This window comes from Lishizhenia tianjinensis, assembly GCF_900116425.1.
Taxonomy (GTDB): domain Bacteria; phylum Bacteroidota; class Bacteroidia; order Flavobacteriales_D; family Crocinitomicaceae; genus Lishizhenia; species Lishizhenia tianjinensis.
Genome location: NZ_FPAS01000001.1, coordinates 634,388 through 692,058, shown reverse-complemented (window position 1 = coordinate 692,058; position 57,671 = coordinate 634,388). Strand labels below are relative to the sequence as shown.

General features: G+C 36.8%; 55 protein-coding genes (2 of these 55 running past the window's edge). 39 read left to right on the top strand and 16 right to left on the bottom strand.

Annotated features, from left to right (window positions below):
• The 4 genes in view from BM327_RS03385 to BM327_RS03370 are tightly spaced (each overlapping or abutting the next) and all read left to right on the top strand, a layout consistent with a single transcriptional unit that may run on beyond the window.
• A protein-coding gene (locus BM327_RS03385; RefSeq protein ID WP_090246331.1) for a rhomboid family intramembrane serine protease crosses the window boundary here: on the top strand, nucleotides 1–584 show its 3' portion. Its footprint begins 40 nt before the window's first position; the window shows 584 of its 624 coding nt (coding positions 41–624); its start codon lies off the left edge, out of view; its stop codon occupies nucleotides 582–584.
• A complete protein-coding gene (locus BM327_RS03380; RefSeq protein WP_090246329.1) occupies nucleotides 584–1,456 on the top strand; it encodes an aminotransferase class IV in 873 nt (290 codons plus the stop codon). Before BM327_RS03385 ends, BM327_RS03380 begins: the two co-directional genes overlap by 1 nt.
• Complete coding sequence (gene recF / locus BM327_RS03375; protein ID WP_090246327.1) at nucleotides 1,457–2,569, top strand: DNA replication/repair protein RecF; 1,113 nt, start codon at nucleotides 1,457–1,459, stop codon at nucleotides 2,567–2,569.
• Nucleotides 2,562–2,858 carry a DciA family protein gene (locus BM327_RS03370; RefSeq protein ID WP_090246324.1) on the top strand — a complete coding sequence of 99 codons (297 nt, stop codon included), beginning with the start codon at nucleotides 2,562–2,564 and terminating at the stop codon, nucleotides 2,856–2,858. Before recF ends, BM327_RS03370 begins: the two co-directional genes overlap by 8 nt.
• A 7-nt stretch (nucleotides 2,859–2,865) precedes the next feature.
• Here BM327_RS03370 and BM327_RS03365 read toward each other — a convergent pair whose 3' ends face one another.
• The gene (locus BM327_RS03365; protein ID WP_090246321.1) at nucleotides 2,866–3,717 is read right to left on the bottom strand and encodes an AraC family transcriptional regulator; all 852 of its coding nucleotides are present in this window, start codon (nucleotides 3,715–3,717) and stop codon (nucleotides 2,866–2,868) included.
• A 116-nt stretch (nucleotides 3,718–3,833) separates the two neighbouring features.
• Between BM327_RS03365 and BM327_RS03360 the strand changes: the two genes are divergently transcribed.
• Complete coding sequence (locus BM327_RS03360; RefSeq protein WP_090247601.1) at nucleotides 3,834–4,754, top strand: M28 family peptidase; 921 nt, start codon at nucleotides 3,834–3,836, stop codon at nucleotides 4,752–4,754.
• On the opposite strand, the gene BM327_RS03355 is transcribed toward BM327_RS03360, so the two are convergent.
• Both BM327_RS03355 and BM327_RS03350 read right to left on the bottom strand, forming a co-directional pair.
• Nucleotides 4,751–4,954, bottom strand: coding sequence for a helix-turn-helix transcriptional regulator (locus BM327_RS03355; protein WP_090246318.1), 204 nt, complete (start codon nucleotides 4,952–4,954; stop codon nucleotides 4,751–4,753). The two genes, BM327_RS03360 and BM327_RS03355, sit on opposite strands and share 4 nt — an antisense overlap.
• On the bottom strand, nucleotides 4,944–5,423 hold the full coding sequence (locus BM327_RS03350) for a hypothetical protein (protein ID WP_090246315.1): 480 nt from the start codon (nucleotides 5,421–5,423) through the stop codon (nucleotides 4,944–4,946). The genes BM327_RS03355 and BM327_RS03350 overlap by 11 nt, the downstream gene beginning before the upstream one ends.
• Before the next feature lie 78 nt (nucleotides 5,424–5,501).
• Here BM327_RS03350 and BM327_RS03345 point away from each other — a divergent pair, with 78 nt between their 5' ends.
• Nucleotides 5,502–5,972 carry a PH domain-containing protein gene (locus tag BM327_RS03345; RefSeq protein ID WP_090246313.1) on the top strand — a complete coding sequence of 157 codons (471 nt, stop codon included), beginning with the start codon at nucleotides 5,502–5,504 and terminating at the stop codon, nucleotides 5,970–5,972.
• Between the two features lie 46 nt (nucleotides 5,973–6,018).
• Here BM327_RS03345 and BM327_RS03340 read toward each other — a convergent pair whose 3' ends face one another.
• Nucleotides 6,019–6,903 carry a T9SS type A sorting domain-containing protein gene (locus tag BM327_RS03340; protein ID WP_090246310.1) on the bottom strand — a complete coding sequence of 295 codons (885 nt, stop codon included), beginning with the start codon at nucleotides 6,901–6,903 and terminating at the stop codon, nucleotides 6,019–6,021.
• A gap of 160 nt (nucleotides 6,904–7,063) precedes the next feature.
• On the opposite strand from BM327_RS03340, the gene BM327_RS03335 reads away from it, so the two are divergent.
• The 3 genes from BM327_RS03335 (at nucleotide 7,064) to BM327_RS03325 (ending at nucleotide 11,746) form a co-directional block, all read left to right on the top strand.
• Nucleotides 7,064–8,869 (top strand): DEAD/DEAH box helicase, encoded by a 1,806-nt coding sequence (locus BM327_RS03335; protein ID WP_090246306.1) that lies wholly within the window; start codon nucleotides 7,064–7,066, stop codon nucleotides 8,867–8,869.
• Between the two features lie 211 nt (nucleotides 8,870–9,080).
• Nucleotides 9,081–10,880: a translational GTPase TypA gene (gene typA / locus BM327_RS03330; protein WP_090246304.1), complete on the top strand. Its 1,800-nt coding sequence runs from the start codon at nucleotides 9,081–9,083 to the stop codon at nucleotides 10,878–10,880.
• Between the two features lie 224 nt (nucleotides 10,881–11,104).
• Entirely contained in the window at nucleotides 11,105–11,746 is a 642-nt protein-coding gene (locus BM327_RS03325) for a hypothetical protein (RefSeq protein WP_090246301.1), read from the top strand.
• A 17-nt stretch (nucleotides 11,747–11,763) separates the two neighbouring features.
• On the opposite strand, the gene BM327_RS03320 is transcribed toward BM327_RS03325, so the two are convergent.
• Nucleotides 11,764–12,231, bottom strand: a complete 468-nt coding sequence (locus BM327_RS03320) for an RNA methyltransferase (protein WP_244526186.1) — start codon at nucleotides 12,229–12,231, stop codon at nucleotides 11,764–11,766.
• Nucleotides 12,232–12,353: 122 nt separating this feature from the next.
• On the opposite strand from BM327_RS03320, the gene BM327_RS03315 reads away from it, so the two are divergent.
• The 5 genes from BM327_RS03315 (at nucleotide 12,354) to BM327_RS03295 (ending at nucleotide 16,919) form a co-directional block, all read left to right on the top strand.
• Nucleotides 12,354–12,995: an O-methyltransferase gene (locus BM327_RS03315; RefSeq protein ID WP_090246299.1), complete on the top strand. Its 642-nt coding sequence runs from the start codon at nucleotides 12,354–12,356 to the stop codon at nucleotides 12,993–12,995.
• Nucleotide 12,996: 1 nt separating this feature from the next.
• Nucleotides 12,997–14,013: a threonine aldolase family protein gene (locus BM327_RS03310; RefSeq protein WP_090246296.1), complete on the top strand. Its 1,017-nt coding sequence runs from the start codon at nucleotides 12,997–12,999 to the stop codon at nucleotides 14,011–14,013.
• Nucleotides 13,982–14,638, top strand: a complete 657-nt coding sequence (locus tag BM327_RS03305) for a hypothetical protein (RefSeq protein WP_090246294.1) — start codon at nucleotides 13,982–13,984, stop codon at nucleotides 14,636–14,638. The genes BM327_RS03310 and BM327_RS03305 overlap by 32 nt, the downstream gene beginning before the upstream one ends.
• Nucleotides 14,604–15,929 (top strand): MATE family efflux transporter, encoded by a 1,326-nt coding sequence (locus tag BM327_RS03300; protein WP_090246292.1) that lies wholly within the window; start codon nucleotides 14,604–14,606, stop codon nucleotides 15,927–15,929. Before BM327_RS03305 ends, BM327_RS03300 begins: the two co-directional genes overlap by 35 nt.
• A gap of 93 nt (nucleotides 15,930–16,022) precedes the next feature.
• On the top strand, nucleotides 16,023–16,919 hold the full coding sequence (locus BM327_RS03295) for a patatin-like phospholipase family protein (protein WP_090246288.1): 897 nt from the start codon (nucleotides 16,023–16,025) through the stop codon (nucleotides 16,917–16,919).
• A 159-nt stretch (nucleotides 16,920–17,078) separates the two neighbouring features.
• Here BM327_RS03295 and BM327_RS03290 read toward each other — a convergent pair whose 3' ends face one another.
• Together BM327_RS03290 and BM327_RS03285 are read right to left on the bottom strand one after the other, a co-directional pair.
• Nucleotides 17,079–18,374, bottom strand: coding sequence for a hypothetical protein (locus BM327_RS03290; RefSeq protein WP_090246286.1), 1,296 nt, complete (start codon nucleotides 18,372–18,374; stop codon nucleotides 17,079–17,081).
• Nucleotides 18,371–18,937, bottom strand: a complete 567-nt coding sequence (locus BM327_RS03285) for an RNA polymerase sigma factor (RefSeq protein ID WP_211664703.1) — start codon at nucleotides 18,935–18,937, stop codon at nucleotides 18,371–18,373. Before BM327_RS03285 ends, BM327_RS03290 begins: the two co-directional genes overlap by 4 nt.
• Nucleotides 18,938–19,250: 313 nt before the next feature.
• Here BM327_RS03285 and mdh point away from each other — a divergent pair, with 313 nt between their 5' ends.
• From mdh to BM327_RS03265, 4 genes are all read left to right on the top strand, one after another.
• The gene (gene mdh, locus BM327_RS03280; protein ID WP_090246285.1) at nucleotides 19,251–20,189 is read left to right on the top strand and encodes a malate dehydrogenase; all 939 of its coding nucleotides are present in this window, start codon (nucleotides 19,251–19,253) and stop codon (nucleotides 20,187–20,189) included.
• Between the two features lie 144 nt (nucleotides 20,190–20,333).
• Nucleotides 20,334–20,903, top strand: coding sequence for a helix-turn-helix domain-containing protein (locus tag BM327_RS03275; RefSeq protein WP_090246282.1), 570 nt, complete (start codon nucleotides 20,334–20,336; stop codon nucleotides 20,901–20,903).
• Between the two features lie 93 nt (nucleotides 20,904–20,996).
• Complete coding sequence (locus tag BM327_RS03270; RefSeq protein ID WP_090246279.1) at nucleotides 20,997–23,204, top strand: heavy metal translocating P-type ATPase; 2,208 nt, start codon at nucleotides 20,997–20,999, stop codon at nucleotides 23,202–23,204.
• Between the two features lie 31 nt (nucleotides 23,205–23,235).
• Nucleotides 23,236–23,874, top strand: coding sequence for a hypothetical protein (locus BM327_RS03265; protein ID WP_090246276.1), 639 nt, complete (start codon nucleotides 23,236–23,238; stop codon nucleotides 23,872–23,874).
• Here the strand turns inward: BM327_RS03265 and BM327_RS03260 are convergent.
• Both BM327_RS03260 and BM327_RS03255 read right to left on the bottom strand, forming a co-directional pair.
• Nucleotides 23,871–24,512, bottom strand: a complete 642-nt coding sequence (locus BM327_RS03260; RefSeq protein WP_090246273.1) for a SanA/YdcF family protein — start codon at nucleotides 24,510–24,512, stop codon at nucleotides 23,871–23,873. The two genes, BM327_RS03265 and BM327_RS03260, sit on opposite strands and share 4 nt — an antisense overlap.
• A 1-nt stretch (nucleotide 24,513) precedes the next feature.
• Complete coding sequence (locus BM327_RS03255) at nucleotides 24,514–25,743, bottom strand: 4-hydroxy-3-methylbut-2-enyl diphosphate reductase (RefSeq protein ID WP_090246271.1); 1,230 nt, start codon at nucleotides 25,741–25,743, stop codon at nucleotides 24,514–24,516.
• Nucleotides 25,744–25,900: 157 nt separating this feature from the next.
• Here BM327_RS03255 and BM327_RS03250 point away from each other — a divergent pair, with 157 nt between their 5' ends.
• The 15 genes from BM327_RS03250 (at nucleotide 25,901) to BM327_RS03180 (ending at nucleotide 43,330) form a co-directional block, all read left to right on the top strand.
• A complete protein-coding gene (locus tag BM327_RS03250; RefSeq protein ID WP_090246268.1) occupies nucleotides 25,901–26,545 on the top strand; it encodes a protein-L-isoaspartate(D-aspartate) O-methyltransferase in 645 nt (214 codons plus the stop codon).
• Nucleotide 26,546: 1 nt separating this feature from the next.
• Complete coding sequence (locus tag BM327_RS03245; RefSeq protein WP_090246266.1) at nucleotides 26,547–27,251, top strand: hypothetical protein; 705 nt, start codon at nucleotides 26,547–26,549, stop codon at nucleotides 27,249–27,251.
• Nucleotide 27,252: 1 nt separating this feature from the next.
• Entirely contained in the window at nucleotides 27,253–28,023 is a 771-nt protein-coding gene (locus BM327_RS03240; RefSeq protein ID WP_090246264.1) for a hypothetical protein, read from the top strand.
• A 280-nt stretch (nucleotides 28,024–28,303) separates the two neighbouring features.
• A complete protein-coding gene (locus BM327_RS03235; RefSeq protein ID WP_170853655.1) occupies nucleotides 28,304–28,546 on the top strand; it encodes a lipopolysaccharide assembly protein LapA domain-containing protein in 243 nt (80 codons plus the stop codon).
• A 2-nt stretch (nucleotides 28,547–28,548) separates the two neighbouring features.
• Nucleotides 28,549–29,361 (top strand): hypothetical protein, encoded by an 813-nt coding sequence (locus tag BM327_RS03230; RefSeq protein ID WP_139230228.1) that lies wholly within the window; start codon nucleotides 28,549–28,551, stop codon nucleotides 29,359–29,361.
• Between the two features lie 184 nt (nucleotides 29,362–29,545).
• The gene (locus tag BM327_RS03225) at nucleotides 29,546–31,879 is read left to right on the top strand and encodes a choice-of-anchor B family protein (protein ID WP_090246258.1); all 2,334 of its coding nucleotides are present in this window, start codon (nucleotides 29,546–29,548) and stop codon (nucleotides 31,877–31,879) included.
• A 56-nt stretch (nucleotides 31,880–31,935) separates the two neighbouring features.
• The gene (locus tag BM327_RS03220; protein WP_090246255.1) at nucleotides 31,936–32,886 is read left to right on the top strand and encodes a glycosyltransferase family 2 protein; all 951 of its coding nucleotides are present in this window, start codon (nucleotides 31,936–31,938) and stop codon (nucleotides 32,884–32,886) included.
• Entirely contained in the window at nucleotides 32,886–33,428 is a 543-nt protein-coding gene (locus BM327_RS03215; RefSeq protein ID WP_090246253.1) for a D-glycero-alpha-D-manno-heptose-1,7-bisphosphate 7-phosphatase, read from the top strand. The genes BM327_RS03220 and BM327_RS03215 overlap by 1 nt, the downstream gene beginning before the upstream one ends.
• Entirely contained in the window at nucleotides 33,421–34,176 is a 756-nt protein-coding gene (locus BM327_RS03210; RefSeq protein WP_090246251.1) for a toxin-antitoxin system YwqK family antitoxin, read from the top strand. Before BM327_RS03215 ends, BM327_RS03210 begins: the two co-directional genes overlap by 8 nt.
• Before the next feature lie 40 nt (nucleotides 34,177–34,216).
• Complete coding sequence (locus tag BM327_RS03205) at nucleotides 34,217–34,888, top strand: hypothetical protein (RefSeq protein WP_090246250.1); 672 nt, start codon at nucleotides 34,217–34,219, stop codon at nucleotides 34,886–34,888.
• A 41-nt stretch (nucleotides 34,889–34,929) separates the two neighbouring features.
• The gene (locus tag BM327_RS03200) at nucleotides 34,930–36,030 is read left to right on the top strand and encodes a glycosyltransferase family 9 protein (protein WP_090246248.1); all 1,101 of its coding nucleotides are present in this window, start codon (nucleotides 34,930–34,932) and stop codon (nucleotides 36,028–36,030) included.
• Between the two features lie 7 nt (nucleotides 36,031–36,037).
• A complete protein-coding gene (locus tag BM327_RS03195; protein ID WP_090246246.1) occupies nucleotides 36,038–37,156 on the top strand; it encodes a glycosyltransferase in 1,119 nt (372 codons plus the stop codon).
• 3 nt (nucleotides 37,157–37,159) lie between these two features.
• Nucleotides 37,160–37,783, top strand: coding sequence for an AlbA family DNA-binding domain-containing protein (locus BM327_RS03190; RefSeq protein WP_090246244.1), 624 nt, complete (start codon nucleotides 37,160–37,162; stop codon nucleotides 37,781–37,783).
• 132 nt (nucleotides 37,784–37,915) lie between these two features.
• Nucleotides 37,916–40,063: a right-handed parallel beta-helix repeat-containing protein gene (locus tag BM327_RS03185; RefSeq protein WP_090246242.1), complete on the top strand. Its 2,148-nt coding sequence runs from the start codon at nucleotides 37,916–37,918 to the stop codon at nucleotides 40,061–40,063.
• A gap of 12 nt (nucleotides 40,064–40,075) precedes the next feature.
• Nucleotides 40,076–43,330, top strand: a complete 3,255-nt coding sequence (locus tag BM327_RS03180) for a T9SS type A sorting domain-containing protein (RefSeq protein ID WP_090246240.1) — start codon at nucleotides 40,076–40,078, stop codon at nucleotides 43,328–43,330.
• A gap of 117 nt (nucleotides 43,331–43,447) precedes the next feature.
• On the opposite strand, the gene BM327_RS03175 is transcribed toward BM327_RS03180, so the two are convergent.
• From BM327_RS03175 to BM327_RS03145, 7 genes are all read right to left on the bottom strand, one after another.
• Nucleotides 43,448–43,765, bottom strand: a complete 318-nt coding sequence (locus BM327_RS03175) for a hypothetical protein (protein WP_090246238.1) — start codon at nucleotides 43,763–43,765, stop codon at nucleotides 43,448–43,450.
• 9 nt (nucleotides 43,766–43,774) lie between these two features.
• Nucleotides 43,775–44,437, bottom strand: a complete 663-nt coding sequence (locus BM327_RS03170) for a hypothetical protein (protein ID WP_139230227.1) — start codon at nucleotides 44,435–44,437, stop codon at nucleotides 43,775–43,777.
• A gap of 185 nt (nucleotides 44,438–44,622) precedes the next feature.
• Entirely contained in the window at nucleotides 44,623–45,072 is a 450-nt protein-coding gene (locus tag BM327_RS15830) for a hypothetical protein (RefSeq protein WP_170853654.1), read from the bottom strand.
• A gap of 134 nt (nucleotides 45,073–45,206) precedes the next feature.
• Nucleotides 45,207–46,094 carry a hypothetical protein gene (locus BM327_RS03160; protein WP_090246230.1) on the bottom strand — a complete coding sequence of 296 codons (888 nt, stop codon included), beginning with the start codon at nucleotides 46,092–46,094 and terminating at the stop codon, nucleotides 45,207–45,209.
• Nucleotides 46,095–46,103: 9 nt separating this feature from the next.
• On the bottom strand, nucleotides 46,104–46,325 hold the full coding sequence (locus BM327_RS03155; protein WP_139230226.1) for a hypothetical protein: 222 nt from the start codon (nucleotides 46,323–46,325) through the stop codon (nucleotides 46,104–46,106).
• Between the two features lie 495 nt (nucleotides 46,326–46,820).
• Entirely contained in the window at nucleotides 46,821–48,143 is a 1,323-nt protein-coding gene (locus BM327_RS03150; protein ID WP_090246225.1) for a DEAD/DEAH box helicase, read from the bottom strand.
• A complete protein-coding gene (locus BM327_RS03145) occupies nucleotides 48,143–48,697 on the bottom strand; it encodes an L-threonylcarbamoyladenylate synthase (protein WP_090246223.1) in 555 nt (184 codons plus the stop codon). The genes BM327_RS03150 and BM327_RS03145 overlap by 1 nt, the downstream gene beginning before the upstream one ends.
• Nucleotides 48,698–49,072: 375 nt before the next feature.
• Between BM327_RS03145 and BM327_RS03140 the strand changes: the two genes are divergently transcribed.
• From BM327_RS03140 to BM327_RS03115, 6 genes are all read left to right on the top strand, one after another.
• Nucleotides 49,073–51,229 (top strand): T9SS type A sorting domain-containing protein, encoded by a 2,157-nt coding sequence (locus tag BM327_RS03140; protein WP_090246220.1) that lies wholly within the window; start codon nucleotides 49,073–49,075, stop codon nucleotides 51,227–51,229.
• A gap of 564 nt (nucleotides 51,230–51,793) precedes the next feature.
• Nucleotides 51,794–53,950 (top strand): two-component regulator propeller domain-containing protein, encoded by a 2,157-nt coding sequence (locus BM327_RS03135; protein ID WP_139230225.1) that lies wholly within the window; start codon nucleotides 51,794–51,796, stop codon nucleotides 53,948–53,950.
• Nucleotides 53,951–54,151: 201 nt separating this feature from the next.
• On the top strand, nucleotides 54,152–55,351 hold the full coding sequence (locus BM327_RS03130) for a T9SS type A sorting domain-containing protein (RefSeq protein ID WP_090246215.1): 1,200 nt from the start codon (nucleotides 54,152–54,154) through the stop codon (nucleotides 55,349–55,351).
• A 16-nt stretch (nucleotides 55,352–55,367) separates the two neighbouring features.
• On the top strand, nucleotides 55,368–56,225 hold the full coding sequence (locus tag BM327_RS03125) for a heme/hemin ABC transporter substrate-binding protein (RefSeq protein ID WP_090246213.1): 858 nt from the start codon (nucleotides 55,368–55,370) through the stop codon (nucleotides 56,223–56,225).
• A 3-nt stretch (nucleotides 56,226–56,228) separates the two neighbouring features.
• Nucleotides 56,229–57,224 carry a FecCD family ABC transporter permease gene (locus BM327_RS03120; RefSeq protein WP_090246211.1) on the top strand — a complete coding sequence of 332 codons (996 nt, stop codon included), beginning with the start codon at nucleotides 56,229–56,231 and terminating at the stop codon, nucleotides 57,222–57,224.
• Nucleotides 57,221–57,671, top strand: the 5' portion of a protein-coding gene (locus BM327_RS03115) for an ABC transporter ATP-binding protein (protein ID WP_090246209.1). The gene runs 356 nt beyond the window's last position; 451 of the gene's 807 nt are visible here — the first part of the coding sequence; it begins with the start codon at nucleotides 57,221–57,223; its stop codon lies beyond the right edge, outside the window. The genes BM327_RS03120 and BM327_RS03115 overlap by 4 nt, the downstream gene beginning before the upstream one ends.

The window sequence follows — 57,671 nt, the reverse complement described above, 5'->3', positions numbered from 1 at the left end:
CCTTGATTTCTTGGCGTGCTTTTCAGGATAATGACCTCAAGTATAAAATGATGTTTTATCCTTATAATGTTAAGCATCATAAAGAAGGTTACCGTTTTTTAAGTTATATGGTGGTGCATGCCGATTTAATGCACTTGTTTTTTAACATGTTTGTCCTTTACAACTTTGGACAAGTAATGGAATATATGTTGGATTTTAAATATGGGAGTTCCTTGGGTACTTTTCACTATTTAATCTTATATATTGCGGGAGGTTTGTTTGCAACCCTTTGGCCCATGTCGAAAAATGCCGATAACCCCAATTACCTAAGTTTAGGGGCTTCTGGTGCCGTTTCTTCGGTTTTCTTTGCCTACATCTTATGGAACCCAGGGGCAACTTTGAATTTGATTATTCTCCCTTTTTGGGATATTCCAGCGTGGCTGTTAGGAATTGCCTATTTGGCCTACGAATATTTTATGGCCAAAAAAGGTACGTCGAATATTGGACATGATGCCCATTTTGGGGGTGCCGTGTTTGGTATCTTGTATGTTCTTTTAATTAATTTTGAAAAAGGACAAGCTTTCATTTCATATATCTTTAATTAATGTCAGAGATTTACATCAACAACAACGGAGAAGTAAGAGCCAATACAGGTGCAACCATCCAGTCTGGAAATAGAGGACATTTATATGGGGATGGTTTGTTTGAGAGTTTACGTGTTTTGAATGGAAAACCTCAAAATGTTGAGGCCCACATTAACCGTATGGTAGAAGGTGCCAAGGTGTTGAAAATTAGAATTCCAAATTATTACACCGCCGAATTCTTTGAGGAGAAAATACAAGAGTTATTAGATCTTTCAGGAATAACACAAGGTGGTAGGGTGCGTATTTCTCTAGATAGAGCAGTAGGTGGAACGTATAAACCTGAAAGTAATGAAGCCAACTACTTTTTAGAAGTATACCCCTTAGAACACAATGCCTACACCTTAAATTATAAAGGATATGAGGTGGATTTGTTCATGGATATGCGAAAGCAGAATGACATACTAGCTAATTTCAAAACCAAGAACGCTTTGGTATATGTTATGGCATCTATAGCCGCAGCAGAAAAACAACTCGACGATTTATTGATTTTAAACCCAAAAGGGGAAATTCTTGAAGGTTCTAGTGCTAACTTGTTTGTGGTGAGCAATGGCGTATTATATACACCAGGTTTGGAGGAAGGTTGTTTAGCTGGTGTGATGCGAATGAAAATCATTAACCTTGCGCTTGCCAATGGTATTAAGGTTTATGAATGCAACATTATGCCACAAAATTTACTGGCTGCAGATGAGATTTTCATGACCAATGCCGTGAAGGGAATTACTTGGGTAGGTGGTTATAGAACCAAGAGGTACTTCAATAACATGTCCAAGAAATTAACAGATCTTTTAAATAAGTCTGTTGTGGAACTTCAAGAAAATACAGAAGAAAACTAGATGTACTTAAATAAATTATCGCTTGTAAATTTTAAAAACTACAAGCAAGCAGAGTTTGAACTTTCTCCAGAAGTGAATTGCTTTGTGGGGATGAATGGTGCAGGTAAAACAAACCTCTTAGATGCCGTTCATTATTTAAGTATGTGCAAATCTTACCTTAACCCTGTAGACAGACAAAACATCAATTTCGAAGAAAAGTTTTTTGTATTGCAAGGCGAATGGTACAAGGAACAAAAGAAAATTGATATCTATTGTGCTGTAAAGGCTGGAAGTAAAAAAGTTTTCAAAAAAAACAAGGTAGAATACGAGAAATTAGCTCAGCACATTGGTTTGTTTCCGTCAGTTATGATTTCACCCTACGATAGAAATTTAATTTCCGAAGGAAGTGAATTGCGCCGTAAGTGGATGGATGGAATTATCTCCCAATTTGATAGAAGTTTCCTAGATAATCTTACCAAATACATAAAGGTTGTAGATCAACGTAACGCCGTTCTTAAGCAAATGGGAAACTTTGGTTTCTTTAACCGCGAAAGTATAGATGTTTGGGATGATCAATTGGTGCGTTACGGACAAATGGTTTATGAAAGAAGAAAGGATTTTATTTCTGATTTCACGCCGGTTTTTCAAAAGTATTATGCCCTAATTTCGGGTAGCAAGGAAGAGGTAGGTTTTGAATATAAAAGTCAATTGCACAATGCTGATTTTATGGAATTGGTGCGCCAAGCAGAGCGCAATGATTTAAGAAAACAGTATTCTACCGTAGGGGTGCACAAAGATGATTTGATTTTTACCATTAACGGTCATCCCATTAAGAAATTTGGTAGCCAAGGTCAACAAAAATCTTACCTTACCGCTCTTAGACTTGCACAGTTTGAATGGTTGAAGGAACAATTAAATGTGGTTCCCATACTCATGTTAGATGATATTTTTGATAAATTAGATAACGAAAGGGTTCAACGACTCATGGAGTTGGTCCACAAGCATGAATTTGGGCAAGTTTTAGTAACGGATACAGATAAGGAAAGAGTGGAGCAAATCTTCAAGGCAATTGAAGTGCCCATACGATTATTTGAGATAGAAAAGAACGAATTAGAGGAGGTAAATCATGAGTGAAAGAGGAAAGGGTGAAGTAACTTTGGGTGATGCAATTAATAAATTGTTAAAGGCTTACAAGTTAGATGATAAAATGGCAGAAATGACCATTATTGAAGCGTGGGAAGAAATGATGGGGAAGGCCGTTGCCAACAGAACTGAAAAGATGGTCATAAAGAATGAAGTTTTGTATTTAACCTTGAATTCTTCAGTGATGCGCGATGAATTAATGCATGGAAAACAAGTAATTATTCAACGTGTTAACCAACGTGCTGGCTTTGAAATGATCAAAGATGTGTGGTTCGGATAAGTTCCTTTTATCCTGCAAATTTATTGGGGGTTAAACCCGTGTGTTTTTTAAAGAAGCGAATAAAGTAAGAGGCATCATCATAACCTAAGGTATCTGCAACCTCAACTACGCGATAATCTGCGTGTATAAGCAGTTTTTTAGCTTCAAGTATTATACGATCTGCAATAAACTGTGAGGCAGTTATGTTTAAGGTATCTTTTACTATTCTGTTCAGGTGTTTAATGGAAACATTGAGCTTTTCAGCATAGAAATTTGGCGACTTTTCAAGTTGATAATTTTGATTCACCAAGGCTTCAAATGCTTGAAGTTTTAAAAGATAACTGGCTTTACTTTCTTGTTTTCCCTGCTGATGCGAATACAATCTTGCAAAATTGATATAAATTAAATCTATCAAAGAAGCCCGTTTGATGGCTGTGTAGCTGTCTTCATTTTCTTCTTTTCTCAATAACTCCAATAGCGGTAAGGTCTGTTTTACATCCTCAGGAGTAAGGTAAATCACGGGTGGATTATACAAGGAGAAATAAAAAGGAAAGTCATGTAATTGCCTATTCTGGTAATTGAGATCGTAAAAACTCTTGGAATGAAAAAAGATGTATCCTTCAGCTTTTTCTTCAAAGGTCCAGTGATGCATACTTCCGGGTTTTAAGAAAAATACACTGCCCGGTTCTACTTCATAAGATTTAAAATCAATTTCATGCCTTCCTCTTCCTTTGGTGAAGAGCACGCAAATGTAAAAGTCGTGCTTATGCGGTTTGTGAATAAAATGATGGGTATGTAAATGCTCACTCAAATCATTCACATAAAATTCACTGGTTTTTGTTTTGAACTCTTTTATGGTATAAATTGGAAGTGTATGCATATACAGTGTTTTTACAAATGTCTAAATAATACTGTTGTCCTTTGTTGAAAGATGGAATAAATTTCGAGATTTTATTTATCTTGCTCTGTAACTCTTATCACAGAAAATCCTTTCCCATGACAAAATGTATAGCCACGTCTTTGCTTTTTATTCTAAGTGTATTATTAACTGAGCTTTCTCATGCTCAAGAGAGTGATACAACGTTTATCAAAAAGCACTTCACGACTATCACAAAATCTGGCGAATACAGGCATTATAAAAATGTTAAAGAACTGAATAGGGTAGCGGCCTACCTGAAATCTGTTTTTGAAAGTTATAGTGATACAGTTTGGTATCAGTCCTTTGAAGTTGATGGTAGAAAGTATAAAAATGTGATATGTTCCTTTGGTCCTATAACTGCTAAACGCACTATTATTGGCGCGCATTACGATGTATGTGGAATTTCGGAAGGCGCTGATGATAATGCAAGTGGGGTGGTCGGTTTATTAGAATTAGCCCGTATGCTGCAGGGGAAAGAATTAAGCAAAAGGGTAGATTTAGTAGCCTATACATTAGAAGAGCCTCCTTACTATGGAACCCAAAATATGGGGAGTTTTATACATGCTCAAAGCTTAGTGAAAGACAGTGTTGAGGTTGAGATTATGGTAAGTTTAGAGATGATCGCTTATTTTAAAGATCAAAAAAATACACAAGACTACCCCGCTAAATTTCTATCACTATTTTACGGTAAACGCGGAAATTACATCACCTTGGTTCAGAAAATTGGTGGACATTCAAGCGTTGATAAGTGGTGTAGAAAATATAAACGAAAAGCTAAAGTAAGAACCAAACGTTTTAAAGGACCAGAGAGTTTGGTAGGTATTGCTTTTTCAGATCATAGAAATTATTGGCATTTTAATATTCCAGCACTAATGATCACAGATACTGCGTTTTTTAGAAATAAGCACTATCACCAAAGTACGGATGTAATGGAAAACCTAGATTTTCACCGTATGTCCTTGGTGATAAATGCCGTTTATGAAATGCTGACAGATTAAAGGTCACTGGCTTCTATCTCAAAAATATCTTCTACTTTACATTCAAAAACAGATGCCATTTTAAGTGCAAGTAGAGTAGAAGGTATATATTTCCCTTTTTCTGTAGCGTTAATGGTTTGTCTGCTCACGCCGATTTTTTCTGCCAATTGCGCCTGTGTCATATCCTTTTTTGCGCGTTCTACTTTTAAATTATTCTTCATGTCCCAGTTGTTTTTTAAGTAGAAATAGCTTCCAGTAATACCTGAGTATAAATATGATTAAAACTGTAAAGAGATTGTAAATCATAACGTTTAAAAAGGAGAAGTTATAGATGAAAAGAAAGCATAAAAATAAGATTCCGTAATTAATGTATACGGCCCACACTAGACTTTCTAATCGAATTTTAGTGATGAATTCATCTTCGGTTTTTTCTCTGGAAAATGCAATGAATATTGCTCCGAGTAAAAAAACTATGGCTGCTAGTTCATCTGTTAAATTATTGGTGATAAACCTAAAGTTATCTTTTCCCGGTGCTAGAAAATTATCTGCGAACAAAGCGGGAACTTCAAGTGTTAAAGCATCAATTTTAAAATCTAAAAAAAGTCCTAGTATGCCAAGTAGCAGAGAGGGTATAATTAATATAAGTCCAATTTTCTTAAAGGAATGGGGGAGTAAATAATTGATTTTCATGGTGTAATTTTTTACAGTTCTCTAAAAAAGTAAAGAAAACTTTACATAGTGTAATGTTTTTATTACATTTTAACATTTATGAAAATCTTATTATTTTCGCAGCAAATTATTGAAACAATGGTTTTTAAAAGTAGAATCGACACTTTCTTTGCCGGATTAATGTTCCTCTTACTCGCCCTATTTGTTTGGGTGTTTTATATGGAAGTTATTCAACCTGATTCACCCGAAAGTTTTGTGGGGTCAATATGTTTGGGGATTACTATGTTGTGTATCCTTTGGTTTTCTCTAACCTGTAAATATACCCTAGAGAACAATGTTCTGAGGTACAGTTGGGGACCAATGAAAGGTAGCTTATTGATAAATACTATTACGCACATAGAAAGAAATACTATGCTGTGGTCTGGCATAAGACCAGCAACGGCTAGAAAAGGACTAGTGATTAAGTATGAGAAGTACAACGAGATTTATATTAGTCCCAAAAACGAAGACGAATTCATTCAAGAACTTCTCAAAAGAAATGCGGGAATAATAGTAACCCAAAAACAATAAAGGCATACCGAAGTACACCTTTATTCTCTTTTTCTTCAAACCGTAATTATTCTACCACAAATCTCAAAGTTTCTTTATTTCCTTTGAAGTCAGTTATCTCCACAAAATACATTCCTTTAGAAAGTTGATGTGTAGGAAGGCGTAAATCATTACGGCCGATTTTAGAGGTTAACGTTTGATTATGAACGCTAGATCCCGTTACAGAGTAAATTGAGACCTGTATGTCAGAAGCTACTTGAGCACTGAATGAAAGGTTCATATCTATTCCTTTAGACGGGTTGGGATAGAGTTTGAGTTCAACAAAGTTACCTACCGCTTGCGTAGCAAGTGATGCTTCATCTATAACATAAACCCACGTACCTGTAGACTTTGAAGTTACCTCTAAGGTATCTGTTGCAATAGACCAACAAGAATCCGTATAAATGAAAAGGGAGATAACATAGGTACCTACATTAGCATAATTGTGTGAAGGATACGGATCGTTGGTCGCTGTACCATCACCAAAATCCCACATGACATATTGTAAATTAGAACTATAGGTAGATTGATTGATTAAGTAATAATCGTTGATACTCGTAGAATCTTGTAAAAGGTCAAAATCGGCCATACAATAATTGTTGGTAGATCCAGGGATAAATAAAGTGTCTAATTTAGAATCTGAACAAAATAAGTTATTGACTGAGTCAATTAAGGTTACTTGACAGCTTACAAAGTCCATACTCGGACCAGGAATGGTTGCTGTTACCGTTGTTCCGGTGTAATTCTGACCAGCAATATTCCAGTAAATACTAGCATTGGTAGGTTGATTCCCGGTGAAATTAAAAGTAAAACTATTGCCAACATTGGTAATGCTGAAGTCGGCAACACAGTTTTGAGCGTAAGCGGCTACTCCTATGAACAGCGCAGTAATTGAAAGTAAAATTGTTTTCATGATAAAGTGTTTAGTTTAAGTACTTTGTGTTTTCTATTTGGTTGTCTGAACTTGTAAACTTTTGGTTGTTAAAACTTTAGTAACTCTTTTATTTTCTTGCTTTTGCACTCGTTTCATTTAAATGTGGTATCTTTGCAGTCAATTTTAGATAATATATTTTATGACCTTTAGTGAATTAGGGCTTAGAAGCGAGGTAGTTAAGTCGATAGCAGACCTTGGTTTTGAGTCACCAACACCAATTCAAGAACAAGCAATTCCACATTTATTACAAACGGAAAGCGACTTTGTAGGATTGGCTCAAACAGGGACGGGGAAAACAGCCGCATTTGGTTTGCCATTGATTAACAACATTACATCGCCAGGAAAGTCTCCTAAAGGCCTTGTTATTTGTCCAACCAGGGAGTTGTGTTTGCAGATTGCAAACGACCTTAAAAATTTCTCCAAGTACGATAAGTCTATACGTGTAGAAGCAGTTTATGGGGGTACGGATATCCGTCGCCAAATGAAAGCTTTGAAAGATGGTGTCTCTATTATAGTAGCAACACCAGGACGTCTGTGTGACTTAATCAACAGAAAAGCGGCAAGATTAGACGACGTTGAATACGTTGTTTTAGATGAGGCTGACGAAATGCTGAACATGGGGTTCAAAGAAGATTTGGATTTCATCTTAAAAGAAACACCACCGTCGAAAAACGTATGGTTGTTTTCAGCAACAATGCCAAAAGAAGTGGCAAACATTTCGAAAAACTATATGTCAAATCCGTTAGAAGTAACGATAGGACATAAAAACGAAACAAACGCAAACATTGAGCACATCTATTTCTGTGTGAAAGAAAAAGATAGATATCATGCATTAAAGCGTTTGATTGACTTTAACCCTTCAATTTTTGGTTTAGTATTCTGCCGTACGCGTAGAGAAACGCAGATGGTAGCTGAAAAATTAGGAAGAGACGGATACAATGCAGAAGCATTACACGGTGATTTATCGCAAGCGCAAAGAGATAGAGTTATGGATTCTTTCCGTAACAGATCTTTACAATTGTTGGTAGCTACTGATGTTGCTGCTCGTGGTATTGACGTAGACGATATTACACACGTAATTAACTACAACTTACCGGATGATATAGAAAACTATACACACCGTTCTGGACGTACAGCACGTGCAGGTAGAAAAGGTGAATCTTTAGTATTGATCAATACAAGAGAAAAAGGTAAGATTAGAGCTATAGAGCGTGTTATTAGAACAGAGTTTACATTTGCTAATATTCCGGATGCACAAGCAATTTGTGGTATTCAGTTAACGGCAATGATAGACAAAGTTAAAAGCACAGAGGTAAAAGAATCTGATATAGAGAAGTTTTTACCAGCTATACTTTCTGACTTCGAAGATTTAACGAAGGAAGAAGTAATCAAAAGATTTGTATCTGCTGAGTTCAATAGATTCTTAGACTACTACAAGCATGCGGGAGACCTTAATGCAAGTGCATCTGACAGAGAAGATAGATCTGACAGAGGTGATAGAGGTGGTCGTTCTAACGGACGTGGTAGAACCGATGAAAACAAAGCTAGATTCTTTGTTACTTTAGGTGAGAAGGATGGATTAAATAAAGGTGGATTATTGCGTGTAATCTGCGATTCAACAGGAATCAATTCTGGTTCTATTGGTCGTATTGACGTAATGGGGTCTTACTCTTTCTTTGATGCAGACAAAACAGACATCGATCAAATCTTAGCAAAAGCCAACGGAGCTGACTTCGAAGGTAAAGAAATGAAGATAGAATTATCGAAAGAGAAATCAGGTGGAGGTCGCTCAGGTGGTGGTCGTTCTTCTGGTGGACGTGGAGGTAGATCATCAGGTGGATTCGGAGGTCGCTCAGGCGGAGGAAGAGGAAACGCTGGTTCTAGAGACAGAAGACCAGGGAGTCGTTCTGGAGGTGGAAACAGAAGATCTAGCGCTAGACGATAGAATATCTGATTTAGAATGATACGTTCAAAAAGTTGAATGAAGATTTTAAATCAAACAAAAGATTAAGAAAGCAAAGCTTAATAGTAGGAGGGAGGCAACTTCTTCCTACTTCTATAAAGTTTAATGTGACCTTAATATAGAGTAAAGTAAAAAATGACAAATTTGGTGTTCGGTTGAAGAAAGAACCTCGCACCGATTTTAGAATTATTCAATGGAAATTAGAAACATTGCGATTATCGCACACGTTGACCACGGTAAGACAACTTTGGTTGATAGAATGATTGAAGCTGGAGAAAGCTTCACAGAAAGAGACAGAAATAACTCAGGTGAGTTAATGATGGATAACAATGACCTTGAAAGAGAAAGAGGGATTACTATCGTTTCTAAAAACGTTTCTGTTACTTACAAAAACACAAAAATCAACATTATCGATACTCCTGGTCACGCCGACTTTGGTGGTGAGGTAGAGCGTGTATTGAACATGGCTGATGGTGTTTGTTTGTTGGTAGATGCCTTTGAAGGACCGATGCCGCAAACACGTTTCGTATTGCAAAAAGCATTATCAATGGGTATTAAGCCATTGGTAGTAGTAAATAAAGTAGATAAAGAAAACTGTACTCCTGATGAAGTACACGAAAAAGTTTTCGATTTGATGTTCGAATTAGACGCAAACGAAGATCAGTTGGAATTCCCAACGATTTATGGTTCTGCGAAAAACGGATGGATGTCTACAGATTGGAAAAATCAAACTGATTCAGTAGCTCCTTTATTGGATGAGATCTTGAATTACTTCCCGCCTCGTAAAATTGAGGAAGGAAATACACAAATGTTGATTACATCATTAGATTACTCTTCTTTCGTTGGTCGTATTGCCATCGGTAGATTGTCTAGAGGTGTATTGAAAGCAAACCAACCTATCGTTTTAGCGAAAGGAGATGGTGAGCAACAAAAACACAGAATCAAAGAAGTATTCGTTTTCGAAGGTACTGAGCGTATTAAAGTAGACGAAGTACAACCAGGAGATATTTGTGCAATTACAGGTATCGAAGGTTTCGAAATTGGAGATTCTATCTGTGATGCAGAAAACCCAGAGCCATTAGAAACTATCGCTATTGATGAGCCAACAATGAGTATGTTGTTCTCTATTAACGATTCACCTTTCTTTGGACAAGAAGGTAAATTTGTTACTTCTCGTCACATCCAAGAGCGTTTAGACAAAGAGTTAGAGAAAAACTTGGCGTTGAGAGTTCAAAAAGGAGAGAAAGCAGACAAGTGGATGGTTTTCGGTAGAGGGGTAATGCACTTATCTGTATTGATCGAAACAATGCGTCGTGAAGGATACGAATTACAAGTTGGTCAGCCACAAGTAATCATCAAAGAAATTGATGGTGTAAAATGTGAGCCAATTGAAGAGTTAACAATTGACCTTCCAGAGCAATTCTCAGGTACAGCAGTAGAAGCAGTTTCTAAGCGTAAAGGAGAAATGACAAACATGGAAGCGAAAGGTGATCGTATGATCATTAACTTTAACATTCCTTCGCGTGGTATCATCGGTTTACGTAACTACTTGTTAACGCAAACAGCTGGTGAGGCTATTATGACACATAGATTTATTGAATTCCAACCGTACAAAGGAGAGATTCCTGGACGTTTGAATGGTTCTTTAATCTCTATGGAAAAAGGAACTTCTATTCCTTACTCTTTGAGTAACTTACAAGAAAGAGGTAAATTCTTTATCGATCCAAACGAACCTATCTACGAAGGACAGGTTATTGGTGAGCACTCAAGACACAACGATTTAGTTGTAAACGTAACAAAGACGAAGAAAATGTCTAACATGCGTTCTTCAGGTGCTGATGATAAAGTGAAAATTGCTCCAGCTCAAAAGTTCTCTTTAGAGGAGTGTTTAGAATACATCCAAGCTGATGAGTACGTAGAATGTACTCCAGAATCTTTACGTATGCGTAAGATCTTGTTATCAGAAAACGAAAGAAAAAGAGCAGGTAAATAATTCATTTATTTGTTATCAAAATAATTATCCTCATCGTAGTAGTACGGTGAGGATTTTTTTCGTTATGAACTTAAAATGAATAACTAATATTTTAGTTATTTATAACTTCTGTCGTTTAGAAGTTATTTCCATCCGTTAAGAAAGAACTCCTGTAAAACGAAAGTGTTAATTTTTTATAAGCTTTCGAATTGATTACTTTTGGTGCTGACCAAGTCACCGAATAAATGTACAAGGACCTTACTAAGTTCAATAAACTATATACTCATCTTCTTTCCCTTAATCAAGGGGAGAAACATTGCGATTACATCAAATTGTATCAAGACAACTTTGTGTTTCTCGGAAAGAAAATAGAAGAGGAGGAGGTTGACTCATCCATACAACGCAAACGACTGGTTCTGTTATCCAATTATGCCGATAAATTATACCAGGTAGAAAAATATCAAGAAGCTGAGAGTGTTACCCGACAAGCTCTTTTTCAATTCGATAATTTAACAGAGAAAGAAAGAGATAGTACTAAGCTCTACCAACTCATGCTCTTCAACTTGGCAAAAATCGCGTACAAACTTAATGATGTAGAAACATCTTATAAAAGGTTCAAGCGCCTGTATGATTTATATCCAGATAAATCGGAGTATTTAACCTGGTTATTAATGCTTAATCACCAAAAAAAGAAGAAGGTAAGATATTTACTTGTAGTTCTTGTTGGTGTTTGCTTAGCTACAGCTGTTTTATTGATGGACAAAGAACAACCTATTTTCATGTACGGTGCCGTTGTATTATCCGTCTTGTGTTTTATTGCTATACTTTATTTTGAGATAAAATTTATTCAAACCAAAAGAATACTCGAAAAAAAAGCCTCATCGTAAAATGAGGCTTTTTTTCTTTATGGTAATTTCATGGGTATTTTTTCAACCCTGTCGTTCAAGACTATACTTCCTGTAACGGCTACATTTAATGAGTTGGTTCCTGGTAATTGAATTAAAGCGTGACATTCGTCTAATACCTTTGGCGGTAATCCGTTATCCTCTGCTCCTAAAAGATAAACACATCGCTTTGGGTGGACAAACTCTTTCAAAGGTGTTGCTCTTTCGTCTAATTCTATTCCTATTAATCTACAATCGTAAGGCAAGTGCTTTTTAAAATCCTCGAAAGTTTCGTAGTGAAAAAGAGGAATTTTTGTCCATGACTTTAACACATCAGAAGTCTGCTTTTTATAGCTCTTACCTATGGTAAAAATGTAAGAAGCACCAAGTATGTATGCTGATCTCCATAAAGTTCCAATATTGTGATCTCTTTTGTGGCGCATAATACCTATTCCACAATATCCCGTCATTTCATCTTTTACCTTCACTGTATTCTATTTTATTAAAGTTTTGGCTCTAGGAAGACGGTGAAATGATTTTACCAGGCTGCATAGAGCATCGTACGCAAATTTAATTATCTTCGACACAGTTCACTAGAATACGAGAAAAAATGCAGTTTTTAGATCAAAAATTAGACGATTACGTGGTTGCTCATTCAGAAAATGAGCCAGAAGTATTATACCAACTGAACAGACAAACACACATAAAGGTATTACAACCTAGAATGTTAAGTGGTCATTTTCAAGGTAGAGTGTTGAGCATGCTTTCGCACATGATACAACCGAAAAATGTATTGGAAATTGGAACTTATACCGGGTATTCAGCCTTGTGTTTTGCTGAAGGATTGGCAGATGGAGGTTGCATTACAACCATAGATGTGAACTACGAACTTGAAGATATGGTTCAAGAGTTTATCCAAAAAGCTGGAATGCAGGGTAAAATCAAAGCCCTTATCGGAGATGCCATGGAGATCATTCCTTCTTTAAAGGAAGAATATGATTTGGTATTCATTGATGCAGACAAAGGCAACTATGTGAATTATTACAATTTGGTTTTTGACAAAGTGAAGAAAGGTGGATACATCATTGCCGACAATGTGTTGTGGAGCGGTAAAGTACTTGAAGATTACGACAAATTGGATACCGATACTCAGGTTATCATGGATTACAATAAAATGGTACAGGCAGATGAGCGTGTTCAGAATGTCTTGTTTCCAATAAGAGATGGATTAAACATTGCAAGAAAACTGTAGTATGATAGATTTTAGATCAGACACCGTAACGAAGCCAACTGCGGCAATGAAAGAATTCATGTTCAAAGCAGAAGTTGGAGACGATGTTTTTGGAGATGATCCAACCATTAATGAATTAGAGCGCTTTGCAGCGGAGATGTTTGGTAAAGAGGCTGCGTTATTTTGTTCTTCAGGTACGCAAACCAATCAAATTGCCATCAACGTTCATTGTAAACCTGGAGATGAAGTAATCTGTGCTGCAGATGCCCATATTTACAAGTATGAAGGTGGAGGAATAGCTAAGAATTCAGGAACTTCTGTTCGATTATTATTGGGGGATAGAGGTAGAATTACTGCAGATGAAATCGCTCAAAATATTAACAATCCCTTGGATATTCATTTACCACTTACCACACTGGTGGCTTTGGAAGATACCATGAATAGAGGAGGAGGGGCCATTTACGATTTCGAAGAAATTAAAAAGATAAAGGCTCTTTGTGTAGAGAAAGGTTTACCGCTTCATTTAGACGGTGCACGACTTTTCAATTCTTTGGTTGAAACGGGTATAGATTACAAAGTATACGGAGAACAATTTGATAGCATTTCCATTTGTTTGTCTAAAGGACTTGGCGCTCCAGTTGGGTCGCTTTTATTAGGATCAAAAGATTTTATTCCTAAAGCCCGCAGAGTAAGAAAAGTATTGGGTGGAGGTATGCGTCAGGCAGGTATAATTGCTGCAGGAGGTTTGTTTGCACTTCAAAATCATATAGAGAGACTTAAAGAGGATAATGCTGCAGCCCGAAAAATAGGTGAGGCTTTGACTAACGTTTCTCGAGTGAAACGCGTTTTGGATGTACATACTAACATAGTTGTTGCAGAACTGCACAAGAAAAGCGATGTAGCTGCGTTAGTGGAGGAGTTCAAAGCGAAAGGAATTTTGATTATGCCTTTCGGAGATGATAAAATTAGAATTGTGACTCATTTAGACAATTCTGAAAAGGATATTGATGAAACGATACAATGTATTGCTGGCTTGTAGTTTAGCCTTACTTACTATAACAGCTTGTTCCAAAAAGGCGGAGGTAGAAGCCGTTGATTATAAAGATATCATGCCTACCTCTGAACGCGAGTACCAAGAAGGATTGGAACGCGATACTTTGGAGCATAAAGAGGTTTTTTATTTGGCTAATGCGGTAAAAGAAGATAGTTTGTTATTGGAAAATGTGCAAGGACTTCAACTTAAAAAACTGACAAACGATTTTGCTTATTTCCCTGATCGGTTAAATTATTCCCAGAAATGGGCGAGAGTTGGAAATTTAGATTCCCTGAAATTCACCGTGGTAAAATGGACCTTTAGCGATAGTGTTTTGACTGAAAATGCTTTTTTTAATTGGTTGGATTGTTTTGGTGAACGATGCGCCAGCGTAAGAGTAGGCGAGGATGCTAATTTTTCAGACCTTACCATTTTCTTGGAGGTGACCCAAAGAGAAATACTTTTTGCAAGTAGTTCAGAAATTGAAGATTTGGCTCCCATAGTTGAAGTTTTAAAGGATGAGCTTTTGGGGGAGGACAAATATATTTTAGAACAAAAGTCGGGGAAAAAAGCGAATTGGTTAGTTTTGCCAGCAGATGTCAAAGGAACCCCAATACAAAGCGATTTATAAATTAGCTATTCCTGCCTTATTTGGTGGGATAGTTGAACCTTTTTTAAGTTTAACTGATTTGGCCATCATAGGAAACATGCCAGATCAAGAGAACTACGGAGCACTAGAAGCCATAGCTGCTGTTGGTGTTGCTGGAAGTTTAGTTTCTGCTTTGTTGTGGATATTTGCCCAAACAAAAAGTGCAATTTCCGCCATCGTATCGCGTCAATTTGGCGCTGAACGACTCAGAACAGTTGCTACTTTGATTCCACAAATGGTGCTGCTTAATTTCCTATTAGGCGTATTCGCTTTTGTAAGTACCTATTTTATTTCCAATTGGATATTCTTAGAAGTCTACAACACAGATCCCATCGTGGGCGAGGTAGCCACTAGCTATTACGGAATTAGGGCCTTTGGTTTCCCAATCACTTTGATTACTTTTTCTTTGTTTGGTGTATTTAGAGGATTACAAAATACCTATTGGGCCATGACTACCTCTATAGTGGGGGGAGTATTAAATGTAGCGCTGGATTTCTTTTTTGTCTTTGGATTGGAAATGGGAATAGAGGGTGCAGCCATCGCTTCTCTAATTGCACAAGGAGTTATGTTGTTGATGAGTTTGTATTTTTTGTTGAAGTCGCAATTAAAACTCTATTTCTCATGGACCATCAACCATTACTTTAAAGAATTACTTCTGATAGCCCTCAACTTAATTGCCAGAACTTTGGTGCTCAACCTTACCTTGATGCTTACCTATAGATATGCCAATGCCTATGGTAAAGCTCAAGCCGGTACACATGCCTTGTTACTCAATTTATGGTTGTTTTCAGCCTTCTTTTTAGATGCGTTTGCCACGGCTGCCAATGCTTTGAGTGGTAAATATTTGGGGGCAAAAAATAGAGCGGCCTTGCACGAAACCAGGGCCAAAAATCTAAAGTTAGGTATAGGAGTATCCTTTGTACTTGCAGCTGCTTTGTTGATTTTTGATGAAGAAATTATAGGCTTATTTATCAAGGATGATGCGGTTAAAGATTATTATCCCAATATACTTCCTCTTTTCGCCTTGTGTTTACCTGTTAATGCTTTGGCTTTTGTAATGGATGGTATTTATAAAGGTTTGGGTGAAGCGAAATATTTAAGGAACCTCCTGATTATTTCTTCCTGTATAGGTTTTCTTCCCGCTTTGTTAATTCTTGATTATTTTTCACCTACGCTTCAAAGTGTTTGGTGGGCCATGGTGGCGTGGATGTTCTTGAGAGGTTTCCTACCTTATTTTCATTTTCATAAATACTTAAAATCCTTTCCCGCTTAATTCAATTAAATCAGTTTTTTTTAGAATTTACAGCTTGACTGAAGGTGCATAAATATTTTTGTTTTGCATCTCTAAATTTCTTAACTTACCTACATGCGTTGTAAATATAGAACAGTACTGGCTATCGACGGCGGTGGCATAAGGGGAGTTATACCCCTAACTTTATTGAAACATATAGAGAAGACTTGTTATGGAATAGATCCAGATATCGATATGATTAACTGGATAGACGTGTTTTCTGGAACCTCTACTGGAGCAATTATTTCAGGAGCCCTAATGTTGCGCGATGAAAATGAACGCAGCATATTTACGCCAGATAGAATATTAGACCTTTATTTAAAAAGAGGTCATCAAATCTTTAGTAGAGATGTTTCCTTGCACAGTGCCATGCCTGAGTATCCTTTGAAATTAATTTTAGAAAATAATTTTGGAGAGGTGAACGTAAGTGGTATTTCCAAGCACTTTCTTTTTGTAAGTTATGACATGAATGCAGATTCTCCTTTCATATTTACCGATAGAATGGATATGTATAGAAATCTATCTCTATCTAAAATCATGATGGCTTGTTCTGCAGTTCCCGGTTATTTCCCTCCAGTTCAATTAGGAGACAAACAACTTGCCGATGGAATTTTAACCGCGAAAAATCCAAGTAAGTTGGCCTATGAATACGCCAAGATGTATTATCCCAATGATCCTATTGTGGTAATAAGTTTAGGTACTGGTGAACTGCCCAAGGAAAAACACGATATGATAGAGTTGGAAATGCAAAGGGTTCATCTAGAGATGGAAGACTATGCAAGAAAAGATAGGAATCTACTTTATTTCAGACTGCAACCAGATTTACGCAAGGCCAATCACCTCATGGATGATACCGGCGATGAGAATTTGGAAAACCTAATGCACGATGCTAATACCTTTATAGAAGAGAATAATCATGTGTTTGACCGTTTGTTTAAACTCATGACCATAAGAGCTGATGCTTATCAATAATTGATTTTTTGTTTGTTGTGTAGTTGGAAAGAGGAGGAGTACATAGAAATACAAAAAAGAGATAGTCGTAAATACTATCTCTTTTTTTATGTTTCATACTTAAGGTAAACAAAAAAGGCTACCTTAAGGTAGCCTTATAGAAAGGGAGTAGAATGAAACTTAGCGTTTCTGTACAAGAACTACATCTCCTCTATATGTTTTTGGTGCATTCTCTATGCTCTTTTCTAAACTTACCTGCCAAATGAAAGTTTGGTTGTATTTCGCAAGTTGTCCAGTTCTAATGTCTATTCCATCCCAAGGTTGCGTAACATCGTTAGTTTCATACATTACTCCTCCGTTACTTGGATCTATAACCCTAAAGGTGAAAGGAACATTCATACGTGTTAAACTTTCAGGTAAGAAGGTTCTGTTTTCTGGAATTATACTCTCTGGGTTTAGCGCATTGTTTGCCATTAAATTGAAATCCTTGTCTACCGTTACAGTTTTTTGTTCTGTATACGTACACCCGTTCATATCACTTACTTCATAGTTTAAGGTGTGCGCACCTTTTGTATAACAATAGATTTCGTCATTTTCATTTAAAGAAGTTGGCTTTCCATCTAAATACCATTGACCAGTATAAACTTCATTTGTATTTGAGATCTGTATCACAGGTAATCCGTTGCGCTCATTAAACAAATTGGCTTCTGCTCTAAAGAAAAGATTTGGTTTTTCGTGTAAAGAAATATACTCTACACCAATTACTTCATTTTTCGCATTTAAGTATTCTACTTGTGTAGCAGCGGTAATATTTGAGATTTTCGCTTGTTCATTGTGCATTAACTCAAACGTTTTACCGTTAACACGCGCTCTTACTTTATGATTTAAACTGTTATTTCTGATAACAAGTTCGTCGTTATAACAAAGCAAGGTAGAACCTATAATTCCTGTAGTGTATACCAATTCATTCACATCCTTTTCAGGTTGAAGATCTATGACAGGTTGTTCTACGAGTTTGTTTTCTTCACTTTGCTTCATCACCGAAGTAATAGGTGTTGCCTGAGGCTTTTCGCTTTCCACCTTTGTCGTTTCTTTGCGTTTTTCTGTTGCTACTTCCTTTTCTGGAGCGTATTCAATAACCACTTCGTTTTGGTTAACTTCCTTTTCCTCACTCACCAAATTGGTTTCGTCGTTTTGAGGAGTTGGTAGCACATTGTCAGGTTGTTCTTCAATAGGAGATGAAACCTCTACTTCTGAACGTTGTTGTTGCGCTTCAGGATGGGTATCCCAGGTCATAACCAACAAGGAACTTAAAATTGCAATTACTGCAGCTCCTCCAAACCAATACCAACGTGATGTGGTAGGACTAGCTTTTGCATCTAACTTGGCTTGCATTTGCGACCAAGCGGATGCTTCGTAAGGCAACTCAAAATTTTCGAGTTTGTCCTTTAATATGTTTTCTAAATTGTCTTTCATTCGTGTAGTTTGACAAATTTGCGTTCTAATATTTTTTTCAAGTTTTGTTTTGCTTTAGAATAGTTAGATTTTGAAGTTCCTTCACTTATATCAAGTAACTCAGCTATTTCTTTGTGCGTGTAATTCTCAATGGCGTAAAGGTTAAAAACTGTCCTGTAAGCCGGTGAGAGGTCTTGAATTGCTTCTAAGGCCATTTCCGCTTTAATAGATTTAAGTTCTTGTAAATCTGTTTCATTTTCATCTTCCTCGTTACTTACAAATAGGTAAGTTTCATCTGTTCTAAAGGGTTGACGTTTTAACCTACGCGTTGCGTCTATCGATGCATTTACCATGATTCTTCGTACCCAACCTTCAAAAGATCCTTTAAAATCAAAATCTTTAAGCTTGTCGAATATTTTAATAAATGCTTCTTGAAGTACCTCTTGAGCACTGTCTTTATCATTCGTATAGCGCATACATACGGCCAACATCTTACCATAAAACATCTTGAATAGTTGCTCTTGGTCGTATCGATTTCCCGCTACGCAACCATCAATTATTTTTTTTAATTGTTCCTTTTCCACCGTTTATACACTTGCTTAACGACCTACCTTTTATTAGGTTGCCATTTTTTTATAGAGATAATTCTTTTTAATAGTTAACATCAAAATGTTCATAAGCTAGTTGTCTAAACTCTGACGAAAAAACTAAGCTTAAGCTGTCAACTTAATTTGAATATAAGGGAATTTTAGGAAGAAATACAGATGATGGAGCTTAATTGTGTGACAAAAATCACATTCAGAGAATTTTCTGGAAGATAAATACTTTAATGGTAAATATTTCCTCAAAAAATGATTAATTTCGCTTTGAATTTTTTAATACAATAAACTAATTATAATGAAAGTAACGGTAGTAGGTGCTGGTAACGTTGGTGCAACATGTGCTGATGTATTAGCGCACAAAGAAATCGCAAATGAAATCGTATTGTTAGATATTAAAGAAGGTTTTGCTGAAGGTAAAGCTTTGGATATCTGGGAAACATCTCCAATTAACTTATACGATTCAAGAACTACTGGTTCTACTAATGATTACTCAAAAACTGCAGATTCTGACGTTGTTGTTATCACTTCTGGATTACCAAGAAAACCAGGTATGTCTAGAGATGACTTAATCGCTACAAACGCAGGTATCGTTAAATCTGTAACTGAAAACGTAATCAAGTACTCTCCAGAAGCAAAAATCATTATCGTATCTAACCCGTTAGACGTAATGACTTACTGTGCATACTTAACTGCAAAAGTAGATCCTTCAAGAGTATTCGGTATGGCTGGTGTTTTAGATACTGCACGTTACCGTTCTTTCTTGGCTATGGAATTGAACGTTTCTCCTAAAGATATCCAAGCGGTATTAATGGGTGGTCACGGTGATACTATGGTTCCATTACCACGTTACACTACAGTTGGAGGTATTCCTGTAACTGAATTAATCGAAGAAGATAAATTAAACGAAATCATCGAAAGAACTAAGTTTGGTGGTGGTGAAATCGTTAAATTATTAGGTACTTCCGCATGGTACGCACCAGGAGCTGCTGCAGCGCAAATGGTTGAGGCTATCGTAAGAGACCAAAAACGTATTTTCCCAGTTTGTGCATGGTTACAAGGTGAGTACGGAATGGATAACATCTACTTAGGTGTACCAGTAGTATTAGGTAAAAACGGTATCGAGAAAATTATTGAATTAGACTTGAACGCTGACGAAAGAGCATTGTTAGAAGAATCTGCAGTTGCTGTTAAAGGAGTGATGAAAGTATTGGATGATATGAACGTTGTATCATAAGCAATAGTTAATCGACTATAATATTGAGAAGGGAAGTGGTTTGCACTTCCCTTTTTTTGTGACCTGTATTTCACATTACCCTTTCCCAACTTATCCATCAATTTTTTCTTCCTCTTTTAAAGAAAAGCTTACCTTTAGTTAGGTATGAATACGAAACAAATCATTATTAAAAATATGGTCTGCCCGCGATGTATAGCGGCTGTTAAATCTTTATGCGAAGATTTGGAACTACAGGTGGAAGATGTAGAGTTGGGAAGACTAAAACTATCAAAAGATCCAACAAGAGAAGAACTCATAAAACTAGACGAAGGATTAGAGGGCTTGGGTTTTGAGCGCAGTGAAAGTGTGCAAAATGATTTGGTAACGCAGATAAAATCTCTTGTGGTACAACAAGTACATCATACCAAAGAACCTTTAACGGTTAATTTTTCAGCCTTCCTCAGTGAGCAAACACATCACGAATACACCTATTTAAGTAAACTCTTTTCAAAAGAAGAAGGAGAGACCATAGAACAGTTCATACTCAAACAAAAGATAGAAAAGGTGAAAGAATTATTGAGTTACGATGAAATGAGTCTTTCTGAAATTGCCTTTCAAATGAATTATAGCTCGGCGGCTTATCTTTCGAGTCAGTTTAAAAAAGTAACCGGACAAACTCCGAGTGCCTTTAAGAAAAGCGAGGAAAAAAAGCGTTTGAGTATAGATCAACTCTAGAAAACCAAAATCTTATAAAATCTCCACAAAATTGTATAAGTATATTTTTAGTTGAATGGACGAACTTTGTTGTAATCATTAAACACAAAGAAAATGTCAAAAACAATTAAAAATACATTTCCAGTAGAAGGAATGAGTTGTGCGAGTTGTGCCAACCACGTTGAAAAAGCCTTGAACAATCAAGAGGGAGTAATTCATGCTGCCGTAAACTTTGCAGATAACTCCGTAACTATAGAGTGCGAAGCCGATGTAAACAAAGAAAGTTTGCGCGATGCAGTGAGTGAGGCAGGTTATACTTTGTTGATAGAAGATGAAGACGAGGAGGAGCGGAAAGGTGAGGCGTATCAAAAGAAATTAAAGAATACCATTTGGGCAGGAGTGTTTACACTCCCTGTCTTTGCACTATCCATGTTTTTTATGGATTGGAAGCCCGGGGAATATATCTCCTTTGTTTTAAGTATTCCAGTTTTGTTTGTTTTTGGTAAACACTTTTTTGTCAATGCGTTTAAACAAGCCAAGCACGGACAAGTCAACATGGATTCTTTGGTGGCCATGAGTACAGGTATCGCTTTTCTAATCAGTACTTTCAATACTTTTTATCCGCAATTTTGGATGGAACAAGGGTTGATGTCTCACGTCTACTTCGAGGCAGCTACGGTTATCATCACTTTTATTTCCATAGGTGATTTACTCGAAGAAAGAGCCAAATCAAAAACCAGTGCATCCTTAAAGAAACTCATCGGATTACAACCCAAGGAAGTGCAAGTTGAGCGCTGGGGTGAAGTTCAAACCATAAGCATAGATAAAGTTGCGGTTCACGATGTTGTTTTGGTGAAGCCCGGAGATAAAATTCCTGTGGATGGAGAGATAATTAGCGGTGATTCTTATGTAGATGAAAGTATGATTACCGGTGAGCCTGTAGCTGAATTCAAGCAAAAGGATGATCAGGTATTTACAGGTTCTATCAACCAAAATGGTAGTTTTAAAATGAAGGCAGCCAAAGTAGGGAAGGATACTTTTCTTGCCCAAGTGATAGAACGTGTAAAGGAAGCGCAAGGAAGTAAAGCTCCTGTTCAAAAGTTAGCCGATAAGATTGCCAGTGTTTTCGTTCCAACAGTTTTTGGTATCGCTTTATTGACCTTTGGGGCTTGGATGTTGTGGGGAGGTGAAGATAAGGTCTTCCATGCCACCATGAATGCCATAGCCGTGATGGTTATTGCCTGTCCATGTGCCCTTGGATTGGCCACACCAACAGCCATAATGGTTGGGATGGGTAAAGGAGCAGAGAACAATATCCTCATTAAAAATGCGGAAAGCTTAGAATTGGCGCACAAGGTGAATGCCATTATCATTGATAAAACAGGAACGGTTACGGAAGGAAAACCCGTAGTTACAGATATCCTTTGGAGCAAGGATGCGAAAACTGAAGTGTTAAATCCTATCTTATTAGAAATTGAAGAGAAATCAGAACATCCTTTGGCGCATGCCATTGTTCAACGTCTTAAAGACGAAGGTATAAAGAGCAGTGATGAATTAAAATCCTTCGATACACTTAAAGGTAAAGGAGTTAAAGCAAAGGATGAGGAAGGTGTGGAATATTTCATTGGTAGTATTGCTTTGATGAAAGAACTTGCTATTCCTCTTCCGCAACATCAATTAGATGAAGCGGAAAATTGGCAAGGTGAAGCCAAAACTTTGGTGGCTTTTGCCAATAAGGCGGGTGTTTTAGCATTAATTGGAATTCGAGATGAAATAAAGGAAGGTGCTAAATCTGTACTTGACGATTTAAAAGCTTCTGGAATTGATATCTATATGATGAGTGGAGATAGTCAAGCTACAACTGCTGTAGTTGCTAAAGAACTTGGACTTACTCATTTTAAAGGAGGCGTGCTTCCGCAAGACAAGGCAGCATTGGCGAAAGACCTACAAACACAAGGTAAAACGGTAGCCATGATAGGTGATGGTATTAATGATACGGAGGCTTTGGCGCAAGCAGATGTAAGTATAGCCATGGGACAAGGTTCTGATGTAGCCATAGATGTGGCGCAAATCACCCTTATCGGTTCTGATTTAAAATTACTCAACAAAGCCTTTGCAATTTCTCATTTAACGGTAAAGGGTATACGACAAAACCTCTTTTGGGCCTTTATCTACAATTTAATCGGTATTCCTATCGCAGCAGGTGTACTGTATCCTATCAATGGATTCTTGCTAGATCCAATGTTGGCGGGTGCAGCCATGGCCTTTAGTTCTATTTCTGTAGTATTGAATAGTTTGCGTATTAAAGGACAAAAGATTTAGTTATTTTAGGTGACGTTAGTCAGTTGAAAGCATGAGGAAGATTTATTGTATTAGCGGATTAGGGGTAAATCATAGGGCTTTTACAGCTTTAAATCCAAGGGACGTGGAATTAATTCCGGTTCCTTGGATTCCTTTTAATAAGAAAGAGAGCTTAAAAAGTTATTCCAAGCGTTTGTATGAAAGTATGGATGTAGAAGAAGAGTTTTCGCTTCTAGGGTTGTCTCTTGGCGGAATGCTTGCACAAGAAATTTCAAAAATCCATGCACCCAAGCATTTGTTCTTGCTTTCAACGGCTAAACATCCTAAGGATATTAGTAGAATTCTGCTTTTGGGTAAACTAGGGGTTCAGTATCTATTGCCCGACTTTATGTTAACCCATTCTAATCCCATCTTAGATTGGTATTTTGGAGCAAAATCAACTCATTCTACACGTATTCTTAAAGAAATGATGGCAGACGCAGACCCTGTATTTATTCGAAGAGCTATAGATGCGATTGCACGGTGGGAGGGTTGTACTACAATTCATGCTCATATTATACACGGAGCATCAGATAAATTAATACCCGCCAGAGAAGATGCTGATTTACTTTTGCCAGAGGAAGGTCATCTAGTAGTATTGGAACAGGGGGAGGCTATTTCCTTGTATATAGAAGATAAACTACAGGACTAACAGCTACTCATCTTTTCAGTTTTTCCCAAAAATTTAGGACGCTTGAAAATCAAGTAACAATCAATAAAAGCATTGGTTCTGGCCAAATATTCCCTAACATTGATAAAGCTAAATTTGGATTTATTTGCCTTTAAATCCTTACAGTTATAGGCAATGGCATCAATTCCTAAGGCGTGTGCTAAAAACAAAGCGCGTTCGTTGTGAAAATTTTGAGAAATGATTAAAAATTTATCCTGCTTAAAAATCTCCTTGGCCCTGTACATACTGTCGAAAGTTCTAAATCCTGCGTAATCTAGGGTGATTACACACGCAGGTATACCACGTGCAATTAAATCGTCACGCATATCTTCAGGTTCACTGTAGTTACTTCTTCCGTTATCTCCAGAAATTAATATTTGTTTAATGTGACCTTTCTGATAAAGTTCAACCGTGGCGTCAATTCTATATTTGTAATAAGGGTTAATTCCCACTCTTCCATGCTTACCACATCCTAAAAGCAAGGCCGTAGTGTAATCTTTTCCTTCTAAACTTTTGCTGAAATAAAAGTTTTTATGCTGCGCATGTATCTCCACCAATATATTGGCCGAAAGAAAAATACAAATGAAAAGGGCAATCAGGTCGAGGAAAATTGTACGCATTTTAATAGGTGTTTTCTATTTCTTCCAAAACGGTAGCAACCTCTTTTGTATTGTTGTACTTACTCAATAGAGTGTATAAAACTTTGTCTACCATAGCGTCCGGACAAGATGCTCCACTTGTTAAAATGATGGTTGGCTTCTCTTTTTTAGGAAAGAAGTCTGTAGTTGTTTCCATCGTTTTGCTGTGCATATTGAAATGGTGGATTTCTGTTTCACTCTTAATTTCATCTGCAGAAGAAATGTAATAAGTAGGGAATTTTTGTTCTAACAATTCAACTAAATGTGATGTATTAGAAGAATTGTACCCCCCAACCACTATGGCCATATCTGCATCTTGCTCCATTAATGATAGTGTAGCGCTTTGGTTGTCATTTGTTGCATAACATAGTGTATCGCGTGTATCGGCAAAATGATCTTTGATGTTTTCCTCGCCGTATTTTTCAACCATAACCTGCTTCACGTAGTCCGCAATTTCTTGCGTTTCTGTAGCAAGCATAGTTGTTTGATTGATTACGCCAAGCTTTTCAAAATGAATGGAAGGATCAAAATTTTCAGAGTATTTACCCTCGAAGGTTTGTGCAAATTCACTTAGATCTCGTTTTCCTAAGATGAAATCGGCCAAAACTTGGGTTTCCTTCAAATCCTTCACAACTATAGAAGGTGCATTTTTAGAACTATGAGAGAATGTAGCTCTGGTTTCTTCGTGTTTATTTTTACCATGTATGATAATAGTATGATCATCAGCTCCTAATTTTGCCGAACGTTTCCATACTTTTTCAACGAAAGGACAAGTAGTGTTGTATTTCTGAACATCAACACCAATTTTAGACAGCTTATCTTCCAACTCTAAGGTTGTTCCAAAGGCAGGAATGATGACAACATCATCTTTGGTCAATACATCAAAAGGAATCAATTGATTACCCAAGGTGTCTTGCAAGAATTGTATGCCCAATCCTTCCAAATCTGCATTTACAATAGGGTTGTGTATCATCTGACTCAACAAATAAATACGCTTCCCTTGATTTTCTTCTATGGCCTTGTAAGATATTTCTATGGCATTTTCTACCCCATAACAAAATCCAAAATGACGGGCAATTAAGAAGCGTACAGCCCCAAAATCTAGTACCGTTGGGTTAAAATCCTTCTTACGTGGATCTTTTTGTTTCCTGATTTCCTTCACCTTAGAAATGAGTTCAGATCTGTAGTGTGCGGGGATGTCAAATTTCTTCATAATGCCTTATATCGTCTTTGGAATACTTACAACAACAAAAATAAAATCTTAAAGTTCAGCACACTGCTTTCTTTTCATATTTATTTAAAGATTTGTTGTTAATATTCTTTGAATTTTTTCTGGTGTTACTTCTTCTATTAAGTCTATTTTTGTTCCGATGGTTGATACATTTAAGCATAAGGGAATGCGTAAACAGCTCATAGAAGAGCTACGTGAGAAGGGAATTAGAGACAATAGAGTACTTGAAGCTTTTGATGCTGTTCCGCGTCATTTTTTCTTGGATTTGGCCTTTGAAAAACAAGCTTATTCTAACATGGCTTTTCAAATTGGTGCTGGTCAAACAATTTCTCACCCTTATACGGTTGCTTTTCAAACCGAATTGCTTGAGTTACAACCGAAAGAAAAGGTGTTAGAGATAGGAACGGGTAGTGGGTTCCAAACTTCTATCTTGTGTGAGATGGGCGTGAAGGTGTTTTCTATAGAACGTCAGCGCGAATTGGCCTTGAAATCGAAGAATATTATTCATCAATTGGGCTACACTCCAAAGTTGTATTACGGAGATGGTTACGCTGGAAAGGCTACGTTTGCACCTTTTGATAAAATCTTAGTTACCTGTGGTGCACCTTTTATTCCGGATGCTCTTTTGGATCAATTGAAAGTGGGCGGAATTCTAGTGATTCCTATAGGTGAGGGAGCTAAGCAAATTATGACTAAAATTGTAAAGAAGAGTGCAACTGATTTTACCAAGCAAGAGTTTGGAGATTTTAGCTTTGTACCTATGTTAGCCCGAACAGCAAAATAGATTGGAAGAACTTAAACCATATACCATAAGTAATAGTATTAAGAATGCCCCCACCGTTCTTTTAACTGAGGAGGGTAAAAACTATACCTTGTGGTCGCCTATTTCAGAAGATCTAAAAATCATACATTACTTGCGAGAGTATTGCTTTGCGCACTTTAAAATGAAGAGTTTTGATACGGCGCGTTTCTCCTACAAAGGTCAAAATTACCTCTGTATAGAGGAGGAAGAAGCAACCATAGAGTTTGATGAATGGCAGGTTTATTTGTGGGAAAGTAAACGGAAATTTAACCAGTTTCTAAAGCCAAGTGCGCTCTTTGTAAGCTTCCTATTTGATACTTTTTTTCCTTTGTACGGCGGTCGTAATACGGTGTTGATAGTCCCTGGAAAAAAGAACTCCTTTAAAATTCATCCTGTACCGGCCAATAATTACGAAAGCTTTAAGTTTTCTCCTTTAAATTTCTCGCAATCAGGACTTAACATTCCTTCGGTTAAACAGTTTTTCGCCTATCAAAAGGCAGATTTGGAAGTGAATCTAGAAGAGTTTTTGGCACTGAATGATGAACGTTTTCAGGTAAACCTAAAACATCAATTGTCCTTATTTCCAAGTAAGCGTAATGCTTATTGGGATGAATTAAAAAAGTGTTTTGATCCTGAATTTTTAAAGTATACAACAGCCTTATTTAAAGACTACATTTTACATTTATAGCATGGAATCTTTCTACTCACTCATATATATTAAACCCAGTGTTTTGAACGACGAGCTACTTTGTGTGGCTTTGTTTACAGCAGGTGCAGAAGGACCACGACTGTATATCTCAGAGAAACGTATGCGTTTGTTGGGTGATGTAGTGCATAGAAATACTTTCTTAAGTCTACGCCGACATTTAAAGGGGTTTCAGCAGCAAGTAGATAAGTACAGAACTACAGGGAATGACTTGTTGTTGTTCGATCCTACCTATAGTTCGGATCAAATGGCCAAGTTGTCTCAACGCAGTAAAAAAGCCATTAAGTACTCTGCGCCAACAACAGTAAATGCCTGGATGGATGAGAATGCTCATTTAGATTTGATGATGAAAATGTTGGGAGATAAACCCCAAAAGAAAAAGCAAGTTCGCAAGAGTTTTTACCACAAATGGAGGGCGCTAACAAATGCCAACCGTTACTTAGAATTTAAACGCGACGTGATGGTTAAAAAGGTGAAACGTAATTCTGATTTGGACATCAAGATAGATCTTTTTTCTAAAGATAAAAAACTGGTAGTTAAAGGTTTGGATTTTAACACTTCAAGCAAGAATGTAAGTGAAAGATTAAAAGAACTTGTGGCACTATCCGATGAATTTAATGCCTACAGTTTGTTGTGCGTCTACCCCAAACCAAGGAAAAAAGCGGGTAGGGATACTTTGAACCAAGTTATGTCAGAACTATCCCTTAAAATTGAATTTGTGCCCATCAATGATTTTGAAACAATGAAATTCTAAATAAATTAAGAATTAAGAATTAAGAATTATGAATGGTGAGTTATTGAATTAGGATTTTGAAATTAACATTTCCAATCTAGGTTCCTGATCGTAGCCGAAGGACCAATTTCAAATTACCAATCTCCAATTTCAAATTTCAAATTTTCTTTCTCCAATTTCAAATTTCCTTTCTCAATTCTCGGTTACCAAATTTCCGATTTCCAAAATGTTTTCTTACATTTTGAGAATGAAATCTTACTGGAACAATTTAAATCTTTTTGGGAAAATTAAACTCGTACTTATGTTACTCCTCGGGGTGGTGGTGCTTGTTTTTATTTTTCAAAATTTAGATGAAGTAACTTTGACCTTTGTCACCTATCAATTCAAAGTGCCCTTGTCTTTAATCCTTCTACTAATCGGTGTATTCGGTTATCTCTTCGCGCGAGTAACGGATATTGCATCCTTTAGTAAGAAAAACAAAGAGATTAAATCCTTACAGCAGGAAATCAAAAATCTAAAAGAGTCACAAATTAAAAACAACTAAAAATGAACAAGATTTTTACATTACTCATGTGCCTATTGGCACTAACACTTGACGCCCAAGAAATTGATATTCCAACGAGTATTACCGTTTCTGAACAGTTACAACCCCTTGATGAACAACAGTGTAATGCCTTTACGCTCAATGTACAAGGAGATGCCAAAGACGTGAAGAAAAGTTTTAAGGAATTCCTAGAAGATAGGTATGCTCTAGAGTTGAAAGGTATAGGTAGTACACTGAAGGGCGAGGCTTTGTCCAATTCGAGGATAAGTGATAAAGTATTCAATTTTGTATTTGTAATTAAAGAGAACGGAATGAGCAATGCGCTAGCCCTTTATATGCGCTTGAGCAATGGAGAGTACGTGAGTTCTGAAAAGTATGCTGATGAGTCGGATGTGCTTGAGCATTTATTGAAAGACTTTGCTAAAAGCTTTTATGCAGATATAGTAAATGAAAGAATAGAGGAGAAAACAGATGAGTTAGAAAAGTTGAACAAGGAGCGCAAAAAAGATGTTTCAGAACAAGCGAGTCTGGCAAAGGAAATTTCGAAAAATGAAAAGAAAATTGCCAAATACGAAAGCAAAGTGTCAAAGGCTCAATTGAAGATAGAAAAGTATCAAGAGGAGATAAAGAGTGAAGAAGAAGAAATTGCTCAGAATACGCAAGAAGTTGAAGAAATTAAAGCAGAGAATTCCAAGACAGAAGCGAAGAAAACAGAGGTGGAGACCGACTTGGAAACCAATAACAATTTAATCTCTGAAAAAAGTAAAGAATTAAAAGCTTTACAATCCAAACTCTCTCAACTCCTAAGTTTCTAAAGCGGATATTTTTATCTTCGCACCATGAAATTGAAAGAGACATTTAAAAAATATCATCCTTATTTCGTGGACGTTTGGCAATACCTGGTAATTATTTTGGTATTCATCATTGCCGCATTTTTTATATTGTAAGGAAGTCGCCCGGTGTACAACACATTCGGGCGATTTTTGTTACATTTATTCCATGAAGAGAAACCTCCTACTTGGATTTATTTTTACGGGCATTTGTGTTTTTAATTCAGCACTTGCTCAGTTGAATATAGATAGTCTTTCACATATAGATTATGTGAGTACGCACACTACTTTTTTAAATGATGTTTGGGGATACACCGATGAACTGAACAATGAATATGCTTTGGTTGGAGCCGAAAATGGCGTGGCTGTAGTAGACGTTACACAACCCAGCAACCCTCAAGAGATTTTCTGGGAAACAGGTGCATACAGTGTTTGGAGGGATTTGAAAACCTTTGGTGATTATGCCTATGTCACCACAGAAGCCGATGCAGGTTTGTTCATTATGGATTTAAGTGGATTACCGTCGAATACACAAATTCCTACGACCTATTTTACAGGGGGGAATGGTGTGGATACTCTTGGTTCGGCCCATAACTTATGGATAGATGAAAATGGCTTTTGCTATATTTTTGGTGCCAACATAGGAAATGGTGGAGTACAGATTTATGATTTAAACCCCAATCCACTTCAACCTACATGGGTAGGAGAGTTTGATTCCTATTATTGTCACGATGGTTATGTACGCAACGATACAGCTTATTTTGCCCACATATACGAAGGTTTTTTTACCGTTGTTGACGTAAGCGATAAAGCCAATCCTGTTGTTTTAGGGTCTAAGGATACACCCACTAACTTCGCTCACAACATTTGGTTGAGTGACGATGGCAATACCGCTTTTACAACCGATGAAATCACAAATTCTTACATTACAGCCTATGATGTTAGCGATCCTACCTCCATTGTTGAACTCGATAGAATACAATCTAATCCGGGAACCAATACTGTTCCACACAATTCGCATGTATTAGGAGATTATGTAATTACAAGTTATTACGCAGATGGTGTAGTTATTCATGATGTTTCTGATCCTGAAAATATGGTTGAAGTAGGGAATTATGATACCTACCCGGGGACTTCAACATCTACGGTGGGGAATTGGGGTGTTTATCCTTTTTTTGCCTCTGGAAATATAATGGCAACAGACAGGGCGTATGGCTTGTTTATACTTGGTCCCACCTATGTACAGGCTTCGAAATTAGAGGGTGTAACCACAAATGCCGCAACCAATGCCTTATTGGATGATGTTCGTGTAACCATTGCAAATAACAACCAAGAGGAGTTTTCAAAACTAGATGGTAGCTATAAAACAGGGATCGCGCAAGCTGGTGCTCGTGTGGTTAACTATTACAAGTACGGTTTTCAAGAAGAAACCAGAACGGTAAACTTTGTGAACGGACAAACACAGGTTGAAAATGTTGCGTTAACGCCTTTGCCTGCTTTCAACCTTACAGTAAACGTGGAGGATAACCAAGGCAATCCCATTTTTGGAGCTTTTGTAGAATTAAGTTTCCCTGCCATTACGTTAAATACTACCTCGAATGGTTTAGGGGAAGCACAGTTCAACCTTTACTATGAAGATAATTACGACTTAACTATAGGGAAATGGGGATACGTTACGAGTTGTGAAGAAATTAGTATAGATCAGAATACAGGACAAATTACTGTAGTTTTAGAAGAAGGCTATTACGACGATTTTACTTTCGATTTTGGTTGGTCGAGTTATGGTGATGCTGAAGCAGGATTGTTTGAACGTGTTGTTCCTTTGGGACAGGGAGATATTTATGCACCCAGTCAACTCTATGGTGATAGTCCTTGGGATTGCGGAGAAATGGCCTATGTAACAGGGAATGGCGTGAATTACGACGAGGTGACCAATGGTGTAGCTCTTCTTACATCTCCCGTATTTGATGTTACAAACATTGCAGATCCTTATGTGAATTACAGAAGGTTTTTCTTCAATGAGTTTGGCCCCTTTCCACCCGATGATACGCTTCGAATTTCCTTGTCGAATGGTATAGAAACAGTAATCATAGATAAAGAAGGTGCAACGGGAACGGACTTCGTAAATAAATCCATACGCATTGCTGATTTTTTAACACCTACAGCCAACATGCAGTTGACCTTAAGTGTAAGTGATATAGAACCTCAAGGTAACATCGTTGAAGTTGTTTTTGATGAATTTTACATAAGCGCTCAAGACAATAGTTCAACACAAGAGGTGAGTATGGCGCAGGCTTTACACATTTACCCCAATCCAACAGAAGGAATAGTTAACTTAAATACCACCCAGAAAGGTGAATTAATAGTTTATGATCAAACAGGTAGAATAGTGTTTACACAAAAGGTGTATGAAGTTGTAAATCAATTGGATTTGAGTGCTTTAAATGCAGGTGTTTATACGCTTGTTCTAGAGGGGGCTCAAGCAAAAATTGTTTTGCAATAGGATAAGCCTGAGTAGAAAAGAAGTTTTTTCATTTACATTTTTATCTTTGTTTCCGTATGAGTACTTCGAAGCAAATATCAATCGTAGTTCCGCTCTATAACGAGGTGGAATCTTTACCAGAATTACACAAATGGATTGTTCGCGTAATGAACGATAACAAGTTCACCTATGAGGTGATGTTTGTTGATGATGGTTCTAAAGATGGATCTTGGAAAGTTGTTGAAGAACTCAGAGCGCAAGACGATAACGTAAGAGGAATCAAATTCCAACGTAATTACGGGAAGTCGGCGGCATTGCAAAAAGGTTTTGAAGCGGTTGTAGGTGATGTTGTAATCACTATGGATGCCGACCTTCAAGATTCACCCGAAGAAATTCCAGAACTTTACCGCATGATCACAGAAGACGATTTTGATGTGGTTTCAGGATGGAAGAAAAAACGTTACGATCCAATTTCGAAGACTATACCTACCAAATTATACAACTGGGCAGCTCGTAAGTTAACCGGTATTTATTTGCACGATTTTAACTGTGGTTTGAAAGCTTACAAATTAGCCGTTGTTAAAAGTATAGAAGTGTATGGTGATATGCACCGTTACATTCCACCACTAGCAAAATTCGCTGGTTTCAACAAAATAGGCGAGAAGGTGGTAGAGCACCAAGCTAGAAAATATGGAACAACTAAGTTTGGTTTAAACCGCTTTGTAAACGGACCTTTAGATTTACTTACTGTTGTGTTCATGGGGAAATTCGGAAAGAAACCCATGCACTTTTTCGGAGCTATAGGAACCTTATTGTTCATCATAGGATTTGCCTTTGCTTTATACTTGGCTTTTATGAAGGTGTTTATTGATCCATCAGGAACATTGTTGGCACGCAAAACAGAGTTTTTCTTAGCTCTCGCTGCGATGATAATTGGTTGTCAATTCTTCTTAACAGGTTTTATTGCAGAACTCATTGGTCGAAACTCATCTACACGTAATATCTATTTAATAGAAAAGGAAGTTTAATGATTACTTGTTCGAAAGATTGGACCTTATTTTTAGACAGAGACGGTGTAATCAATCAGCGTAATTTTGACGGTTATATAGAAAAACCGGAAGATTTCTTTTTTGAAGAAGGAGCATTAGAGGCCTTGCTTGCATTTAGTCAACTCTTTCAAAGAGTAGTTGTGGTAACCAATCAACAAGGTGTAGGGAAGGGAATAATGACAGCTCGTAACCTTTCAGAGGTTCATACTTATATGCTTGAAGAAGTAGAGAAGGCAGGCGCAAAAATTGATCACGTATTCTATTCTGCAGATTTAAAAACACAAGAGAACAATTCAAGAAAACCCAATCCTACGATGGGCTATTGGGCGCAAGAGATGTTTCCAGAAATTGATTTTAAAAAATCCATCATGGTAGGAGATACCAATGGTGATATTCAATTCGGGAAAAAACTTGGCATGACAACTGTTCTTATTAAATCCAAGGAAGAAGTAAGCGAGCAAGCCGACTTTGAATTCAACAGTTTATTAGAATTAGCAAAAAACATTCAACACAATGCGTAACATTTTATTTTTCACGTTTTTAATCATCTCAGGTGTTCTATTTGCGCAACCCAATAAAGTGGATGCTCAAGGTAGAAAGCAAGGAGAATGGGGGAAGAAATACGAAAACAAAACTGTTTACATGTACAAGGGGCAGTTTAAAAATGACAAACCCGTAGGGAAATTCATTTACTGGTACCCAAACAATGAAATTAAAGCCATCATCATACACGATGAAAACTCTAATCGATCTGTGGCTTATACTTATCACGAAAATGGTAAAATGATGTCTTACGGTATCTACAGAGATCAAAAAAAGGATTCAGTTTGGAATTACTATGGAACATCTGAGAGGTTGAGTTTAAAAGAGACCTATAAGAATGGCGTTTTACATGGGGTGAAAACCATCTATTATGTACCGCAAGAATTGGGTAAGCCAACCACGCAGGTAGCCAAAACCATTACCTATAAAAATGGTGTGTTGGATGGACCAATGAAGGCTTATTTTGACAACGGTGTACTGAAGGAATCTGGGAATTACACCGATGGAAAACGCAACGGAGTTTTCAAAATGTATACACCATCTGGGAATTTACAGTTTACTTACAGATATAAAATGGATAAGTACCATGGCTGGCAACAGACCTTTGATGCAAAAGGTTTGGTTATCGGTAGTAAATATTACGTTCACGGTAAAGAATTAAAAGGTGAAGCCTTGGATAAATACATGGCAAAGCTTAAAGAAAAAGGTGTGAATCCCAACGACTAGACAGGTGTTATTTCAAAATTAGCTTTATCTTTAAAGCACTATGAAATTCTTACGTTACCTCATTTTACCTTTGCTTTTATTTTCTTGTAAAAAAGAAGCTACAACCATAGATTTTGGATACGACTATTTCGGCCTTCAAGAAGGTCGTTTTGTTGTTTATGATGGAATGTACATTTTCCATGATAAGAACCTTGTACCCGCACACGACACCACTTTTTATAAATTGAAAACCCTAGTAGGCAAAGATTATATTGATAACTCCGGAAGAACGGCCAGAGAATTTACGCGTTTTTTATGGAATGACGCTACGCAAGAGTGGGAGTTTAAAGATCTGTATACCGCGATAATTGATGGAGGTAAAGCCGAGCTAGTTGAAGAGAACCAACGAAGAATAAAACTTGTTTTCGCGGTAACCGAAGATAAAACGTGGGACGAAAACGCCTACAATACCCAAGAAGAAATCAATTGTAGATATGCTTCCATCGGGGCTTCTAGAACTATAAACGGGATTGCTTTAGATACAACGGTTGCCGTTATAAAAAACGAGTACTTTACTTTTTATGATCATGAACGCAGCTACGAGGTGTATGCCAAAGGAGTGGGGATGGTTAAAAAATATTACCAAGATTTAAGAATTTTAGGAGAGGATTCTACCGTAATAGAAACGGGAATAGAGGAATTTCTAACCCTTACAGATTTCGGAATTGAATAGCTTTTTTATATTTACCGAAACTACATACCCAAACGTATTTAATGAATTATTCTGATATCAAATTCGACTGTTTGTATTTCAAACAAGAATTGCCCTGTAAACCGCACAAAGAACAAGGAGTTTCATGTATAGATTGTAGTGTTTACAAACCTATTCAAAAGCGTGTTTTAATCGTAAAACTAGGTGCTTTGGGAGATGTTATTCGTACAACTCCTTTGATGAAGGCCTTAGAGGAAAAGTATGGAACCTGTCACTTTACTTGGATTACACATTCTCCAGCAATCATAGAAAACACTAGAGCCCAAAAGGTAATTCCTTTTAATGGACTCAATTTCTCAATTTTACAGTTCAGTGAGTTTGATATTGTTATCAATTTAGATAAAGAAAAGGAAGCTTGTTTACTGGCTACCCACGTTAAAGCCCCTGAGAAGTTTGGTTTTTATATGAATGGAAATCAAATTGATGGTTACAATGCACATGCGCAAGAGAAAATTTTAACTGGGGTTGACGATGGAATTTCTCAATTAAATACGAAAAGTTACTTAGAGGAAATCTTTAACATCTGTGAATTGAAGTTTGATTATCAGGAGTATGAAATCAACTTAAATCATGCTTTGGTGAATAAATGGAACACCAATTTCAATGAAATCAAAGAAGGAAAAACGATCATAGGTTTAAACACGGGCTGTGGTCCGCGCTGGAAAACGCGTTTGTGGCCTATTGCTTACTGGGTTGAATTAGCCAAGAATTTAAGAGAACAGGGTTACTTTGTGTTGTTGCTCGGTGGATCACAAGAAGATGAGCAAAACAAACAAATCGCCAGCGAGTCTGGAGCTCATTATGCCGGTCATTTCTCTTTGGAAGAATTCATTGCCCTTAGCGCCAATGTTGACGTGGTGGTAACGCAAGTATCTATGATGATGCACATCGCTACGGCTTTACAAAAGAAAATGGTATTGATGAACAACATCTTTAACAAACACGAATTTGAATTGTACAAGCGTGGGGTTATTGTTGAACCAAGTTCTTCATGTGATTGCTTCTATGGAGTAACTTGTTCGAGAGAGAGAAGTTGTATGAAAGATATTTCTGTAGAGGAAATAGCTACAAACGTGAATAAATTAGCCGAAGTTACGGCGTAAGACGAAAATGAAAATTGCATATTTATCTGTATTCTACCCGTATAGAGGTGGAATAGCTCACTTTAACTACGATTTGTGTAAAGCATTTATGATGCACCATGAAGTAAAGGTCTTCAACTTTAGCTTGCAGTATCCAAACTTCTTGTTTCCAGGAACTACACAGTATTTAGAAGAAGGTAATGATGCAACGAAAATAGAAAACGATAGGGTGTTGAATTCTGTCAATCCCTTGAGTTACTTTTCTGCCGCCAAAGCCATTAAATCCTACGATCCAGACCTTTTGGTTATCGGGTATTGGATGCCTTTTGTAGGACCAAGTTTAGGAACGGTAGCAGGTTTGGTAAGGAAAAAATGTAAAGTAGTTTCTGTGGTGCACAACGCCATTCCACACGAAACGAAAATTATAGATAAACCCTTCACCAAGTACTTTTTAAAGCGAAATTCAGGTTTAATAGCTCTGTCAAAAGCGGTAGAAGACGATATTAAAAAACTTCACCCGACTGCAAAAACGACGGTTGTAAAACACCCCGACTATACCCATTTTGGAGATCCTATTTCTAAGGAGGAAGCGCGTAGAATACTAGATATTCCTCAAGAAGATAAAGTATTGCTTTTCTTTGGAATCATTAGAGAATACAAAGGTTTGAAGCTGTTGCTTGAAACCATGAAAGAGTTACCAGAAGACTACACCTTGCTTTGTGTAGGGGAGGTCTACGGTGATGATACAGAGTACAGAGAAATTTTAAAACATCCGAGTTTAACAAAGCGTGTTCGATTTATAAATGACTACGTGCCGGATAGTGAAGTAAAGAACTATTTCTGCGCCTCTGATGTTAATATTTTACCTTACAAGAGTGCTACGCAATCTGGAATTTCCTTCATTGCGAATCAGTTCAATTTACCGCTTATTGTTACAGATGTAGGAGGCTTGCGTGAATGTATCGTAGAAGGGAAAACAGGTTTGTTGGTGAAAGAGAGAACCCAAGAAAATCTAAAAGCGAGCATACTAGAATATTTCGAAAAGGGATATATGGAGAGTTTTGTAGCCAACATGCAAGCAGAGAAAGATGAGAATTCTTGGGAGAACATGGGGAAGAAGATAGTAGAGTTTGCGAAGAATTTGTAGAGATTGGATACATTAAAGGCATATATCAGAGAGGGTGAACATCAGCAGCAGGACTTTAAGTTTCGTATAGATGATGCCAAGAAAATTGCACGTACTTTAACCGCTTTTGCCAATACAGACGGTGGAAGGTTGTTGATAGGTGTAAAAGACAATGGAAAGGTTACGGGCATACACCCCGAAGAAGAATTCCACATGATACAGGGTGCTGCAGAAATGTACTGTAAACCAGCCATTCCTTTTGAATCTCAAGTTTGGCAAGACAAGCATAAACTGGTACTTGAAATCCGCATTGCACCTTCAGAGAACAAACCCCACAAATCTCCAGATGAAAACGGAGTGTGGAAAACTTACATCCGTAGAGATGATCACACTTTATTGGCCAATAAAATATTGATTGGACTCTGGAAACAAAAGAAATTTAATCACGCCAAACCCGAAAAATTCGACGAAGAAGAATTGGCCTTTTTGAAAGTAATAAAACAAGAAGAACCCGCTACTTTAAGTCGTTTATACAGAAAATCAGAACTCCCAAAATCTAGGGTAGACAAACTACTTATCCTCTTTATCTCTTGGGATTTGGTAGCAATGGATATTTCTGAAGAGGGCACTTTTTATCGTTTGAAATAATCAATAAGAAAACTCGTAGTTCTCGATATTTATTTCAATATCAATTTACTTTCATGTTTTTCCGGAATCCATCAACCTCTGTTTCCAGAAATTACATTAATTTTAAATCAATAAACTTTTCAAAATTACCTAATGATCAATAAGAATATACTACTCTTAATTCTCCTATTTTTTACATTTTTTAAATCTGTTGATACACTAGCTTTTGATATAGGGGTGGTAGATGCAACAGCCATGGATTCTGTAGATTGCACAGGAGATCTGTCAAATTTATCAATTGTTGTAGAGAATTTTGGCACTCAACAGGTGGATAGTTTTTACGTTTATATTAATGTAAATGGAACCCTTGTCGATTCAACAAGTATAGTTCAAAGTATTACAGCGGGTCAACAGTTAAATATTTCTTTGGGAAATTATTCCGTTTTTTCTCTACCAGAAAATATGATTTCCTTAAGTACCGGTTTACCCAATGCAACTTTAGATGTTCAAACAAGTAACGACCAGTATGTTTTGTATACCTATTCACGGTTATCTGGAATTTATACTATTGGTTGTTCTACATGTGATTTTTCAACTGTTAATGATGCCTTTGATCATTTAAATGATTACGGTGTTTGTGGTCCCACAACTTTTAACATTGAGGATGGGATTTATAATACGAGTCAGTTAAATTTATCTTCCTATGTAGGAATGTCTGCTGCAAATCCTGTGGTTTTTCAGTCAACAAGTCAAGATTCTAGTGCAGTTACTTTAGAAATATATTCATCTCCTTCTTTAGTGTTTAACGCTGTTTCAAATATAACTTTTAGAAAAATAAAAGTTGATCCATATGCAGGTTCAATTGGTATTCAACTTAAAAATGTTTCAAATTTCACCATAGAAAACTGTTGGATAAGAGATGCAGAACTTCAAACTGGTTATGCAGGTACTGGACCAAGTTTTCATGACGTTAGAATCCTTAATAATAATTTTACGGACGGTTCCCTTTTAAAGCTTGGTGGAAATAGTTCTGCTACTTTAAATACAAATGGACTTGTCGAAGTAGTTAATAATAGATTTCATAATTCTAAAATGAGATTTATTTTAATGAAAGATTTATTGATTGAAGGTAATTACATTGATTATCCTACAGATAATCATACCCTTGATGTAATGACTTGTTTGAATAGTATAATCACGAAGAACAATATTGAAAGCTCGAGTGATTTGAGTTTGTATATGGTGGGATGTTCCAACATAGAGGTAACCAATAATTTTTTACGAGGTGATGGTAATGTTATCTACATAAGTAATAGTGACACGATTAACATAGTCAATAATAGTATGTATCAATATGATGCTGACAATGATATAGGAGAAGCTTTTCACTTCCAGTCTTCATCGAAAATTGATTTCATCAATAATATGGTATTGTCTCAGGAATATGGAAACCTATTCTTCCTTTCGGATACATCAATGATTAATCCACATCACAATATGTATTATAGTCCGTCTGACTCACTGGTTAAATATAACTGGAGTGAGATTTATGTAAATTATCAAGATTGGACAGGTAGCTATCAAAAAGATTCTAGTTCATGGAATCTAAACCCAAATTATATTTCGCCAATAGATTTACATATTTACAATCATGTCATTGCTAACGGTAGTGCATATTCTTATCCTGGAATAATAGAAGACTTTGACGGTGAACCACGAAATCCTTTAGAGTTTGATATAGGAGCCGACGAAATTGATTTAGATTATACAACTTTAAGAGATATCGCCTTTATAAGTACGGCTGAACCGAGTAATAGCTCATGTTTGCAGGCTGATTCTATTCAATTATTAGTAGCGAATTATTCGACCTTTCAAATAGATTCTTTTGCGCTCGTTATCCATTCCTTTGGAACACAAAGTTCTGTTATTTGGAATTATACATCTTTACCAGCGGGTGATACCGTATTAGTGAATATGGGTAAATACAATTTTAGTCCCAATACAAGATATGATTTAACTATGACTCTAGCTTTACCGAATGGTGAATTTGATAATTACACCTTGAACAATGAAGGAAGTGTGGTTTATCAATATTTAGGTGAACCTAACATTCAAGTGAGTACAATTACAGATTGTATCTCTGATGTTGAATTGAGTGTGCCACACCAAGAATATAGTACATTGAATTGGTCAACAGGGGCTACTTCGAGTATAATTACAGTATCTCCACCTGGGGTTTGGACCGTTTCACTTACAGATCTAAACGGATGCGTTGTAAATAAATCAATAACCTTGAACTAAATCGATACGAAAATGAAATTTTATATCTTATCACTTACATTTTTATTTTCCTTTTTAAGTTTTTCTCAATCCTTAGTTGATGAGGAATATTTTTCAAACCCATTAACTGGCCATCTCACTGAAATAAGGTCATCGGTAAAAGTTGACGACGGATTTATTGTCGCGGGTCAGAAAATTACTCCTCCAAATGTATATGAAGGAGTAGTTTTAAGGGTTAATCAAATAGGTGAGGTAGTTTGGTCTACCTTAACTCAACCCCAGCAAATTAATTGTTCAATAATACGAGATGTAGCTGTTTTTGACGATGGTTTTGTTTATGCACAAGGATGTTATGATATCACAAAAATTAATGTTTTAACAGGAGAAATAGAATGGACAACACCTATAGAAGATAATTTAACAAATTATGTGATAGATTTTTATGACTATGATTCATCAAGATTTTTAATTCGTTATAAAACAACTTACTCGGACGTCCACTTGGCTTTTATGGATAAGTCTAATGGAGACACACTTCAAAGTGTTCCAATGGAGGAAGCTGATCCAATATTTCAAAGTGTTGTCACTGACCCTTATGGGAACATTTATTACGCATCGGGAAATAAACTTAAAAAATTTAATGGTGATAACTTGCACCAAATCCTTTGGGAAAGGAGGTATAATGTAGATCCTAATGCTACTAACAATATAGATGAGATAACAAATTTATACTTAGATAATCAGGGATATATGTTCGTGTCTGGATACGTTGGTTCAGGGTCAACTAATTTGGTGATGGCGAAGGTGAACCCTATGGATGGAGCTCCTATTTGGCGGTCACAGATTAGTACAAATAATAAACTCATGGATTTGAAGGACCAGAATGGATATTTATATATGACTTATAGACATAAATACGTAGGAGGGATACAAGATTCTTATTACACCTCTAAAATAAACAAAACCACTGGCGCAGAGATGTGGTACTCCTACCAGGATATGACTCAATTACATCCGAGTAGTGTTTGTGGACATCATGAAGGTACGAAAGCATTGGAAGTAGATTGTAACGGAAATGTATATTTGACTGGTCATTATGACGATTCAGGATACGGACCTGGAACATGGGGAATTATGAAGCTTAATGCTGCAAATGGAAGTAAAGCTTTTGACTTAACAATTACTCAAGATTCGTTAAGTTGTGATAACGTAGGGGAAGGGAAAAACGTAAACATTGTAAATAACATACCTATCTTTGTAGGAAATGAAGAGGTACTACCCTATGAATCTAAAGCAAGCTTTGTAGCGATAGACCCTTTAACAGGTAACCCGAATATTCGTCATCATATAGAGGGTGGTTTTCAGCAACTTTCCTATACCAAAGCAATTCAGGAGTCTAAAGACACCATGTTCGTTTTAATGCAAAAAGGAGAACATGCAACACTTGCTATGCGTACCAATTTTGGAATTTCTAACTGGGAATTCACAGATGCAACCATAAAAAGAAGTAAAGCAGGTTGTATCTCAGTGAATGATAATTCAGCCTATATGGCCTCAATGCGCATAGAAACAAATAATTCTTCGCCCACTGATTTTGAAAATGTTAATGCAATTGTCTTTTATCAACTCAATAAAAGTACAGGTTCCTTACTTGCGGAAGATTCATTAATTATTAGTGGAAACATAGAATTAATTGAAATGGAGTCAGATGCCTCTGGTGAAGCTTTTTTAGTATATGCTGAGGGTTTAAATGTGAAATTAGTAAAATGGGATGCCAATGGTTTATCAGCACCAGTAACGCTTTCAATGGTTACAGAAAATGTTGAAAGCAAACGACCCTTGGATATTTTAAATAATTATTCTTCTACAAACTTACTTTATAGTGGGAATCAGAACTTATACAGTATAGACAAATCAAATTTGAGTATATCATCAATATATCAGTACCCTTCAACCCGTAATGTTTATGGTGTAATGCACAAAGAAGGGAGTATTATTATATCCGGAGATAACACAACAGGTTCGCAATTCTTAACATCAATAGATACGATTGCCTATACTTTAAATTGGGATCAAAATTATCAAACCGGTGTTTTTGCAGGGACATTGTATGATCAGGATACCATTTATACTTTTGGTGAAGCGAACGGTCAAATGCAAGTGCAAGCAATCGTAGCTGCCACAGGTGCTACAGGATGGGAATATTTGAGACCAAACCTGAGTACTTTAGAGGCTCGTGTATACGGACTATCATTTTCTTCAAGTCTTGAAAGATTTGTAGTTCACGGAGCCGAAATTCATTCCAATGGGAGTAGCGACTTAGTAATCGAACGTATTGATAGATCAGGAAATGGAAGTTCTATACTCTATGTTGAAGATGATTTGTCTATGATAAGCCAAGCGTACACCGCTGCAGTTAGAGCAGACTCTATGCTTTGGGTAGGAGGTAGGATCAACAGTACGGCTTTTGGAAAGGAAGGTGCAAACTACCTCATTCAACTTTATGATTGTCCTTTAATTAATACCACTGACGTAATTAGTGCCTGTGATTCTTATACCTGGATAGATGGAAACACCTATACAACTTCAACGGATACTGCATCTGTAACCCTTATTAACAGTATTGGTTGTGATTCTATCGTAAGTTTAGATTTGACCATGCATTACGCAACATCTGGTACTGATGTTCAATATGCTTGTGATTCTATAGTTTGGTTAGATGGAAATACGTATACCAATAATAATACAACAGCAACTTGGATGGTTTCAAGCGTGTTTGGTTGTGATTCTTTAATTACCTTGGATTTGACCCTAGGAGATGTAAATACTGGAGTGGTTAATACTTCACCTACATTAACAGCTTCTGACGCCGGGGCTCAATATCAATGGCTAGATTGTACGAATGGTTATACGGTCATTCCAGGAGAAACGAATCAAAGTTTTACAGCAACGGCAAATGGAGATTATGCCGTTATAATAACGGATGGAAACTGTGTGGATACTTCCATGTGTTACACCGTTGCCAATGTTGGTTTGAACGAGAATGAATTGAATAAGTCTATTACTATTTATCCTAACCCGACAACTCAAGATGTATATGTTGAACTAGGTGATATGTATGCAAATGTTAAGATTGAAATAACTACTGTTTTAGGCAAAAAGATTTTTAGTCAGCACTACCAAAATATTGATGAAATAGAATTGGAATTAACCGGTGTTAAGGGTATATATTTCATTACTATAAAATCAGAAGGTGTGCAAAAAACGTATAGAGTGATAAAACAGTAGATGTGAACTTACACAAAAGAATAACACGAAAACTGAAGTGGATTTTACGCTTCAGTTTTTTTAATTAAGAATTTTGGTTCATCCCATAAGTTGAACTGAGGGTTGTCCAACTATCCTTTATAAAAATTCAGATTTCATCTTATTCTTTCTTCGCTTTATTACGAATCTAAGAAATAGAAAACTAAGTATTAAAAAGACGATAATCGTTTCAATTAAAAAGGGATAGTTCGTTAGTGTATAAACTTGAGCTTGAAAACGAATTATTTCCTTATCATAGATTCCGTCGTGCACAGAGCGCCAACCTAAAAATCCTGTGTAATGATCTTCATCTGCCCAATAGAGTTGTTTGGTAAGGTGGTTTACTTTCAATGCATCTACGGTTGCCCAAAGAGGGAGAGAAGTCAATAATAACAAAGGAAAAATGAACTTTTTCATTTCGAAATTTTAAAACATACGTATATAACTATCCTCCCAAGTATCGTTGATGATGCCTCTTTTATGATTTTCTAGTTGTGTTAAAATTTCGTCGTCTACTCTTAATCTATAATTACTGACTCCTGTATCGTTGTAGGTGTATGCATCTATCGCTTTTTGATTGGCTTTCAGAGCTTCTTCTTTTTCTCCGCGTATGTATAAAAACCAACTGTATTTATCCCAAGAGGAGAAATTTACTTTATTGAATTCTTTATTGATGACTTCATTTAAATCAAAGAAGTAACAGATTTTATAACTCGGAGTGAAATGTAAGAGTAAGCCTAGTACTGATAAGGTAAGCACTGTTTTCGAGAGCTGTTTTGACTGTGTGATAAGGTATATTATGGTCAAGATGCTGTTGAATAAGAACATGGAATTAATTCCAAAAATTCTAGGTCCACAGTACCAATAGAAAGATCTGAAGACAATGTAAATAGTCCATGCGGCCAACACCCAACCTCCAAATATTGAGATTTTCCAAACGCTTTTCTTTACAAATGAATTGATGAGCGAAAAGGTGAGCACGCACATGAGTGCTAACAAAATTAAAAGTGCAACTCCAGGCCAATGCATCAATCGAAAAACAATTGAACACAAGAAACTAATTAGGGCAGTGATAAGGAGTGCTTTCATATATTTTGAATTTGTTTGGTGGTAAGTATAGGGAATAATTCTTTAAGAACAGTTTCTTGTTTGTCCAAAGCTGAATGAGGAGCAGGGGAGAGTGAGATTTAGGAAGAGATGTAATTTCATTGCAGTTGACTTTATATTTAATCAAAATTTTATTTCGTTTTCTGCAAATATTTTCCTTTGCTCTTTCATTTACCGGTAGAAAAGAATTCAAGCGTTCGAGAACCAAGCTCGGGTTGATTTGAATGTTTTAAAATTTCGGAGTTCGTCCATTCAAATCTCCATTCTGTTATAAAGAAAAACAATGCCGCAAATAAAATCAGAAAAACTGATGTTCCCATCCAACTCACATTCCAAAGTTTTTTAATGAATCCATTCAGTTTTATGCTCTTTATTAGCAGGGTGAAAACTACCAAAACGAGACTAAAGAAGATTACATTTCCGAAATATCCAAGTATGTAGAAATCTCCACTAAGTGAATTTACCCAAGGGATTTCAGTTCTATATATAAAAGGTAGTCCATAGAATTCCGGCCCAATATCATCCTCGAAATCATATGAATGCCTCAACGTAACAATATCCGACAAAGGAAGTGCTAGGGATAGTAATATTGTAATTATGATTTGAGTTATTTTCATGAGGGGGTGGGCTATGAGTAGTTGCGTGTTTTAGCGATTAATTTTGCAAGTGCGCACCTAACTCAAAATTCCTGCGGAATTTTCGGAGTGATTGAGAACAAGCAATTACTTAAAGCCATTGTTGCCAACAGTTTTTATTTTTCATTTATACTTTTTATACATAAGTCTATTAATGATAACATTCGAAAGAATAAATAATCAATATGTTTCGATTTTGACACTTCCAACTTATCTATTTCGTGGTGTCGTATTTTATATTCGTTTCCAATTTTAGTCAACAGCTTAAATTCACTTTCTATGATTTCGAAGTTAAAACCATCAGATGCAATAGATACTAATTCGGAAGATGATTTTTTCTTATTTGAACCAAAATAGGTTTTAATTCTCTCAAATGCGTCCCATAATTTTTCTAGAGCAATTTGTTTGTCTTTTGGAATAAAAAACCTGTCTTTAGCTTCGTTTATTAGAGAGTCTAATTCTTGGTCATTAGTTCTAGTCTTTCTATCAAAAAGTAGCTCAACATTTACATTTAAGTCCAATAGGTATGTTAAATCCATACCGTCATCAATTTGTAAGCTATCATTAAGTATTTCTTTAAATTCCTTAATAGCTTTTTGATATTCTGAATCAAAGTCTAGTTTGTTTTCTTTCGTATACTTTTTAAAATCTTTTTTGTTAAAAAGTCCTTTTCTGAAGACCAGGGATAAGTCGTGAATATCTAGAAGTAATAAGCTATCTCTCACCCAAAATCTTCTAGTAGTTCCATCGTGTTCAAACGGCAACCCTAAATCTTTAAAAAACTTAGTTAGGAAAAAAGAACTTCGATAAGGAAAACTATTGTTGTCACCACAAATTAATTCAGCAATTTCCATTTCAAACTCTGGGTTGTTATGTCTTGCTTGAAGTAGTTTTAATTTCTGTAAATCAGATTCACTTTTCTTGTCAGATTTTAATTTGAAAATGATGTCTGAAAGAAGTGTTTTTGCTTGTTCAAACCCGCTAATATTTGTTTCAAATGCCATTAGTTTGAATTAAAAAGGTAAATCATCTTTCATAATGTCATCAAAGTCATCTTGCTCTGAATAAAATTCAATTTGAGAAAATCTTATTCTTTCATTTTCAGTCAAAACCCCAAGCACTTTTGATTTTAAACTTTCAAAGCTCTGAAGATTTCCTTTCTTTAAGCCTCTTTTGTAGACTTCAAGACTCGAAATTGCTTTTTCAAGGGTTTCTATTTTTTTATTTTCGGTCATTTTCAAATTGTTAGCAAGTAGCATATATACACAATAGTGTTTATCGCTTATATTTTATAGCGCATAGCAGATTATTATTTAAGATAATGCGCAACGTTTTCGAATATAAACATTAATAAATTAGTTAAGGTTTGCTGTCAAAGGAATTGTGAAGATAGGGGAGATTTCACTTATTGGGGTTAGGGAAATTCTTTGGAGTAGAAAAAAAGGTTTGTGCTTAGCTCGATAACCTCTTGGGGAATTCAAAGATTCAACAATTCAAGAATTCAAAAAAAGGATCATATGATTATATGAAAATACTAGTATTCAAATCTTTCAAATACTCCGTTCAGGAGTAATCAAATCTTCTTAGAAGTCATAAGTGATTAGAGATAAGTGATAAGAGTTTTAGGCCACGGTAATGTTGTACTTCGTTAACCTCCAAATACATTCTTTGAATGTTTTGAATCCTTGAATTCTTGAATCAAAAAAGAGCACCCTAAAGTGCTCTTTTCCCTAATTTCTTCTCTTTTTTTTCGGCTTCTTGTACTTGGCCAATTTTTTATTCTTTTTACTGTTTCCCCAGTTTTCTTTCTTGTTCTTTTCCTTCTTTTCGTGGAAGGCTGGACCGGCTTCGTGTTTTACAATTTTAACCTTCAAAGGTTGGTGTAAAGCTGCAGGTTCTTCCTCGAGAATGAGCTCGCTTGAAACCGTCACTTCTTCGGGCATAGGGTCGAGGGGGACCTCCATTTTCATTAACCCTTCGATGTGGTGCTTGAATACTTCCTCTTTTTCGGTAACTAGGGTAAGGGCATGACCATTGGCCTCGGCTCTACCTGTTCTACCGATACGGTGCATGTAGTTCTCCGGTACCTCAGGAACGTCCATGTTGATTACGTGCGTTACCTTGTCTATGTCTAAACCACGTGACACAAGATCGGTAGCAACAATACCACGTAAATCTCCCGTTTTAAACTCTTGTACCATACGCAACCTGTAGTTCTGCGACTTGTTGGAGTGTATGGTACCAAATTCTTCTGGGAATTCTGTTTCTAATTCGTCAGAAACCAAATCAGCCAAACGTTTATTCGCCGTGAAAATCAAGATTTTCTTGTAGGTTTCTTTGTCCGCCAACAACATTTTTAAATAGTTGATTTTCGTGTAGAAATTCTTCACCGAAACGAACTGCTGATCTATATTTTCCAAAGGCGTACCTGAAGAGGCTGCCTCAATTTTCTCTGGATTTCTAAAGTAAGCGTTGATCAAATCTTCTACTTCTTCTACTAAGGTAGCTGAGAACAAAAGGTTTTGTCGTTTAGCCGGCAACAATTCTATGATACTTTTCAATTGGGGTCTAAAACCTAGGTCGAGCATCTCATCACATTCGTCAATGATTAACTTCTGTATGGTTTTAAAACGTAGAATTCCTGTCATCGCCAAATCGAAGAGACGTCCAGGTGTAGCCACCAAGATATCACAACCTTCGTGTATCAATTGCTTTTGCGTATTGATGTTGGTCCCCCCGTAAACACCAAGGGTTCTTACAGAGATGTATTGCGTTAATTTTTCAATTTCTTCGCAAACCTGAACCACCAATTCTCTAGTTGGCACTAAGATCAAAACACGTGGTGTTTTTTGTTCGCTGTATTTCAAATCGCGAATTACAGGTAATAAAAAGGCCAAAGTTTTACCCGTACCGGTTTGTGCAATACCCACCACATCTTTTCCTGCCAAAATCACCGGCAAGGTTTTCTCCTGAATAGGCGTTGGCGTTGTGATATTCATTTCCGCCAAGGCGTTTTGAAGCTGCTTGTTGAGCTTATAATCTTTGAATTCCATTATCGGATGACTTTAACAGAGCTATCGGCTCCTATTTTTATGATGGATGAAGCTTGCTTACAAACTTTATCGAGTTCTTCTTCTACGATGGCATCTACACCTTGCTTTATTTTCTCAGACACTTCTGCAAAACAAGTTGGAGTAGGCTCACCACTAATGTTAGCACTGGTAGACACGATAGGTTTACGTATGCTGCTAATCAATTGGTTCACCACAGGGTGATTGGTTAAACGGATTCCAATAGAACCATCTTGCGCCAAAACATTGTTGGCCAAACCTTTGGGGTTGTCGTAAATGATGGTTAACGGACGCTCAGAGAGGTCGATAAGATCATAACAAATCTCCGGGAAATCAGGAACATATTTCTCCAACATGTGGAAAGAGTTCACCAATACGATGAAGCTTTTCTCATTGCTTCTCCCTTTCAATTCTGAAATGCGTTGCACCGCTTTTTCGTCTGTTGCATCACAGCCCAAACCCCAGACTGTGTCTGTAGGGTAGAGCAATATACCACCTTCTTGTAGGGTCTTTTTTGCTTCGTTTACCGTTGCCATGCTGCAAAAATAGTGAAGTTAGGGGAAATAAAGGTTTTTTTCTTTTTTATTGGAGCTTAAGCTTCGTGACTATGTTTGTCTCTTTTTCCCTTCAGCTGATATCTCGACTCCGCTAGTTAACCTGAAGGGAATTCAAAGATTTAATAATTTAAAGATTCAAAAATTCAAGAATACTCGAAGGCCGGGAAGAATTCAAAGTTTAAAATTCAAAATTCAAAAAGATTTAATCCTGTATGCTCATTACTCACACTGTTTGCTGTCTATGCTCAAAACTATTTTTTCTTTTCTTCAAACCCTTCTAAAATTTTCTCCGTTTCTTTAGCCGAACAAAGGAACATTTCACATAATGTTCAACATCTAAATAAAACCTAAATTATGAAACAAATCTTTACGATTATTTTGACTTGTATAACCCTTGTGGGAGCTCAAGCGCAACATTTACGTTGGTATAACATAGTTCCTGATACAGAGAAGGCTAGGGATATTTGTACCTATGGAGATGATATTTACATCAGTAACTCAGCAGGTTTTGTGGTCCTTAATAAAAGTACGGGCAACATGCAATATAAGGATGTTAACAATGCTCAGCTCTTTAGAAGTGGTGTAAATGAAATCTTTATATCTGATGATGGTATTAGAACCATGAACAATGATGGACTTTTGATGATGGTGGACAGTAGTGGTTATTATTGGAACCCTTTGTATGTCTTTAGTAATTCACGTGAAATCCATGATAATGGTCAGGGTGTAACTTATTTCGTTTCTGATTTTGGTTTTATTAAACTACATCAAACGGGATATGAAATGTACAACGATACCAATAGTATTTTTGAGTTACCATCTTCTTCACCGACGGCTTTGAGCTTGGATAATAATGACGGGGTTTGGATAGCTCAATACGGAAAAGGTTTGTATCATTTTGACGGAACAAACTTTACCCTCTATGATATGAATAACTCTGCATTGCCAGCCACTGATTTAATGTCTGTTGCAGTTTTGGATGATGGAACAGTTTTTACCGGTAGTGCAACGCAAGGACTCATTGCCTTTGACGGAAACAATTTCACCACTTACAATGCCCAAAATTCGAATTTAACGTGGAACAATGTTGTGGAGTTGTGTAGTGCTAACAATACCCTTTATGGATTGGTTACTGATGCTTTTCAAAGTGAGGTTTTTGAGTTGAATGGAGGGACATTAACCATGATTAATTCTGGGAACAGTCCGTTACCCCAAGCAAAGTTTGAACACTTGGCCATTGATGATGACGGTGAGTTATGGTTCGAATCTATAGATAATGGAAATCATTCTATATTGAGATACGATGGAACAAATTTGGGAGCTTATGTACTTAAAAAATCGGTGTTGGAAACGCCCAAAGTTTTGGATGTGAAAATAGCGAACAACAACAAGGCAAGTTTTACCAATAACAATACGAATTATTCCGGTGTTAACTTAATTGAAGCTCAAAACAACGTTTTTAACGTAGAAAACTCAGTTTCTAATGCATCGCATAAAATCATAGAGTACAATGGTTCTACTGTGATTTATGGTGGTACGGATGAAGTGAAGATTTTTTCAAATGGGAATTTTACTACCCATACATCGACAAGTGCTTCTGTGAATACTTTAACCGTTATCAAAGCTGATGTTGACGATAATGGAAACCTTTGGTTGGCAACAGATTTAGGACTTGTGAAATATGATGGAAGCAATTTTACGGATGAATATTCTTTCGCAGGTAGTTTGATGGCCTCACACCAAATACTTGATATGGCTGTTGATAACAATGGTAAATTTTGGTTGATTGGGTCCCTTTCAGGAAATGCAGCTGATGGTGAATTAGTTTCTTTTGATGGCACCAATTATGAATTTCATAATTTGCAACACGGAGGCGTTATGTCGGTTAATTTCACGCAATTGTCTAAGGCCTACGACGGTACAATTTACACCATGAGTATAGGAAGCAATATTCTTTGTAAACTTTTAACAGATGGCGTTGATGGAATAATTAACCACGGTAATACATTTAATAATAGTGTGGTGACCTGTATTAAAGTAACCCCTAACCTTAGGTTAATCGGAACCAATAATATGGGTGTTCTTTACCACAGTAGCACGGGGTATAACTATTTGATGACAACTTCAAATCCTATTTTGAGCAATTCAGTAACTTCTATAGATGTGGATGCCCATAACAACGTGTGGATAGGAACAGATAAAGGAATGTCTGTTTTCAATGAAGATGATATTACTACTTTAAACACAGAGGAGTTCTTTGAGCAAGAAAGTGAAGAAGAAGTGCTTGTTTACCCTAATCCTTTTAGCAATACTTTTAAGATCAATGTAAAAGAAACTGCTTTAAACAGTGAGTTAATGGTTTATAATTTCAAGGGACAGCTCATAGAGAAAATGAATATAAATCAACTCCAACACACGGTGAGCTTAGAGGGACAAGAAAGTGGTGTTTACTTCTACAGCATAGTTCAAAATGGAGTAGTGCTGAACAGCGGAAAATTAATAAAGCGATAAGCGAGGATAGTTTAGAATCTAAGGCAGGGAACGATTGTTTCCTGCTTTTTTGTTTCCTAAGAAAAGTCCCTTAGCATAAACCACAACACGGAAGTATAAATCCCCATATTACTTAGTACACGTACTACAAACTACTTTCCTATTTCAGATCGAATTAGGCAAATAAAAAACAACCCTTCTGAGAAGAGTTGTTTTTCATTTCATGCGCTGTGAGCTTAGTTGTATTTTCGGTATTCTTGGTTAGATAAACGTTCTTTTAAGGTTTAGAAAAAAGGTAGACGTTTATACTAATAGAACACCTCTTATATAGGGTTTATAAAAGCTTAGTCATGATCCCCTTTTTATTGGGGGATTGTTCTATTAAAATTATGTTAAAGGAAAAAACAAAACAAACTTAATTGTCCAAATGCATGTTTTTGGGATGAATGGGAAAACGAAGAAAGTAGGTGAGAGGCTGAATAAAGTCTACAAGCTAGTGTTTACGGGTAGACCTGTATATTTTCCTTCTTTTTAAAATTTGCGCTCAACTTGAAAATTCTTAGTTTAGGTCAAAACCTAAATGAAATGATAAAAATCACACTAATCAGTTTATGTACGCTTCTGTATATAGGCGCACATGCCCAAAATTCTAATTGGACCAACCTTGTATATGAGGCCAATAAGGCCAATCATATCTTTCCAGACGGCGATGATATTTATATATCCACCAATGCAGGGTATACCATTTTAGATAGAACTTCAGGAAATCAAATGGAATATGATTTCACAACAATGGGACTCGTACGAAGTAAAGTATTTTACATACATGGAGATGGAATGGGAAAACATTGGTTTAATAACGAAGGGCGCACCTTTACCAAAGAAGGTAGTAATTGGCAATATCATCCCAGTAACTTTCCGTATAATCCCATTAACAATATAAAGAACATACGCTACGATAGCCAGGGAAATATGTGGTATTTAGCTGGAGCTTTATTGGTAAAGTATGACGGAAGCAACTATCATTATTTTGATCAAACCAATAGTCCTTTAGTCTTTAATATGATGTCCAATCCCAAATTTGAAATTGATGGAAACGACAACGTTTGGATCACAGACTATAACAAGGGGCTGTTTAAATACGATGGGAATAGTTTTACCCTGTATACAAGAACGAATTCTGATTTACCGTCGAACAAGTTGAATGCACTGACCATACTGGATAATGGAGATGTTTATTTGGCAACTGGAGATAGTGGTGTGGTGGTGTTTAATGGAACTACTTTTAATAATTATTCTACAACTAATTCTGCTTTGCACAACAATGAGATTCATGAAATCAAACACCATGGTAATACGGTTTTCGGTATAAGTGGTGGTTATGGAATTTGGAGTGAGATTCTAAAAATTGAGAATGCTATGCTTAGTATGTACAATGCTAGTAATGCTGGCTTACCCTTGAAAACCTTTGATAAACTAGCGGTAGACGATGAAGGGACCTTGTGGTTTCAGTCCAATTCAGGAGATCAACATACCATATTAGAATTTGATGGTACTTATCTTACTACACATCAATTAAAGAATTCGCCTTTGGTATCAAATAATATTAAAGATGTATGTATTGGGGAAGAAGGTGAAGTCAGGTTTTTGAATGAACAAGCCGGTAGTTCTTTGACGGATTTGATGGCGGTGGAGAACAATCAATTTCAAACGCTACATACCCTTGTTGCGCAAGGAGGTAAAATGATAGATCATGCCAATGGTACATTTGTTTACGGAGTTGGAGATGAAGTGGTGCTAGCAAGTCCGGGAACCTTAAGTTTCTACTCTTCCTCGAACTCGGATTTATCTCCTTTAGGGACCAAAATAGTGGCAAAAGATGTACAGGGAAACCTTTGGTTTGCAGCCGATGACGGTTTGGTAAAGTATGACGGTAACACTTTGAATTTAGAATATTCCTTTACTACAGGTGTAGTGATGGCTGCTACTTTGAGGGCATTTACTATAGATGTTTCAGGAAATTTTTGGATGATAGTTTCCAATTCCAATGGTAGACAGTTGGTTCAATTTGATGGTACGAATTATACGGTGTATGACTCGAATCACCCTGGTTTAACTGATGATAATTTTAAGCAGGTCCAAGCCTCTGAAAATGGTGATGTATACATGTTATCGGAGTCAGGTAATTTGATTAAATATGACGGATCAAGTTTTACTTATTTGTTGGATTTAAATACTATAGACCCTTACAATGATGTGACAGTACTCCGCGTTTTTTTGGATCAAGTTTGGATGGGCTCTAACAACAGAGAAATCATTTATTACGATGGGAATAATGCTCAGGTCTTTAAGACTACTAATTCACCTTTATTAAGTAATAGGATACATGGATTTGCAAAGGATAACGCTGGAAATGTTTGGATAGCTACCGATCAAGGCATCTCCATTTACAACGAAAATTTAGTGGCGTTACATTCAGAGGAGTCTTTAAACAACGTTTTGGAGGATAAAGGTGTACATATTTATCCTAATCCTTGTTCGGATCGAATAAGTGTTCAATTGAATAGTGGGGAAGAGGGAAGTCGAATTTTATTCTATAATGCACAGGGAGCAATGATAAGAAATGTAGATTTACATCAAATGCTTCAAGATGTTCAGATAAATCATGAACCGGGTATCTATTTTTACAGAATAGTAAAAGATGGTAAACTCCTTCATCAAGGTAGACTTATCAAGAAATAGTAAATACAAAACAATTTATAAAGCAGTGGACCTATGTGTTTACTGCTTTTTTTTGGGGTTCAATTTCAACTTTCATTTCTGAAGTAATACAGATTACCTATCTCTAGGTACTTCTTTCACCGCATTAGGTATTGTGCTAAAGATGCTCTCACCCTAATTTTGTCTTCGTAATACTATTTATAAACAGTCTAAATAAATATAATGAAGAAATTAGTACTCTCACTTTCTGTTTTTGCCAGTCTTTATGGGATGGCCCAAAGTTCAGAAACCGTTACTTTGGGTAGTGGATATGCACAACAGGCTTGGTATAGCCTAGAAACGGGAAACACCACCTTGGCCGATTTATCTGAATATCATTTGGCTTTCCAAAGTTCCGCTATGGGCACAGCCATACGTTTTAATTCGGCCATAGCTACGCTTTACAAAGTTTCAGAAGATACCACACAGTTCTCAACTTTAAACTTAACCGATAACAGTACTTGGGAAAGTTTTGTTGACTCAGATACCTCATGGAGCCAGGGTGCTTTTAACCTGGACAACGATGGGATGTTTGACATAGGCTGGGGAGATTACGACATGACAACCCACCATGTGAACGGAGATCAAGTGTATGTTATTGAATTAGGTAACGGTGATTTGTACAAAGTTTTGATCTCCAACCTTATTAGTGGTGTGTACACCGTGAGAATTGCAACGGCAGACAACAGTATAGATACTTATGTAACGATAGATAAATCAAACTACGCTACAAAATCTTTGGTGTACTTAGACGTGGTGAACCAAAATGTTTTGGATAGAGAACCCGCTGCAGACGCCTGGGATTTCTTGTTTACCAAATACACGGATAACACCATTAACTATGGAGTTACCGGAGTATTACAAAATGGTGAGGTTGAAATTGCGCAATACGACGGAGTGACGCCTGCAACCCATACCCAAGACGGAAGCGTAGCATATAACACAGAAATTAATACCATAGGTTACGATTGGAAATCTTTCAATGGAACAGGCTATGTTGTAGTTGACGACAGAGTCTATTACGTAAAAGATGTTATGGGAAACTACTGGAAAGTAATTTTTACAGGCACTTCAGGATCTTCAACAGGTGAGTTCAGTTTTACCAAAGAGAAAATTGGTTCTGCACATACAGAGAAAATGGATTTGGCCTTATTCAAAGTGTATCCTAATCCTGTACAAGAAGCATTGAATATTGTTTTAGATACAGAGCAAGCAGGTGTGGTAAACATCGTAAATGCACAGGGTTTATTGGTTTTATCGAACACTGTAAACGCTGGTTTTACTCAAAAATCTCTGGATGTATCACAATTAGAAAGCGGAGCATACTTTGTTCAAATTCAATTGGATAACGGAAGGGTTTACACGCAACAAATCATTAAATAATCGTATCAATTTTAGCATGAAAAAAATCATTACACTTTGTTCGTTAGCCTTGTTGTTTGCTTGTTCTACAGATAATAGATCGGAAGAAATTAGTAATACAAATGCCGAGCAGTTAAGCTCTGAAGTTGAGCAGCAAGAACAACGTATTATCTCCCTAAACGGCACAGCAACGGAGATTTTACTTGGACTTGGAATTAAGCAGGAATTAGTGGGGGTAGATGTTACTTCTGCTAATTACTCTCAAGCGCAGAATTTGGGTCACACCTCTAGAATGGCCGTTGAACCTATCCTTAATTTAAATCCAACTTTATTGATTTACAAAACAGGAGAGCTAAATGCGCAGTTGATACAACAGCTTCAAGAAATGAAGGTCGAACTATTGGAATTGAAACCAGAATACACCGTGAATTCTGTAAACGCAATTGTAGACCAAATTGCAAATGCTGTTGGGAAACAAGAGGAAGCTACAGCCTTGAAATTGGAAGAAAACTTTGCCCACCGCTTCCAATTGGAAAAGGCACCTAAGGTTGTGTTCATCTATGCCCGCGGTCCGGGTGCTATGCAAATGGCCGGAGCTGGAACCGCCGAAACGAAGATCATTCAAATGGCAGGTGGGGTAAATCCTTTTGATTTTGAGCAATACAGACCTGTAACTGCCGAAGCGCTGGTAAAAGCGAATCCAGATTTTGTATTGATGTACAATTCAGGTTTTAAAAGTTTGGAACAAGCCAATGGTTTGAAGGCCATTCCTGGAATTATGGAAACCACGGCAGGTAAAAACAATGCGCTCATTACCATGGACGCCAATATATTACACAACTTCTCCATCTCTTTACCAAAGGCGGTGGAAGAGTTACACAACGCTATACAGTAAAACATGACCAAGAAGGAGAGAATAACACAATTAGGTTTAGGTGCACTTGTACTTTTAAGTAGTTTATACATCGCCCTTGCTAATGGTGTTTTTGAGGTAGAATTAACCGATGTCTTTGCATTCTCTTCTACAGATGCTTTGGCACGAAGTGTTTTCTACAATATACGTTTACCACGAGTTATCTTCTCCTTTATTGTTGGTTTTGGTTTGGCTTCTGCAGGTTTGTCTACGCAGAGTTTATTTAAGAATGACCTTGCTGATCCCAATATACTTGGGATTAGTTCGGGGTCAATTCTTCTGGTAGCCTGTCTTATATTATTCCTTCCTCAGGTAGTAATTACAAATTATTACGCTTTGCCTGTGGCAGCCTTTATCGGTGCCTTTTTAGTGAGCTTACTCATTTTTACATTGTTCAATAAATCCAAGGGCAATCAGGTGATTTTTATAGTGATTTTGGGCATAGCTGTAAATGCTTTGGCTATGTCCTTAGTAGCCTTATTGGTGAGTTTATCCAACGATACCCAGATGCGTAACATTACCTTTTGGTCAATGGGCGATTTGGGCGGAGGAAATTATTTAATCATCAGTTTGATTAGTGTAGTGTTGATTCCAGCTGTGTATTTTCTACAGCGTAATCATAAGAAAATTCTTTTGTTATCTCTAGGAGATCATGCCGTGAAGAGCTTAGGGCTACATCCAAAAAGAATAAAAATGCAAACCCTTATTCTGGTGAGTTTGGTTACTGCAATTAGCGTTTCCTTTTGCGGAATTATAGGTTTTGTAGGTTTGGCTGTTCCTCACATTGTAAAGCTAGTGATAGGACCAACACATAAATACCTTATGCTTTATTCTGCTTTTGCCGGAGGAATACTTTTGGTGTTGGCCGATACCTTATCGAGAACCCTCATCGCACCGGAGCAAATTCCAGTTGGTATTGTAACCTCCATTGTGGGATGTCCGGTTTTTATTTACCTCATACTTAAAAAGTTTTTCAAATGATCTTAGCTTTTAAGGATATCATCTTGAATTATAACAAAAGGGAAGTGCTGCACGATCTCGCTGGAGAGCTTGGCCAAGGACAAATTCACGGACTCATAGGTCCCAATGGAGCAGGAAAATCTTCTTTACTCAATGCCTTGGCAGGTTTGAATGATGCTCAAGGAAAGGTGTTTTACGACCTTGAGAATATAGCGCATTTAGACTATGAATACTTGGCGACTAAAAGAGCGTATTGCGAGCAAAAAGCGCGTATAGACATCAATTTTAGAGTGGATGAGTTAATCGCCTTTGGGGTTGAAGCTGGTGCTTATGCCCCTAAGCAAGAGGTGAAAACGGTTGTAAATTATATAGCTGAATACTGCGGGGTGAAACGCTTTTTATGTAAGCGCATATTGAATCTTTCGGGAGGAGAACAACAGTTGGTACATTTTGCCCGAGCGGTGGCAC

Coding starts and splice junctions, on each gene's coding strand:
- BM327_RS03360 (WP_090247601.1), top strand. CDS start 3,834: ATGACAAAATGTATAGCCACGTCTTTGCTTTTTATTCTAAGTGTATTA.
- BM327_RS03355 (WP_090246318.1), bottom strand. CDS start 4,954: ATGAAGAATAATTTAAAAGTAGAACGCGCAAAAAAGGATATGACACAG.
- BM327_RS03230 (WP_139230228.1), top strand. CDS start 28,549: ATGAACAAGATTTTTACATTACTCATGTGCCTATTGGCACTAACACTT.
- BM327_RS15830 (WP_170853654.1), bottom strand. CDS start 45,072: ATGAAAATAACTCAAATCATAATTACAATATTACTATCCCTAGCACTT.
- BM327_RS03300 (WP_090246292.1), top strand. CDS start 14,604: ATGTCAAAGGAACCCCAATACAAAGCGATTTATAAATTAGCTATTCCT.
- BM327_RS03130 (WP_090246215.1), top strand. CDS start 54,152: ATGAAGAAATTAGTACTCTCACTTTCTGTTTTTGCCAGTCTTTATGGG.
- BM327_RS03235 (WP_170853655.1), top strand. CDS start 28,304: ATGTTACTCCTCGGGGTGGTGGTGCTTGTTTTTATTTTTCAAAATTTA.
- BM327_RS03200 (WP_090246248.1), top strand. CDS start 34,930: ATGAATTATTCTGATATCAAATTCGACTGTTTGTATTTCAAACAAGAA.
- BM327_RS03225 (WP_090246258.1), top strand. CDS start 29,546: ATGAAGAGAAACCTCCTACTTGGATTTATTTTTACGGGCATTTGTGTT.
- BM327_RS03340 (WP_090246310.1), bottom strand. CDS start 6,903: ATGAAAACAATTTTACTTTCAATTACTGCGCTGTTCATAGGAGTAGCC.
- BM327_RS03270 (WP_090246279.1), top strand. CDS start 20,997: ATGTCAAAAACAATTAAAAATACATTTCCAGTAGAAGGAATGAGTTGT.
- BM327_RS03315 (WP_090246299.1), top strand. CDS start 12,354: ATGCAGTTTTTAGATCAAAAATTAGACGATTACGTGGTTGCTCATTCA.
- BM327_RS03240 (WP_090246264.1), top strand. CDS start 27,253: ATGGAATCTTTCTACTCACTCATATATATTAAACCCAGTGTTTTGAAC.
- BM327_RS03120 (WP_090246211.1), top strand. CDS start 56,229: ATGACCAAGAAGGAGAGAATAACACAATTAGGTTTAGGTGCACTTGTA.
- BM327_RS03350 (WP_090246315.1), bottom strand. CDS start 5,423: ATGAAAATCAATTATTTACTCCCCCATTCCTTTAAGAAAATTGGACTT.
- BM327_RS03260 (WP_090246273.1), bottom strand. CDS start 24,512: ATGCGTACAATTTTCCTCGACCTGATTGCCCTTTTCATTTGTATTTTT.
- BM327_RS03290 (WP_090246286.1), bottom strand. CDS start 18,374: ATGAAAGACAATTTAGAAAACATATTAAAGGACAAACTCGAAAATTTT.
- BM327_RS03140 (WP_090246220.1), top strand. CDS start 49,073: ATGAAACAAATCTTTACGATTATTTTGACTTGTATAACCCTTGTGGGA.
- BM327_RS03210 (WP_090246251.1), top strand. CDS start 33,421: ATGCGTAACATTTTATTTTTCACGTTTTTAATCATCTCAGGTGTTCTA.
- BM327_RS03275 (WP_090246282.1), top strand. CDS start 20,334: ATGAATACGAAACAAATCATTATTAAAAATATGGTCTGCCCGCGATGT.
- BM327_RS03180 (WP_090246240.1), top strand. CDS start 40,076: ATGAAATTTTATATCTTATCACTTACATTTTTATTTTCCTTTTTAAGT.
- BM327_RS03265 (WP_090246276.1), top strand. CDS start 23,236: ATGAGGAAGATTTATTGTATTAGCGGATTAGGGGTAAATCATAGGGCT.
- BM327_RS03305 (WP_090246294.1), top strand. CDS start 13,982: ATGAAACGATACAATGTATTGCTGGCTTGTAGTTTAGCCTTACTTACT.
- mdh (WP_090246285.1), top strand. CDS start 19,251: ATGAAAGTAACGGTAGTAGGTGCTGGTAACGTTGGTGCAACATGTGCT.
- BM327_RS03325 (WP_090246301.1), top strand. CDS start 11,105: ATGTACAAGGACCTTACTAAGTTCAATAAACTATATACTCATCTTCTT.
- BM327_RS03205 (WP_090246250.1), top strand. CDS start 34,217: ATGAAATTCTTACGTTACCTCATTTTACCTTTGCTTTTATTTTCTTGT.
- BM327_RS03145 (WP_090246223.1), bottom strand. CDS start 48,697: ATGGCAACGGTAAACGAAGCAAAAAAGACCCTACAAGAAGGTGGTATA.
- BM327_RS03135 (WP_139230225.1), top strand. CDS start 51,794: ATGATAAAAATCACACTAATCAGTTTATGTACGCTTCTGTATATAGGC.
- BM327_RS03310 (WP_090246296.1), top strand. CDS start 12,997: ATGATAGATTTTAGATCAGACACCGTAACGAAGCCAACTGCGGCAATG.
- recF (WP_090246327.1), top strand. CDS start 1,457: ATGTACTTAAATAAATTATCGCTTGTAAATTTTAAAAACTACAAGCAA.
- BM327_RS03195 (WP_090246246.1), top strand. CDS start 36,038: ATGAAAATTGCATATTTATCTGTATTCTACCCGTATAGAGGTGGAATA.
- BM327_RS03185 (WP_090246242.1), top strand. CDS start 37,916: ATGATCAATAAGAATATACTACTCTTAATTCTCCTATTTTTTACATTT.
- BM327_RS03215 (WP_090246253.1), top strand. CDS start 32,886: ATGATTACTTGTTCGAAAGATTGGACCTTATTTTTAGACAGAGACGGT.
- BM327_RS03295 (WP_090246288.1), top strand. CDS start 16,023: ATGCGTTGTAAATATAGAACAGTACTGGCTATCGACGGCGGTGGCATA.
- BM327_RS03150 (WP_090246225.1), bottom strand. CDS start 48,143: ATGGAATTCAAAGATTATAAGCTCAACAAGCAGCTTCAAAACGCCTTG.
- BM327_RS03125 (WP_090246213.1), top strand. CDS start 55,368: ATGAAAAAAATCATTACACTTTGTTCGTTAGCCTTGTTGTTTGCTTGT.
- BM327_RS03220 (WP_090246255.1), top strand. CDS start 31,936: ATGAGTACTTCGAAGCAAATATCAATCGTAGTTCCGCTCTATAACGAG.
- BM327_RS03255 (WP_090246271.1), bottom strand. CDS start 25,743: ATGAAGAAATTTGACATCCCCGCACACTACAGATCTGAACTCATTTCT.
- BM327_RS03380 (WP_090246329.1), top strand. CDS start 584: ATGTCAGAGATTTACATCAACAACAACGGAGAAGTAAGAGCCAATACA.
- BM327_RS03345 (WP_090246313.1), top strand. CDS start 5,502: ATGAAAATCTTATTATTTTCGCAGCAAATTATTGAAACAATGGTTTTT.
- BM327_RS03365 (WP_090246321.1), bottom strand. CDS start 3,717: ATGCATACACTTCCAATTTATACCATAAAAGAGTTCAAAACAAAAACC.
- BM327_RS03170 (WP_139230227.1), bottom strand. CDS start 44,437: ATGAAAGCACTCCTTATCACTGCCCTAATTAGTTTCTTGTGTTCAATT.
- BM327_RS03175 (WP_090246238.1), bottom strand. CDS start 43,765: ATGAAAAAGTTCATTTTTCCTTTGTTATTATTGACTTCTCTCCCTCTT.
- BM327_RS03160 (WP_090246230.1), bottom strand. CDS start 46,094: ATGGCATTTGAAACAAATATTAGCGGGTTTGAACAAGCAAAAACACTT.
- BM327_RS03370 (WP_090246324.1), top strand. CDS start 2,562: ATGAGTGAAAGAGGAAAGGGTGAAGTAACTTTGGGTGATGCAATTAAT.
- BM327_RS03155 (WP_139230226.1), bottom strand. CDS start 46,325: ATGACCGAAAATAAAAAAATAGAAACCCTTGAAAAAGCAATTTCGAGT.
- BM327_RS03335 (WP_090246306.1), top strand. CDS start 7,064: ATGACCTTTAGTGAATTAGGGCTTAGAAGCGAGGTAGTTAAGTCGATA.
- BM327_RS03250 (WP_090246268.1), top strand. CDS start 25,901: ATGGTTGATACATTTAAGCATAAGGGAATGCGTAAACAGCTCATAGAA.
- typA (WP_090246304.1), top strand. CDS start 9,081: ATGGAAATTAGAAACATTGCGATTATCGCACACGTTGACCACGGTAAG.